At 68.4% G+C, this 56,543-nt stretch carries 48 protein-coding genes (2 of these 48 cut by a window edge); 25 read left to right on the forward strand and 23 right to left on the reverse strand.

Annotated elements, in window-relative coordinates:
* A protein-coding gene (gene argS, locus C4F17_RS16395) for an arginine--tRNA ligase (RefSeq protein ID WP_106935951.1) crosses the window boundary here: on the reverse strand, positions 1–1,476 show its 5' portion. The gene continues 210 nt to the left of window position 1, outside the view; only the first 1,476 of its 1,686 coding nucleotides appear in the window; it begins with the start codon at positions 1,474–1,476; the stop codon falls past the left edge of the window.
* 130 nt (positions 1,477–1,606) lie between these two features.
* Here argS and C4F17_RS16400 point away from each other — a divergent pair, with 130 nt between their 5' ends.
* Complete coding sequence (locus C4F17_RS16400) at positions 1,607–1,939, forward strand: hypothetical protein (RefSeq protein WP_106935952.1); 333 nt, start codon at positions 1,607–1,609, stop codon at positions 1,937–1,939.
* A 57-nt stretch (positions 1,940–1,996) separates the two neighbouring features.
* Here the strand turns inward: C4F17_RS16400 and C4F17_RS16405 are convergent, their stop codons facing one another.
* The 5 genes from C4F17_RS16405 to C4F17_RS16425 all read right to left on the reverse strand — a co-directional run bounded on the left by C4F17_RS16405 (position 1,997) and on the right by C4F17_RS16425 (position 6,591).
* Positions 1,997–2,449, reverse strand: a complete 453-nt coding sequence (locus C4F17_RS16405) for a DUF2214 family protein (protein WP_106935953.1) — start codon at positions 2,447–2,449, stop codon at positions 1,997–1,999.
* 65 nt (positions 2,450–2,514) lie between these two features.
* Positions 2,515–3,441: a LysR family transcriptional regulator gene (locus C4F17_RS16410; RefSeq protein WP_081270063.1), complete on the reverse strand. Its 927-nt coding sequence runs from the start codon at positions 3,439–3,441 to the stop codon at positions 2,515–2,517.
* A gap of 43 nt (positions 3,442–3,484) precedes the next feature.
* Positions 3,485–4,465, reverse strand: a complete 981-nt coding sequence (locus C4F17_RS16415) for a Bug family tripartite tricarboxylate transporter substrate binding protein (RefSeq protein ID WP_106935954.1) — start codon at positions 4,463–4,465, stop codon at positions 3,485–3,487.
* A 4-nt stretch (positions 4,466–4,469) separates the two neighbouring features.
* Entirely contained in the window at positions 4,470–5,660 is a 1,191-nt protein-coding gene (locus C4F17_RS16420; protein WP_106935955.1) for a CaiB/BaiF CoA transferase family protein, read from the reverse strand.
* Complete coding sequence (locus C4F17_RS16425; protein WP_106935956.1) at positions 5,653–6,591, reverse strand: hydroxymethylglutaryl-CoA lyase; 939 nt, start codon at positions 6,589–6,591, stop codon at positions 5,653–5,655. Before C4F17_RS16425 ends, C4F17_RS16420 begins: the two co-directional genes overlap by 8 nt.
* Positions 6,592–6,707: 116 nt before the next feature.
* Between C4F17_RS16425 and C4F17_RS16430 the strand changes: the two genes are divergently transcribed.
* Positions 6,708–7,448, forward strand: coding sequence for an IclR family transcriptional regulator (locus C4F17_RS16430; RefSeq protein ID WP_081270067.1), 741 nt, complete (start codon positions 6,708–6,710; stop codon positions 7,446–7,448).
* 24 nt (positions 7,449–7,472) lie between these two features.
* On the opposite strand, the gene hisC is transcribed toward C4F17_RS16430, so the two are convergent.
* Positions 7,473–8,450 carry a histidinol-phosphate transaminase gene (hisC, locus tag C4F17_RS16435; RefSeq protein ID WP_106935957.1) on the reverse strand — a complete coding sequence of 326 codons (978 nt, stop codon included), beginning with the start codon at positions 8,448–8,450 and terminating at the stop codon, positions 7,473–7,475.
* 204 nt (positions 8,451–8,654) lie between these two features.
* Here hisC and C4F17_RS16440 point away from each other — a divergent pair, with 204 nt between their 5' ends.
* Positions 8,655–10,829, forward strand: coding sequence for a malate synthase G (locus C4F17_RS16440; protein ID WP_106935958.1), 2,175 nt, complete (start codon positions 8,655–8,657; stop codon positions 10,827–10,829).
* A gap of 48 nt (positions 10,830–10,877) precedes the next feature.
* Here C4F17_RS16440 and C4F17_RS16445 read toward each other — a convergent pair whose 3' ends face one another.
* On the reverse strand, positions 10,878–12,080 hold the full coding sequence (locus tag C4F17_RS16445; RefSeq protein ID WP_106935959.1) for a PDDEXK nuclease domain-containing protein: 1,203 nt from the start codon (positions 12,078–12,080) through the stop codon (positions 10,878–10,880).
* A gap of 162 nt (positions 12,081–12,242) precedes the next feature.
* Here C4F17_RS16445 and C4F17_RS16450 point away from each other — a divergent pair, with 162 nt between their 5' ends.
* On the forward strand, positions 12,243–13,550 hold the full coding sequence (locus C4F17_RS16450) for an MFS transporter (protein ID WP_106935960.1): 1,308 nt from the start codon (positions 12,243–12,245) through the stop codon (positions 13,548–13,550).
* On the opposite strand, the gene C4F17_RS16455 is transcribed toward C4F17_RS16450, so the two are convergent.
* On the reverse strand, positions 13,529–13,744 hold the full coding sequence (locus C4F17_RS16455; RefSeq protein ID WP_106935961.1) for a hypothetical protein: 216 nt from the start codon (positions 13,742–13,744) through the stop codon (positions 13,529–13,531). The genes C4F17_RS16450 and C4F17_RS16455 overlap by 22 nt on opposite strands.
* Positions 13,745–13,912: 168 nt before the next feature.
* Positions 13,913–14,170 carry a hypothetical protein gene (locus tag C4F17_RS32825; protein ID WP_159053672.1) on the reverse strand — a complete coding sequence of 86 codons (258 nt, stop codon included), beginning with the start codon at positions 14,168–14,170 and terminating at the stop codon, positions 13,913–13,915.
* Between C4F17_RS32825 and C4F17_RS16460 the strand changes: the two genes are divergently transcribed.
* Positions 14,157–14,735, forward strand: coding sequence for a fasciclin domain-containing protein (locus C4F17_RS16460; RefSeq protein ID WP_106935962.1), 579 nt, complete (start codon positions 14,157–14,159; stop codon positions 14,733–14,735). The genes C4F17_RS32825 and C4F17_RS16460 overlap by 14 nt on opposite strands.
* A gap of 7 nt (positions 14,736–14,742) precedes the next feature.
* Here the strand turns inward: C4F17_RS16460 and C4F17_RS16465 are convergent, their stop codons facing one another.
* Entirely contained in the window at positions 14,743–15,669 is a 927-nt protein-coding gene (locus C4F17_RS16465; protein ID WP_106935963.1) for a LysR substrate-binding domain-containing protein, read from the reverse strand.
* An 82-nt stretch (positions 15,670–15,751) separates the two neighbouring features.
* Between C4F17_RS16465 and C4F17_RS16470 the strand changes: the two genes are divergently transcribed.
* The 5 genes from C4F17_RS16470 to C4F17_RS16490 all read left to right on the forward strand — a co-directional run bounded on the left by C4F17_RS16470 (position 15,752) and on the right by C4F17_RS16490 (position 19,751).
* Positions 15,752–16,084, forward strand: coding sequence for a DUF2917 domain-containing protein (locus C4F17_RS16470; protein WP_106937587.1), 333 nt, complete (start codon positions 15,752–15,754; stop codon positions 16,082–16,084).
* A 135-nt stretch (positions 16,085–16,219) separates the two neighbouring features.
* Positions 16,220–17,398 (forward strand): acetyl-CoA C-acetyltransferase, encoded by a 1,179-nt coding sequence (locus tag C4F17_RS16475; protein WP_106937588.1) that lies wholly within the window; start codon positions 16,220–16,222, stop codon positions 17,396–17,398.
* 5 nt (positions 17,399–17,403) lie between these two features.
* On the forward strand, positions 17,404–18,207 hold the full coding sequence (locus C4F17_RS16480) for an enoyl-CoA hydratase-related protein (RefSeq protein ID WP_106935964.1): 804 nt from the start codon (positions 17,404–17,406) through the stop codon (positions 18,205–18,207).
* Positions 18,208–18,264: 57 nt separating this feature from the next.
* On the forward strand, positions 18,265–19,521 hold the full coding sequence (locus tag C4F17_RS16485; protein WP_106937589.1) for a 6-phosphofructokinase: 1,257 nt from the start codon (positions 18,265–18,267) through the stop codon (positions 19,519–19,521).
* Entirely contained in the window at positions 19,521–19,751 is a 231-nt protein-coding gene (locus tag C4F17_RS16490; RefSeq protein WP_106937590.1) for a cysteine-rich CWC family protein, read from the forward strand. Before C4F17_RS16485 ends, C4F17_RS16490 begins: the two co-directional genes overlap by 1 nt.
* Here the strand turns inward: C4F17_RS16490 and C4F17_RS16495 are convergent.
* Complete coding sequence (locus C4F17_RS16495; protein ID WP_106935965.1) at positions 19,742–21,091, reverse strand: zinc-binding metallopeptidase family protein; 1,350 nt, start codon at positions 21,089–21,091, stop codon at positions 19,742–19,744. The genes C4F17_RS16490 and C4F17_RS16495 overlap by 10 nt on opposite strands.
* 145 nt (positions 21,092–21,236) lie before the next feature.
* Between C4F17_RS16495 and C4F17_RS16500 the strand changes: the two genes are divergently transcribed.
* The 4 genes from C4F17_RS16500 to C4F17_RS16515 all read left to right on the forward strand — a co-directional run bounded on the left by C4F17_RS16500 (position 21,237) and on the right by C4F17_RS16515 (position 27,104).
* Entirely contained in the window at positions 21,237–22,742 is a 1,506-nt protein-coding gene (locus tag C4F17_RS16500) for an MFS transporter (protein WP_081270078.1), read from the forward strand.
* Between the two features lie 77 nt (positions 22,743–22,819).
* The gene (locus C4F17_RS16505; protein WP_106935966.1) at positions 22,820–23,965 is read left to right on the forward strand and encodes an ABC transporter substrate-binding protein; all 1,146 of its coding nucleotides are present in this window, start codon (positions 22,820–22,822) and stop codon (positions 23,963–23,965) included.
* A 39-nt stretch (positions 23,966–24,004) separates the two neighbouring features.
* On the forward strand, positions 24,005–24,772 hold the full coding sequence (locus C4F17_RS16510) for a class II glutamine amidotransferase (RefSeq protein ID WP_081270080.1): 768 nt from the start codon (positions 24,005–24,007) through the stop codon (positions 24,770–24,772).
* A gap of 115 nt (positions 24,773–24,887) precedes the next feature.
* Positions 24,888–27,104 carry a TonB-dependent receptor gene (locus C4F17_RS16515; protein WP_106935967.1) on the forward strand — a complete coding sequence of 739 codons (2,217 nt, stop codon included), beginning with the start codon at positions 24,888–24,890 and terminating at the stop codon, positions 27,102–27,104.
* Between the two features lie 9 nt (positions 27,105–27,113).
* On the opposite strand, the gene gshB is transcribed toward C4F17_RS16515, so the two are convergent.
* Positions 27,114–28,073: a glutathione synthase gene (gene gshB / locus C4F17_RS16520; protein ID WP_081270082.1), complete on the reverse strand. Its 960-nt coding sequence runs from the start codon at positions 28,071–28,073 to the stop codon at positions 27,114–27,116.
* Between the two features lie 278 nt (positions 28,074–28,351).
* On the opposite strand from gshB, the gene C4F17_RS16525 reads away from it, so the two are divergent.
* Positions 28,352–28,783, forward strand: a complete 432-nt coding sequence (locus C4F17_RS16525; RefSeq protein WP_081270099.1) for a hypothetical protein — start codon at positions 28,352–28,354, stop codon at positions 28,781–28,783.
* A 13-nt stretch (positions 28,784–28,796) separates the two neighbouring features.
* Complete coding sequence (locus C4F17_RS16530) at positions 28,797–29,723, forward strand: polysaccharide deacetylase family protein (protein ID WP_106935968.1); 927 nt, start codon at positions 28,797–28,799, stop codon at positions 29,721–29,723.
* 16 nt (positions 29,724–29,739) lie between these two features.
* On the opposite strand, the gene C4F17_RS16535 is transcribed toward C4F17_RS16530, so the two are convergent.
* From C4F17_RS16535 to leuS, 6 genes are all read right to left on the reverse strand, one after another.
* Positions 29,740–31,608 carry a potassium transporter Kup gene (locus tag C4F17_RS16535; protein ID WP_081270084.1) on the reverse strand — a complete coding sequence of 623 codons (1,869 nt, stop codon included), beginning with the start codon at positions 31,606–31,608 and terminating at the stop codon, positions 29,740–29,742.
* 165 nt (positions 31,609–31,773) lie between these two features.
* Positions 31,774–33,102, reverse strand: a complete 1,329-nt coding sequence (gene gshA / locus C4F17_RS16540; RefSeq protein WP_106935969.1) for a glutamate--cysteine ligase — start codon at positions 33,100–33,102, stop codon at positions 31,774–31,776.
* Positions 33,103–33,225: 123 nt separating this feature from the next.
* On the reverse strand, positions 33,226–34,518 hold the full coding sequence (locus C4F17_RS16545) for a glutamate-5-semialdehyde dehydrogenase (RefSeq protein ID WP_106935970.1): 1,293 nt from the start codon (positions 34,516–34,518) through the stop codon (positions 33,226–33,228).
* Between the two features lie 92 nt (positions 34,519–34,610).
* Entirely contained in the window at positions 34,611–35,684 is a 1,074-nt protein-coding gene (gene holA / locus C4F17_RS16550) for a DNA polymerase III subunit delta (RefSeq protein WP_081270087.1), read from the reverse strand.
* A 7-nt stretch (positions 35,685–35,691) separates the two neighbouring features.
* Positions 35,692–36,213 (reverse strand): LPS-assembly lipoprotein LptE, encoded by a 522-nt coding sequence (locus C4F17_RS16555; protein WP_081270088.1) that lies wholly within the window; start codon positions 36,211–36,213, stop codon positions 35,692–35,694.
* Positions 36,214–36,228: 15 nt separating this feature from the next.
* Entirely contained in the window at positions 36,229–38,859 is a 2,631-nt protein-coding gene (gene leuS / locus C4F17_RS16560; RefSeq protein WP_081270089.1) for a leucine--tRNA ligase, read from the reverse strand.
* Positions 38,860–39,062: 203 nt separating this feature from the next.
* On the opposite strand from leuS, the gene C4F17_RS16565 reads away from it, so the two are divergent.
* The 9 genes from C4F17_RS16565 to C4F17_RS16605 all read left to right on the forward strand — a co-directional run bounded on the left by C4F17_RS16565 (position 39,063) and on the right by C4F17_RS16605 (position 53,949).
* Positions 39,063–40,028 carry a Bug family tripartite tricarboxylate transporter substrate binding protein gene (locus C4F17_RS16565; RefSeq protein ID WP_106937591.1) on the forward strand — a complete coding sequence of 322 codons (966 nt, stop codon included), beginning with the start codon at positions 39,063–39,065 and terminating at the stop codon, positions 40,026–40,028.
* Positions 40,021–41,091, forward strand: a complete 1,071-nt coding sequence (locus C4F17_RS16570) for an NAD/NADP octopine/nopaline dehydrogenase family protein (protein ID WP_106935971.1) — start codon at positions 40,021–40,023, stop codon at positions 41,089–41,091. Before C4F17_RS16565 ends, C4F17_RS16570 begins: the two co-directional genes overlap by 8 nt.
* Positions 41,092–41,179: 88 nt before the next feature.
* Positions 41,180–42,871, forward strand: coding sequence for an alpha-glucosidase (locus tag C4F17_RS16575; RefSeq protein ID WP_106935972.1), 1,692 nt, complete (start codon positions 41,180–41,182; stop codon positions 42,869–42,871).
* A 5-nt stretch (positions 42,872–42,876) separates the two neighbouring features.
* Positions 42,877–45,051: a 1,4-alpha-glucan branching protein GlgB gene (glgB, locus tag C4F17_RS16580; RefSeq protein ID WP_106935973.1), complete on the forward strand. Its 2,175-nt coding sequence runs from the start codon at positions 42,877–42,879 to the stop codon at positions 45,049–45,051.
* Positions 45,052–45,643: 592 nt separating this feature from the next.
* Entirely contained in the window at positions 45,644–47,764 is a 2,121-nt protein-coding gene (glgX, locus tag C4F17_RS16585; RefSeq protein ID WP_106935974.1) for a glycogen debranching protein GlgX, read from the forward strand.
* Between the two features lie 96 nt (positions 47,765–47,860).
* Positions 47,861–49,177, forward strand: a complete 1,317-nt coding sequence (gene glgC, locus C4F17_RS16590; RefSeq protein ID WP_081270779.1) for a glucose-1-phosphate adenylyltransferase — start codon at positions 47,861–47,863, stop codon at positions 49,175–49,177.
* Positions 49,178–49,199: 22 nt separating this feature from the next.
* Complete coding sequence (glgA, locus tag C4F17_RS16595) at positions 49,200–50,678, forward strand: glycogen synthase GlgA (protein ID WP_106935975.1); 1,479 nt, start codon at positions 49,200–49,202, stop codon at positions 50,676–50,678.
* Between the two features lie 342 nt (positions 50,679–51,020).
* Entirely contained in the window at positions 51,021–53,504 is a 2,484-nt protein-coding gene (locus tag C4F17_RS16600) for a glycogen/starch/alpha-glucan phosphorylase (protein ID WP_106935976.1), read from the forward strand.
* Positions 53,505–53,526: 22 nt separating this feature from the next.
* Positions 53,527–53,949: an Ig-like domain-containing protein gene (locus tag C4F17_RS16605; RefSeq protein WP_159053673.1), complete on the forward strand. Its 423-nt coding sequence runs from the start codon at positions 53,527–53,529 to the stop codon at positions 53,947–53,949.
* A 24-nt stretch (positions 53,950–53,973) separates the two neighbouring features.
* On the opposite strand, the gene C4F17_RS16610 is transcribed toward C4F17_RS16605, so the two are convergent.
* The 4 genes from C4F17_RS16610 to C4F17_RS16625 form a co-directional block, all read right to left on the reverse strand.
* On the reverse strand, positions 53,974–54,459 hold the full coding sequence (locus tag C4F17_RS16610) for an ExbD/TolR family protein (protein ID WP_106935978.1): 486 nt from the start codon (positions 54,457–54,459) through the stop codon (positions 53,974–53,976).
* Positions 54,460–54,467: 8 nt separating this feature from the next.
* Positions 54,468–55,163, reverse strand: a complete 696-nt coding sequence (locus C4F17_RS16615; protein ID WP_081270774.1) for a MotA/TolQ/ExbB proton channel family protein — start codon at positions 55,161–55,163, stop codon at positions 54,468–54,470.
* An 18-nt stretch (positions 55,164–55,181) separates the two neighbouring features.
* Entirely contained in the window at positions 55,182–56,027 is an 846-nt protein-coding gene (dapB, locus tag C4F17_RS16620; protein ID WP_106935979.1) for a 4-hydroxy-tetrahydrodipicolinate reductase, read from the reverse strand.
* 118 nt (positions 56,028–56,145) lie between these two features.
* Positions 56,146–56,543, reverse strand: partial view of an outer membrane protein assembly factor BamE gene (locus C4F17_RS16625; RefSeq protein WP_106935980.1) — the 3' portion only. 172 nt of this gene lie beyond the right edge of the window; the window shows 398 of its 570 coding nt (coding positions 173–570); the start codon falls outside the window, past its right edge; its stop codon occupies positions 56,146–56,148.

The following is a 56,543-nucleotide window of genomic DNA, read 5'->3' on the forward strand; positions in this document are numbered from 1 at the left end:
GAGCATGGCCGGGTACTTGGCCAGCAGCAGCATCAGCGCCTGGGCCGCCGGGCTTTCCAGCGGCGACAGGTCGACGCCCGCCAGCGTGGCGCGGTCGCCGCCCCAGCCCGCCAGCACCGAGCAGATGCGCGCATGCGCGTACTGCACGTAGTACACCGGGTTGTCGTTGTTCTTGGTGACCGCGAGGTCGACGTCGAAGGTGTACTCGGTGTCCGGCTTGCGGCTCAGCAGGAAGAAGCGCACGGCGTCGGTGCTGGTCCATTCGATCAGGTCGCGCAGCGTGACGTAGCTGCCGGCGCGCTTGCTGATCTTGACCTCCTCGCCGCCCTTGACCACGCGCACCATGGTGTGCAGCACGTAGTCGGGGTAGCCCTCGGGGATGCCCTCGCCCACGGCCTGCAGGCCGGCGCGCACCCGGGCGATGGTGCCGTGGTGGTCGGTGCCCTGGATGTTGACGACCTTGTGGAAGCCGCGTTCCCACTTGGCGATGTGGTACGCCACGTCGGGCACGAAGTAGGTGTACGTGCCGTCCTGCTTCTTCATGACGCGGTCTTTGTCGTCGCCGTAGTCGGTCGACTTCAGCCACAGCGCGCCGTCCTGCTCGTAGGTCTTGCCGGCGGCCACCAGCTTCTGCACGGCGGCCTCGACGCGGCCGCTGGTGTAGAGGCTCGACTCCAGGTAGTACTGGTCGAAGTGCACGCGGAAGGCCTGCAGGTCGAGGTCCTGTTCGCGGCGCAGGTAGGCCACGGCGAACTCGCGGATGGCGTCGATGTCCTCGATGTCGCCGGTGGCGGTGACTTCGCGGTCTTCCGACTTGACGGTCTTCTTGGCCTTGAAGTCTTCGGCGATGTCGGCGATGTAGTCGCCGTTGTAGGCCGGCGCCTTTTCGCCGCTGGGCCACTCGGCGTCGCCGGGCTTGAAGCCGCGCGCGCGCAGCTGGGTGCTGTTGGCCAGCGTCTGGATCTGCACGCCGGCGTCGTTGTAGTAGTACTCGCGCCACACGCTCTCGCCCTGCGAAGCGCGCAGGTTGCAGATGGCGTCGCCCAGCGCGGCCTGGCGGCCGTGGCCGACGTGCAGCGGGCCAGTCGGGTTGGCGGAGACGAACTCGACCAGCACCTTCTCGCCCGTGGCGGGCTGCTGGCCGAAGCTTTCGCTGGCCGACAGCACCTCGCGCACGATCTGCTGCTTGGCCGCCGTCTTCAGGCGGATGTTGAGGAAGCCGGGGCCGGCGATCTCGATGGCCTCGACCCATTGGCCGAAAGCGGGGGTTGCGAGCAAGGCGGCGCTGAGCTGTTCGGCCAGCTCGCGCGGCTTGCGCGCTAGCGGTTTGGCGAGCTGCATGGCTGCCGTGCTGGCGAAATCGCCATGGGCGGCCACCTTGGGCGACTCGAACGCGGCTTTGGAGCCAGCGCCGGGCGAGAGGGATTCGAGCGTGTTCGCGAGCGCCGCGAGCAGCTCCTGTTTGACCAATAGCATCTGCGAATTTTACCGGGGGCAAACCCGGGAGCTGTTGACGATGGTCATCCAATCGTGAACCTGGCCCGTTACGATGGTCGGCCCCGGGGCGGGGCAACTGTCACAACCAACCTTGCAAGGACATATCACCATGAAGAAGTTCCTTTCCCTGGTAGCCCTGGGCGCCTGTCTCTCCTTCGGCGCCTACGCGCAAGACAAGGCCGCCGCACCGGCGGCCGCTCCCGCCGCCATGGCCGCGCCGGCCGCCGGCGCCAGCTGCGACGCCAAGGCTGTCGACAAGAACGGCAAGGCCCTGGCCGGCGCTGCCAAGGCCAGCTTCGTCAAGAAGTGCGAAAAGGACGCCAAGGCCGCCGCCGCTCCCGCCTGCGCCACCAAGGCTGTGGACAAGAACGGCAAGGCCCTGGCCGGCGCCGCCAAGAACAGCTTCATGAAGAAGTGCGAAGCGGACGCAGCCAAGGGCTGATTCACCGCCAACGCTGAAGAAGCCCGCCTCGCGCGGGCTTTTTTTCGTCCCGGCTTCCTATTTGCCGAAGCCGCGCGCCAGGAACACCGCCACCAGCGGAATCAGCGCGATCAGGTGCGCCTGCACCATCACCAGCTTGCGCGTCTTCCTGATGTCGGCCTCGTCCGGCAGCTTGCCGGTGGCGCGCAGCGTCTTGCGCCAGCGGAAATAGGTGAGCGTCGGGAAGATCGAAAGCACGCCGACGATGATGAACAGCCCCAGCTTCACGTGCAGCAGCGGGTTGGTCCAGTACCAGGCCGTGCCCTTCATGCCCCACCAGGTGCGCGCGATGCCGGTGGCGAGCACGGCGATGGCCGCGATGCCGTAGACCATGTCGACCTTGGCCAGCCGCTCCACCACCGCTGCGTTGAGCCACTGCACCCGGCACAGCGCCGCTTCGCTGGAGATGAACACGACCATCGTCAGGATGGCCAATATGTGCAGATAGGCGAGGATGGCTTCGAGGGTCATCGATGGCTTTCTTCTCAATGCAGCAGGTTGCAATTGCGCAGAGATTGTGCCGCCGCGAAGGCCACCTACGCCCTGCCGCCCCAGAATTCCGGGTTCCCGTATTGCTCCTTGAGGAAATCAAGCCACAGCCGCACCCGCAGCGGCAGGTGCTTGGCGCCCGCGAACACCGCGTAGATGCCGTTGGGCGGCGCGGCGAATTCGTCGAGCAGCGGCACGAGCAGGCCGGCGTCGATCTCGGCCTCTACCTCCCAGGTGCTGCGCCAGGCGATGCCGTGGCCGGCCAGGCACCAGTCGTGCAGCACCTGGCCGTCGGAGCAATCGAGCGGGCCGCTGGGCCGCAGGTGGATCAGCTCCTGGGCGCCGGCCTCGGTGGTCACGCGAAAGGCCCAGCCGCGCGTCTGCGAGGCGTCGCTCGACAGCGTGAGGCAGGCAAAGCGCGAAAGCTCGCCCGGATGCTTCGGCTTGCCGTGGCGGCGCACGAAGTCGGGCGTGGCGACGCAGCGGCGGCGGTTGTCGGCCAAGCGCACGCTCACCAGCGACGAATCGGGCAGGTCGCCCACGCGCACCGCGCAGTCGAAGCTCTCGCCGGTGACGTCGACCACCCGGTCGCTGAGGTTCAGCGAAATCGTCACCTCCGGATGCAGCGCATGAAAGCGCGGCACCAGCGGCGCGACGTGGCGTCGGCCGAAGCCGGCCGGCGCCGTCACCCGCAGGTGGCCGCTCGCCTTGACGCCGCCGGCACTCACGCTGGCCTCGGCGTTGGCGAACTCGGTCAGCAGGCGCTGACAGTCTTCGAGGAAGGCGCTGCCCTCGTGCGTGAGCGTGATGCGGCGCGTGGTGCGCACCAGCAGCTTGACGCCCAGCCGCTCTTCGAGCGCGTCGAGCCGGCGGCCCATGATGGCCGGGGCCACGCCCTCGGCCTTGGCCGCGGCGGTGAGGCCGCCCCGGGTCGCGACGGAAACGAAGGATTCGAGCTGCTTGAGGCGGTCCATGGCGGGCGGAACTATATCCCCCCGCCCCGCGAAGGAAGCGGCCTTATTCGGGCCGCACGCCCGCCTCGCGCACCGCCGCGCCCCAGCGCGCATGCTCGGCCTTGATGTACTGCGCCGCCTGCTCCGGGCTGCCGCCGCCGGGCGTGCTGCCTTCGGCCAGCAGTTGCGAGATGGTCGCCGGCCTGGCCAGCGCCTTGCCGATGGCGGCGTTGAGCTTCTTCACGATGTCGGCGGGCGTTCCGGCGGGCACGACGATGGCCTTCCAGTCCACCGCCTCGAAGCCCTGGTAGCTCTCGCCCACCGTCGGCACGTCGGGCATCACCGGCAGGCGCTTGGCCGAGGTGACGGCCAGCGCGCGCAGCTTGCCGCCCTTCACCATCGAGAGCGCGCCCTGCGGCGTGGCGAACATGTAGTCGGTCTGCCCGCCGAGCAGGTCGGTGATGGCGGGCGCGGCGCCCTTGTAGGGCACGTTGAGCACCTTGAAGCCCGCGCGCTTGGCGAGCACCTCGCCGGCCATGTGGCCCAGCGTGCCGGTGCCCGCGAGCGCCTGCTTGATCTCGCCCGGCCTGGCCTTGGCGGCCGCGACCAGTTCGGCCAGCGACTTGTACGGCGCCTCCGTGCGCACCACCAGCACCACCGGCTGCGAGGCCACCACGGCCACCGGCACCAGGTCCTTCAGCGCGTCGTAGGGCATCTTGGGGAACAGCGTCGGGTTGATCGCGAGGTTGGCGGTCTGGCCCAGGCCGATGGTGTAGCCGTCGGGCTTGGCCTTGGCCACCACGTCCATGCCGATGTTGCCGTTGCCGCCCGCGCGGTTGTCGACGATGAAGGTCCACTTGGTGTCGTCCATGACCTTCTGCGCGATCAGCCGCGCCACGATGTCGGTGGCGCCGCCGGGCGTGTAGGGCACGACGAGGCGCACCGGCTTGTCGGGCCAGGCCGTCTCGGCGAGGGCGGGTGCGGCGCTCAGGCATGCCGCGGCCGCGGCGCAGGCGAGCAGTGCGCGCCGTGTGATCGATTGCATGGGGTCAGTCTCCGAGGGTGATGTTGTGTTTTGCGAGCGCGGCGATCTGTTCGTCGCTGTAGCCCACTTCTTTGAGGAGTTCGCGGCTGTGTTCGCCGATGTGCGGCGGCTGCAGCCGGATGCCGGGGCGTTCGCCGTCCAGCGTGAACGGCATCAGCGGCACCTTGGCCGTGCTGCCGTCGTTCATGCGCACCGGCGCGAGGCCGCCGGTGGCGTTGAGGTGCGGGTCGTCGAACAGCGCCTGCGGCTTGGTGATGGGCGCGAAGGGCAGCTCGTTGCGCTCGAACACGGCGGCCAGCTCGGCGGCGCTGCGGTCCGCCAGGTGCGAGCGCAAGATGGGCATCATCCAGTCGCGCGCCAGCACGCGGTCGTTGTTGGTCTTCAGGCGCGGATCGGCCAGCATGTCCTCCAGGCCGAAGGCCTTGCAGAAGATGGCCCACTGCTTGTCGCTGACGGCCGCCAGGAAGATCTGCTCGCCGTCTTTCACGGTGAACACGTCGTACACCGCCCAGGCCGAGATGCGGCTGGGCATCGGGTCGGCCGCCTTGCCGGTGGCGGCGAACTGCATCATGTGCTGCGCCACCAGGAACACGTTGTTCTCGAACAGCGCGGACTGCACCTCGCAGCCCTTGCCGGTGAGCTCGCGCTGGCGCAGCGCGGCCATCGCGCCGATGGCGCCGAACATGCCGCCCATGATGTCGTTCACGCTGGTGCCGGCGCGCAGCGGGTCGCCGGCGCGGCCGGTCATGTAGGCCAGGCCGCCCATCATCTGCACCACCTCGTCGAGCGCGGTGCGGTGGTCGTAGGGGCCGGGCAAGAAGCCCTTGTGGCTCACGTAGATGAGACGCGGGTTGAGCCTGGCCAGCGTGTCGTAGTCCAGCCCCAGCTTCTTCATGGTGCCGGGCTTGAAGTTCTCGCTGACGATGTCGGCGGTGGCGATGAGGCGCAACGCGGCCTCCACGCCCTCGGGCTTCTTCAGGTCGAGCGCGATGCTCTTCTTGTTGCGGTTGAAGGTCGGGAAGAAACCCGCGCCGGAGCCCAGCAGGCGGCGCGTGTTGTCGCCCTCGATGGGCTCGACCTTGATGACCTCGGCGCCGAGGTCGGCCAGCAGCAGCCCGCAGGTCGGGCCCATGACCATGTGGGTGAACTCGACGACGCGAACGCCGGCGTACGGCAGGGGATTGGCTTCAGACATGTTGTGCGATGTGTTCCTGGACGAAGCCCTTGGGCAATCCGGCTTCCGGCGTCATGCCGTAGACCGGCTCGCCCGGCAGGCCGGCCATGAGCGGCGCGCGCGCCGCGATGAGTTTCCGGATGTCGATGCCGGTGCGTACGCCCATGGCCTCGAACATGAAGACGAGGTCTTCGGTCACGGCATTGCCCGAGGCGCCCGGCGCATAGGGGCAGCCGCCCAGGCCGCCGAGCGAAGCGTCGAAGGTGCGCACGCCCTCGTCCCACGCCGCCAGGCAGTTGGCGATGCCCAGGCCGCGCGTGTTGTGCATGTGGGCGGCGCCCGCGTGCACGCCGATCTCCGCGCGCAGCCGCCTGAACAGCCGGCGCACCTGCGCGGGGTTGGCATAGCCGACGGTGTCGGACAGGCCCGATTCGTCCGCGCCGGCCTCGATGCATTGCGCGGCCAGGCGGATCACGTCGTCTTCCGGCACCAGGCCCTGCAGGGTGCAGCCGAAGGCGGTGGAGATGCCCGCCTCCAGCTTCACGCGCGGCGCGATGGCGTTGCGCAGCTCGGAGATGGCGCGCACTTCTTCCACCATTTCCGTCGGCGTCTTGCGCACGTTGGCCAGCGAATGCGCCACGCTCGCAGACACCGGCATGGTGAGCTTGTGCACGCCGGCCTCCAGCGCGGCCTGCGCGCCCTTGCGGTTGGGCACCAGCGCCATCACCACCAGCCCGGGCAGCGTGATGGCATGGCGCACCACCTCGGCGGCGTCGGCCATCTGCGGCAGCAGCTTCGCGGGCACGAAGGAAGCGACCTCGATCTCGCGCACGCCGGCGGCATGGAGCGCGTCGATCCAGCGCAGCTTGCTGGCGGTGGGCATGGTGGCCTTGACCGACTGCAGGCCGTCGCGCGGGCCGACCTCGCTGATGAGGACGTCTGGGGGTGTCATCGGATCTGTCTCCTGTGATGGAATCTCTTGACCGTTCTGTCTTATAGAACTATATTCCGTTAAACAGAATTAGACCGCCGATCCGCCCTGGCTGTCAAGCCGAGCCATTCCCGCCCATGCCACGCAAAGCCCAGACTCAATCCGCCTCCGACCTGAATGCCGCCCCCGGCGGCGCCGCCGCGGTCGACCGCGCGCTGAGCCTGCTCTCGGCGTTCCGCCCGGGCGACGAGGCGCTGTCTCTCGCGCAGTTCGCCGAACGCACGCAGCTCTACAAGAGCACCGTGCTGCGGCTGCTGGCTTCGCTCGAACACGCGCGGCTGATCCGCCGCCAGGACGACGGCCGCTATGCGCTGGGCATGGAGATCGCGCGGCTGCATGGGCTGTATGCGGCGTCGCTTTCGGTCGACCGCATCGTGCTGCCGGTGCTGCGCGCGCTCGCGGCGACCACCGGCGAAAGCGCGGCGTATCACGTGCGGCAGGCGCAGGGCGGCAGCTGGGTGCGGCTGTGCCAGTTCCGGATCGATTCATCGCACGTGGTGCGCGACCACGTGCGCGCCGGCGACCTGCTGCCCAACGACCGGGGCGCGGGCGCGCGCGTGCTCATCGCCTTCGGCCCGGAGCGCGACCTGCCGCTCGGCGCCGGAGAACGCAAGCTCTACGAGGACATTCGCGCGCGGGGCTACTGCGCGCTGGTGGGCGACCGCACCGCCGAGCTGGCGGGAATCTCGGCGCCGGTGTTCCATGCGGACGGCAGCCTCGCGGCGGCCGTGACGCTGACGATGCCCACGCACCGGTACGACGAGCGCTACATCGAGCCGGTGCGCGCCGCGGCGAAGGAGCTGAGCGGGCAGGTCTGACGCCGCCCGGCGTCAGTCCGTCAGTCAGCGCAGCGCGGCGAGCACCGCGCGGTTCTGCTCGGGCAGCCCCACGCTGATGCGCAGCCATTGCGGCAGGCCGTAGGGGCCGAGCAGCGACACCTCGATGCCGGCGGCCAGCAGGCGCGCATGCACCGCCTGCGCATCGCCGACCTGCACCATCAGGAAGTTGCCGGAAGAAGGAACGCAGGGCAGGCCAAGCTCCTTGAAGCCGGCCGCGAGCTGGTCGCGCCCCGCGGTGTTGAGCACGTAGGTGCGCGCCAGGAAGTCCGTGTCGCCGAGCGCGGCCACCGCGGCGGCCTGTGCGGGCGTCGTCACGTTGAAGCGCGGGCGTTGTGCGTTCATGCGCGCCGTGAGCGCCGGCTGCGACACGCCGTAGCCGATGCGCAGCCCGGCCAGGCCGAAGGCCTTGGAGAAAGTGCGCGCCACGATCAGGTTCGGCAGGCGGCGCACCCACTCGATGCTGTCGTAGCGCTGCGCGGGCGAGAGGTATTCGGTGTAGGCCTCGTCCAGCAGCACCGTCACATGCGCGGGCACCGACTGCAAGAAGGCCAGCAGCGGCGCGGCGTCGATGAAGGTGCCGGTCGGGTTGTTGGGGTTGGCCACGAACACCAGTCTGGTGTCGTCGCCGATGGCGGCGCGCATGGCGTCGAGGTCGTGGCCGAACTCGCGCGCCGGCACGACGGTTGCGTGCGCGTGGGCATGCGCCGTGGCCGCGGCATAGACGATGAAGCCGTACTGCGAATAGACGACGCCCTCGCCCGGCTTCAGGCTCACCTGGGCCGCCAGCTCGAGGATCTCGCTCGACCCGCTGCCCAGCGTGAGCCAGTCGGCCGGCACGTCGAGCCGGGCGGCCAGCGCGTTCTTCAGGGCCGTGCCGTTGCTGTCGGGGTAGTTGCCCGCGCCCTCGAGCGCGGCGGCGGCGGCGCGACGGGCCGATTCGGGCATGCCGAGGGGGTTTTCGTTGGAGGCCAGCAGAATCATGGAACAGGTCGGGATTTATTTAAGAAGTTAAATATATCCGGCGGTCACGGCATTCTTGTCAGTGCCTACCCTTTGCGCGCCGCAGCTCGCTCGTTCGATTACCTCTATTTTTGTCACGGATAAATCCCGCTTGCGGCTCTTACTGGCCAGCAAAGTATCGAATAAAGTTCATCCCAAGACTGCATCTTTCTCAAGGAGAACCCCATGACCGCCCGCACCACCGCCCACGGACTCCAGGTCGCGACCGAGCTCCACCGCTTCATCGAGGACAAGGTCCTGCCCGCCAGCGGCGTGGCCAGCGACGTCTTCTGGAAAGGCTTCGACGCCATCGTCAGCAACCTCGCGCCGAAGAACATCGCCCTGCTCGCCGAACGCGACCGCCTGCAGAGCGAGCTCGACGCCTGGCACAAGAAGAACCCCGGCCCCATCGCCGACATGCCGGCCTACCGCGCCTTCCTCGAGAAGATCGGCTACCTGCTGCCGCAGCCCAAGGGCGCGAAGGCCACCACGGCCAACGTCGACTCCGAACTCGCGCTGCAGGCAGGCCCGCAGCTGGTGGTGCCCATCCTCAATGCGCGCTACGCACTGAACGCCGCCAACGCGCGCTGGGGCTCGCTGTACGACGCGCTCTACGGCACCGATGCCATTCCCGAAACCGGCGGCGCCGAGAAGGGCTCCGGCTACAACCCGGTGCGCGGCGCCAAGGTCATCGAGTTCGCGCGCAACGTGCTCGACCAGGCCGCGCCCCTGGCCAACGGCTCGCACAAGCAGGCCACCGGCTACAGCGTGAAGGACGGCAAGCTGGTCGTCGCGCTGCAGAGCAGCAGCACCGGCCTGGCCGACGCATCGCAGTTCATCGGCTACCAGGGCGACGCCGCCTCGCCGTCGTCGGTGCTGCTCAAGCACAACGGCATCCACCTCGACATCCGCATCGACCGCTCCACGCCCATCGGCAAGAGCGACGCGGCCGGCGTGAGCGACCTGGTGCTCGAAGCCGCGCTCTCGACCATCCTCGACCTCGAAGACTCGGTGGCCGTGGTCGACGCGGCCGACAAGGTGGTCGCGTATTCGAACTGGCTGGGCATCGTCGAAGGCACGCTGACCGAAGAAGTCGCCAAGGGCGGCAAGACCTTCACGCGCGGCCTGAACCCCGACCGCGAATACACCGGCGCCGACGGCAAGCCCGTGAAGCTGCACGGCCGCTCGCTCATGTTCCTGCGCAACGTCGGCCACCTGATGACCAACCCGGCCGTGCTGTATGCGGACGGCAAGGAGATCCCGGAAGGCATCCTCGACGCCGTGGTGACCACCACCATCGCCACCATCGACCTGAAGCGCAAGGGCAACTCGCGCACCGGCAGCATCTACATCGTGAAGCCGAAGATGCACGGCCCGGCCGAAGTGGCCTTTGCCAGCGAGCTGTTCGGCCGCGTCGAGCAACTGCTCGGCCTGCCCGCCAACACCGTGAAGCTCGGCATCATGGACGAAGAGCGCCGCACCAGCGTCAACCTGAAGGCCTGCATCGCCGAGGCCGCCGCGCGCGTGGCCTTCATCAACACCGGCTTCCTCGACCGCACCGGCGACGAGATGCACACCGCCATGCAGGGCGGCCCGATGATCCGCAAGGGCGACATGAAGTCCAGCGCGTGGATCGGCGCCTACGAAAAGAACAACGTGCTGGTCGGCCTGTCGTGCGGCCTGCGCGGCAAGGCGCAGATCGGCAAGGGCATGTGGGCCATGCCCGACCTGATGGCCGCGATGCTCGAGCAGAAGATCGCGCACCCCAAGGCCGGCGCCAACACCGCCTGGGTGCCCTCGCCCACCGCCGCCACGCTGCATGCGCTGCACTACCACCAGGTCAGCGTGACCGCGGTGCAGCAGGAGCTGGAAAAGATCGACGCCGACGCAGAGCGCGACAACATCCTCGACGCGCTGCTGCAGGTGCCGATCGCGGCCGAAGCCAAGTGGACCGCCGAAGAGCGCCAGCAGGAAATCGACAACAACGTGCAGGGCATCCTCGGCTACGTGGTGCGCTGGATCGACCAGGGCGTGGGCTGCTCGAAGGTGCCCGACATCCACAACGTCGGCCTGATGGAAGACCGCGCCACGCTGCGCATTTCCAGCCAGCACATCGCCAACTGGCTGCTGCACGGCGTGGTCACCAAGGCGCAGGTCGACGAGACCTTCCAGCGCATGGCCAAGGTGGTCGACGAGCAGAACGCCGGCGACCCGCTCTACCAGCCGATGGCCGGCAACTTCGCGACCTCGGCCGCGTACAAGGCCGCGCAGGACCTGGTGTTCAAGGGCATCGAGCAGCCCAGCGGCTACACCGAGCCGCTGCTGCATGCATGGCGACTGAAGGTCAAGGGCGAGGCCTGAAACCTGCTCGGCCCCGACTGACGCGAACGGCACCTCAGGTGCCGTTTTTCATGCGCCCGGCTTTGCCTTTCTCTTGGGCTTCGCATCGTCGGGCGACCCCATGGAAAGTTGCCTGAGTTCACGGCGCAATTCGCGTTCGAGTTCCTGCTCCGTCGGCAAATGAAGCTGATAGCGGCTTGCGAAGATGTTGCGCTCCTGTTGCTCGCCGAGCGTGTACTTCACCACGGCATCGTTCTTGTCAGGACACAGGATCACACCCAGCGTGGGGTTGTCGCCTTCGGTGCGACGTTCGCGGTCATAGTAGTTCACATAGAACTGGATCTGGCCGAGGTCGCCATGGGTCAACTTGCCAACCTTGAGGTCGATCAGCACGTAGCACTTGAGCACGGCGTGATAGAAAACCAGGTCGACGTAGAAGTGATCGCCATCGATCGTGATTCGCTCCTGCCGCGACACGAACGCGAAGCCCTTGCCCAGTTCGAGCAGAAAGGTCTGCAGGTTGTCGATGAGTGCCTGTTCCAGCCTGGACTCCACCAGCTTCGGTGACTCCGGCAGTCCGAGAAACTCGATCACCATGGGATCCTTGAATGCGTCCAGCGGCTGTGTCACCTCCTGGCCGTGCGTCGCCAGCCGCATCAATCCCTTCTTGTCCTTGCTCTTCGCCAGGCGGTCGTAGAGCAGGCTGGATGTCTGCCGCTGCAGTTCACGCACTGACCAAGCGTTGCGGATTGCCTCAATTTCGTAGAAGGCACGCGCCTGCGGCCTCGACACACCCAGGAGCTGCCGATAGTGGCTCCATGACAGAGACGAATGCAAAGCTCCGGGCTGCCATCCCTTGTCGCCCTTGGATTTCCGAGACGTCGCCTCGGAACTTGCCTCCGGAGGCAGCACCATGGGCTCGGCCGATTTCCGATACACCGTCTCGGAAATCAGCATGGGGTAATTCAAATAGAACTGCCGAAACGCCTCGAGGTTGTCCACGGAATAGCCTCGGCCGAACTCGGCATTCAACCGTGCCGACAGATCGGCAAGAAGCTTGACGCCGTAGCCTGCCCTGCGCTGCCCACGCTGCTCTTCTTCGACGATCTCGCGGCCGATCAACCAGTTGGCCGCAACCTGCGTCGTATTGACCGTACGCGTCACGCCGACACGCGCAGCCTCCAGGATCTCGCGAACGCGGCTGAAAATCGAAACGGCTTTTGCTCCCGGAGGCTTGGCCGCACGGGCGTGGGTGGTAGGTGGGGTGGGCAATGCGCTGCTCTGGAGGAGTGGTGAGAAATTATGGGGGCATGGTCGACGCTATGGCGCCTTCCATCATGCGCCGCGTGGAAAGCCGCGTCGCGGCGGTGACCACGCCTGCATGGCAATCCATTAGCATTCAGGCCGCCTCATCCTTCCGGCCCTTCTCTCCTCATGAATCCGAACGCGGCACCCAAGCCCGCGGAGCGCTCACGCCTCTCCCGCATCTCACGCTTCTCACACTGGTCCGCCTCCACGACAGCGATGCTGGTCGCGCTTGCCACGGCCTTCGCCCTGAGCCAGGCCTTCCGCACCGTGGGCGCGATGATGGCCACGCCGCTCTCCCAGAACTTCGGGCTGACGCCGCAGCAGCTCGGCATGTGGGCCGGCACCTTCCATTTCACGTTCGGCGTGATGCAGCTCGGCATGGGCGTGTCGATCGACATGTTCGGCGTGCGCCGCACGGTGCTGAGCGCCTTTCCGCTGGCCATTGCGGGCGCGGTGCTGTGCGCGATGGCGCCGAGCTTCCATGCGCTGCTGCTGGGGCAGGCGCTGATCGGCGTGGGCTGCGCGCCCGCGTTCCTGGCGTGCACGGTGTTCATCGCGCGGCACTTCGATGCGGCGCGCTTCACCGCCATGTCGGGGCTGGTGATGAGCATGGCCGGCATGGGCATCCTGTTCACCGGCACGCCGCTGGCATTGCTGATCGAAGCCGCATCCTGGCGTGCCGGCTACGCGGCGCTGGCCGGGTTCGCGGTGCTCTCGTGGCTGGTCATCTTCTGGCGCGTGCGCGAACCCGCGCGCGCGGCGGTGGATGGCGGCGGGCAGCAGGCGCCGGCCGAGCGGCAGTCGCTGCGCAAGGCGGTGCGCGAACTGCTGCCGCTGTTCGCCATGCCCCACACGCTGGGGCTGCTGTGTTTTGCCTGCGTTTCCTACGCGGCGTTCATCACGCTGCGCGGCCTGTGGCTCGGCCCGGTGCTGCACGATCGGCACGGCCTGTCGCTGGTGGCAAGCGGCAACGTGGCGCTGGTGATGACCGTGGCCGGCATGATCAGCCCCGCGCTGTTCGGCCGCATGGACCCGGGCGGCGCGCGGCGCGGCCGCTGGATGATGGGCTGCGCCGTCGCCGGCGCGCTGATGTTCGGTGCGATGGCGCTGACGCATTCGGCGGTCGTCGACATCGGCCTGCCGGTCATCTACGGCCTGCTCTCGGGCTACAGCGTGCTGCAGTACGCGTACACCAAGAACGCCTACCCGGCGGAGATGACCGGCCGCGCGATGGCGCTGCTGAACATGGCGATGTTCCTCGGCGTGTCGCTGATGCAGTGGACCACCGGCGTGGCCGCGTCGTGGGCGGTGGCGCACGGCGCGGAGCCGTTCCGCGCCGTGTTCCTCACGGTGGCCGGCATGCTGGCTCTGGGAACGCTCGCGTTCCTCGTGCTGCCGCGCTCGCATGGCGGTCAGTCCTCCGTGAAGCGATAGTCGGCCTTCCGCAGGGCCACCTTCTGCGCGCGCCGTTCCGCGCGATGCGTGCGCAGGTGGCGCCCGGCCTTCTGGTTGGATTCGCCGCGCGCCATCGCGGCCACCACGGGATTGCGAGGTGCCGTCGCCGGCACCGAAAAGTAGAACCGGCCCAGACGCTTGTCGTCGTCACGGGCCTTTCGTTGAGCACTCATGTGCGCACACTCCGAAAAACAGAAAGCCCCGGCGAATGGCTGCGCGGGGCCTTTGTCGATGGGCCTCGGCGGGTGCATGGATGCACGTCCGGCCGGGGCGGTCGGTGTGCTTGTCAGGTGTTCAGGAAAAGCTTCATTGAATGGTGTGGTCGCCCGGGAGGTCGGTCGTCACCGGGCGCGGTGAGAAAAGAAACTGTTGCCGAAAAACGAAGGGCGGATTCTGGCGAGCGCCTGCACGAACCGCAAGGCCGGCATGCGCCGCTGTGGCGCAAAGCCGACGCGGCACAAATCTGCAACCGGGTGCGAATCCAAACGCGAAGCGGCCCCGTATCCGATCCAAGCGCATCGCGCCTCCGAGCTGTTGGCGGTTTCCACAGACACCTTCAAGAACCATTCTTTCCAGGAGCCTTCAATGAAAAAACTCATGATTGCAGTCGGCGTTTCGGTCCTGCTCGGCGCTTGCGCTGGCGGCATGGGCATGAGCGGCAGTGGCAGCAGCGGCATGTCGTCGAACCCGATGGTCGGCGGCGCCGCGATGTACCCGACGAAGGACATCGTCGACAACGCCGTCAACTCGAAGGATCACACGACCCTGGTCGCCGCGGTCAAGGCCGCAGGCCTGGTCGACACGCTGAAGAGCCCCGGCCCGTTCACCGTGTTCGCGCCCACCAACCAGGCCTTCGCCGCGCTGCCCGCAGGCACCGTCGACACGCTGCTCAAGCCCGAGAACAAGCCCACGCTGACCAAGGTGCTGACGTACCACGTGGTGCCCGGCCGCATGGACGGCCCCGCGCTGATGAGCGCGATCAACGCGGGCGGCGGCAAGGCCGTGCTGAAGACCGCCAGCGGCGGCACGCTGACCGCGACGATGAACGGCGGCAACATCTGGGTGACCGATGCCAAGGGCGGCACCGCGATGGTCACCATCGCCAACGTGTACCAGTCGAACGGCGTGATCCACGTGATCAACAAGGTGCTGCTGCCGGGTTGATCCTCCTTCAGGTCCGCTGCGCGGCGTCCGCCTCGTCGCGCAGCCATTGGGCGAAGTCCTGCGCGTCGCGGTTGCCCGCGGCGCGCTTCGACATCTCGACGAAGTAGGCGCGGCGCGACACGGCGCCTTCGCCCAGCGGCGCCACCAGGCGGCCGTCTCTCACGAGTTCGCGCAGCAGCGGCATCCGGCCGATCACCACGCCCTGCCCCGCCACCGCCGCCGCCACCGCGTCGGCATAGTGGGTGAAGCGCAGCGTGCTCTTCATGCGCAGGTCGGCCAGGCCCATCACGCGCAGCCAGGGTTCCCAGTCGGTCGTCGCCGTCTCGCTGGGGTCGGCGTAGTCGACCGTGAGCAGCGTGAGGCCCGACAGGTCCGACGGCACATGCAGCGCATCGGCGAGCCTGGGCGCGCACAGCGGCACCACCGATTCCTCGAACAGCGCCGGCCCCACGCCACGGCTGATCGGCGCGAAGCGCACGGCGATGTCGATGCGGCTGCTTTCCAGGTCGAGCACATCGAGCGTGGCCGACACGCGCACGTCCACCTGCGGATGGGTGCCGGTGAAGCGCGCCAGCTTGGGAATGAGCCAGAGCGACGCGAAACCCGGCGTGGTGGTGATCGCCACCTGGCGCGGCGCGGAGTTGGCACGCACGCGCGCGGTGGCGTCGCGCAGGCGCTCCAGGCTGTCGGTGACGGCGCGCTGCATGACGCCGCCGGCCTCGGTGAGCGACAGCGCGCGGTGGCGCCGCTCGAACAGCAGCACGCCCAGACTGGCCTCCAGCTGCTGGATCTGCCGGCTCACCGCCGATTGCGTCAGGTGCAGTTCGCCGGCCGCGAGCGTGAAGCTCAGGCGCCGCGCCGCAGCTTCGAAGGTGCGCAGCAGCTCGAGCGGCGGCAGCTCGCCGGCCGGGGCTTTCGCATTCTCTGGGTGCATGCAACGAGTTCCGAATGACCGCGTGTAAATGCGGGGCCGGCTCACTATATTCATTCGTATCACGAATGCAATGGAGCTTGCCATGAGCACCTCTCCCACCAAATCCGGAGCCACCCCGCGCTTTCACGTCAGCCTGCCGACGCGTTCCGTCTTTGCCGTGCCCGACGGCGCCGGCGTGGGCATCGAATGCCGCAGCGGCTCGGTCTGGGTCACGCTGGACCGCGACGCGCGCGACATCGTGCTCGCGCCCGGCGAGCGCTTCGAGAGCACCGAGCACCGGCGCGTGCTGGTGTCGGCGCTGGAGCCGTCGTGCATCACCGTGTCGGATGCGCAGCCGGCCGCGATTCCTCTCGCCAAGCGCACCGGCGCGCGGTCGCCTTGGCGACTCCTGCCCCACGGGTTGTCCCCGGCTTGACCGGGCACCATGGGCGTCGAACCATCGATGCCCATGAGCCCCGATGCATCCCGATTGCCGCCGCTGTCTGACGGGCGGCTTTTTTGCTTTGGGGCGTCCGGCTTTCCACAGGCTTCCTGAACGAAGGACATGAACATGGCAGAGGCATACATCGTCGCCGCGGCGCGCACGGCCGGCGGACGGCGCGGCGGCAAGCTCGCGGGCTGGCACCCGGCGGACCTGGCGGCGCAGGTGATAAACGCGCTGGTGGCACGCAGCGGCATCGACCCGGCGGCGGTGGAGGACGTGATCCTCGGCTGCGTGAGCCAGGTGGGCGAGCAGGCCACCAACATCGCGCGCAACGCGGTGCTGGCGTCGAAGCTGCCTGAATCGGTGCCGGGCACATCGGTCGACCGGCAATGCGGCTCGTCGCAGCAGGCGCTGCACTTCGCGGCACAGGCCGTGATGTCGGGCAGCATGGACGCGGTGATCGCGGGCGGCGTCGAGAGCATGACGCGCGTGCCGATGTTCACGCCCAACGCGCTGCCCGCGAAGGCGGGGCTGGGCACCTACATGAGCCCCGCGATGAAGGCGCGCTACCCCGGGGTTGAATTCAGCCAGTTCACCGGCGCGGAAATGATCGCCAGGAACTACGGCATCGAGAAAAGCGCGCTCGACCGCTACGCGCTGGAGAGCCACCACCGCGCGATCGCCGCGACCCGCGTGGGCGCGTTCGACGACGAGATCGTGCCCGTCGACGTGCTGCTGGCCGACGGCACCCGCGGCGGCGAGGCGCACACGGTGGACGAAGGCATCCGCTTCGACGCGACGCTCGAAGGCATCGCGGGCGTGAAGCTGATCGCCGAGGGCGGACGCTGCACCGCCGCCACAGCGAGCCAGATCTGCGACGGCGCGAGCGGCGTGCTGGTGGTGAACGAGCGCGGCCTGAAGGCGCTGGGCGTGAAGCCGCTGGCGCGCATCCACCACATGAGCGTGATGGGGCACGACCCGGTCATCATGCTGGAGGCCCCGCTGCCCGCGACGCAGCGCGCGCTGAAGAAGGCCGGCATGAAGATCGGCGACATCGACCTGTACGAAGTGAACGAAGCCTTCGCGCCCGTGCCCATTGCATGGCTGCAGGCGCTCGACGCCGACCCGGCGCGGCTCAACGTGAACGGCGGCGCCATCGCGCTGGGCCATCCGCTGGGCGCCTCGGGCACCAAGCTCATGACCACGCTGATCCACGCGCTGGCGAAGCGCGGCAAGCGCTACGGCCTGCAGACCATGTGCGAAGGCGGCGGCATGGCCAACGTGACCATCGTGGAAAGGCTTTGACGGCAATGAGCGACCAGGCTTTCATCCTCTGCGAGCTGAACGACGGCATCGCCACGCTCACGCTGAACCTGCCGGCCAAGCTGAACCCGATCGCGCGCGAGCTGCAGGTCGAGCTGCGCGACGCGCTGGAGCGCATCCGCGACGACCGCGCGGTGCGCGCCGTGATCCTCACCGGCGCTGGCAAGGCTTTCTGCGTGGGCGCGGACCTGAGCGCGATGGCGCCCGGCGAAGCCGGCAAGTCGCTCGGCACGCAAACCGCCGAGTGGATGCAGGAACTCAGCAATCCGCTGATCGAGACGCTGCGCACCCTGCCGGTGCCGGTGGTGGCCGCAGTGAACGGCCCGGCGGCCGGCGCGGGCGTGGGCCTGGCGCTCGCGGCCGACGTGACCATCGCGGCGCGCAGCGCCTACTTCTACCTGCCCTTCCTGCCCAAGCTCGGCATCGTGCCCGACCTCGGCTGCACCTGGGCCATTCCGCGCCGCGCCGGACGGGCGCGCGCCATGGGCATGGCGCTGCTCGACGAGCGCGTGGACGCGGAGCGCGCGGTGCAGTGGGGCCTGATCTGGTCCTGCGTGGACGACGCGCAGCTGATGGAAGAAGCCACCGGCGTCGCGCAGCGCCTCGCCCGGCTGCCGGCCCATGCGGTGGTCGAGGCGCGCGAGGCCTTCGACGCCTCGGAGCGCCACTCGCTGGGGGAACAGCTGCACTACGAGAGCGAACGCCAGCGCGAGCTGATCGACCGGCCCAGCTTCCGCGAAGGCGTGAGCGCCTTCCTGCAGAAGCGCCCGCCGGTCTTCGAGAGCCGCTGACATTCCGACACCGGCGCCCGCTGGCGCCGGCCCGGGGGCTGCGTGACAATGCCGCGCATGCCCATCCCCAATGCCTTCTACGCCCAATCAGGCGGCGTCACCTCGGTCATCAACGCCTCGGCCTGCGGGGTGATCGAGACGGCGCGCCGGCACCCGGAGCGCATCGGCAAGCTCTACGCCGGGCGCAACGGCATCATCGGCGCGCTGACCGAGGAACTGATCGACACTGGCGCCGAACCGGCCGAGGCCATCGCGGCGCTGCGCACCACGCCTTCCGGCGCCTTCGGCTCGTGCCGCTACAAGCTCAAGTCGCTGGAGAAGAACCGGCGCGAGTACGAGCGGCTGATCGAGGTGTTCAAGGCGCACGGCATCGGCTACTTCTTCTACAACGGCGGCGGCGATTCGGCCGACACCTGCTTCAAGGTGAGCCAGCTGTCGCAGTCGATGGGCTATGCGCTGCAGGCCATCCACGTGCCCAAGACCATCGACAACGACCTGCCGCTGACCGACTGCTGCCCGGGCTTCGGCTCGGTCGCGAAATACGTGGCGGTGTCGACCATCGAGGCCTCGTTCGACGTGCGCTCGATGGCGGCGACATCGACCAAGGTGTTCGTGCTCGAGGTGATGGGGCGGCACGCGGGATGGATCGCCGCGGCCGGCGGGCTGGCCGCGGACCAGGGCATTCCGGTGGTGGTGCTGTTCCCGGAGATCGAGTTCGACAAGGTGCGCTTCCTGGCGCGTGTCGACGAACTGGTGAAGCAGCACGGCTATTGCTCGGTGGTGGTGTCCGAGGGCTGCCACCACCCCGACGGCACCTTCCTCGCCGAACAGGGCACGCGCGATGCCTTCGGCCATGCGCAGCTGGGCGGCGCGGCGCCGGTGGTGGCGCAGATGGTCAAGGACGCGCTGGGCCACAAGTTCCACTGGGCCGTGGCCGACTACCTGCAGCGCGCGGCGCGCCACATCGCCTCGGCCACCGACGTGAAGCAGGCCTACGAGCTGGGCCAGCGTGCGGTGGAGCTTGCGCTGGAAGGCCGCAACGCCGTGATGCCGACCATCGAGCGCACGTCCGACGTGCCGTACACCTACCGCATCGGCAGCGCACCGCTGGAGTCAGTGGCGAATGTCGAGAAGCCGATGCCGCGCGATTTCATTTCGGACGACGGCTACGGCATCACCGAGAAGTGCCGCCGCTACCTGCTGCCGCTGATCGAGGGCGAGGACTACCCCGCCTACAGCGGCGGCCTGCCGGTGTACACCACGCTGCGCAACCTGGCCGTGCCGAAGAAGCTGCCTGCCTTCGAGATCGCATGATGGCAACCGGCACGGCGGTCATCGACGCCACGCGCTGCCCGCTGTGCGGCGGGCCGAACCGCTGCGCGATGGAGATCGAACGCGAGACCGGCCGGGCGCAGCCGCCCTGCTGGTGCATGCAGGTCGACTTCAGCAATGCGCCGCTGACCAACCTGCCGGAAGAAATGCGCGGGCTGGCGTGCATCTGCATGCGCTGCGCGACGGGCGCCGCGCCGCAGCGTCAGGACTGAGCGGCGTCCTGGGACTGCGACTGGGCCTGCGTCTGTGATTGCGCCTGCGATTGCGTCTGGGGCTGCACAGCCTCCGGCGCGGCCGCCTCGCCCGACATCACCATCGACGGCGTATCGCCCTGCCGCTGCTGCGTGATCACCTGGTGGATGAACTGCAGCTTGCCCACGGCCGTGCGCGGAAGCACGAAGGGGTAGTAGTCGGGCTGGCCCATGCTGCGCGACAGCTCGTTGAGCACGTTGGTGAGCAGCACCCAGCCGTTGATGAAGTCGAGGAACTGGCCGGCATCGGGGTGGTGCGGCTGCCACAGGTCGTCGAGGGTGAACAGGTCGTTCGTGAGCTCGACGTTGGCCGCGTCGACGCCGAAGCTCATCGCGGTGTCCGCCGTGTCGGCCATGTGCAGGTAGTGCGCCCAGGTCTCGGCCCAGTCTTCCCACGGATGCGTGCTGGCGTAGCTGCTGACGTAGCGGTCGGTCCAGTCGGGCGGCGGGCCCTGTTCGTAGTGGGTCTGCAGCGCGGCCGCGTAGTCGGCGCGCTCGTCGCCGAAGAGCGCGCGGAAGTCGTCGATCCACGGCGTGGGCTGCACCAGCAGGTCCCAGTAGTAGTGGCCGATCTCGTGGCGGAAATGGCCGAGCAGCGTGCGGTAGGGCTCGCGCATCTCGGCGCGGATGCGCTCGCGCACGGCGTCCTCGGCCTCTTCGGCGTTGAGGGTGATCACGCCGTTGTCGTGGCCGGTCATGACGTGCGGGCCGCCCGGCACGTTGCTCAGGAAGTCGAAGGTCATGCCGTGCACCGGATCGGCGTGGCGGCTCACCACGGGCAGGCCCAGCGCGAGCAGCTGCGAAATGAGCCGGCGCTTGGCGGTTTCCAGCTTGCGCCAGAGCTCGCCGTTGCTCTCCACCGACAGGTCGGGAATGGTGCGGGTGACGCTGCACGCCAGGCAGTAGCCCGGTGCCAGGCCGTGCGGGTCGGCGGGCGGCTGCTCGCCTTCGCGCGCGCCCGGCACCATCCAGCTGCAGGCGGCGGGCGTCATGAGGTTGGCGCAGCGGTGGTAGGTGGGGCCGTGCGGGTCGCCGAACACGGTGAAGGTGTCGGGCTGCGCGCCTTCGCCTTGCGCCGGCGCGAGCGGCACGACGCCGAGGCGGTCGACCACGTAGCCCAGCGGCGTGTGGCAGGCCAGGCATTCGCTGTTGCGCAGGAACACGGGGCGCCCGCACTGGCAGCGGTAGGCCCGGCTGACGGTGGGCGCGGCGAGTTCGGTGGCGAGCGTGGACGCGCCTTCGGGTTCGGCGGCGGCCGGGGCGCCGCCTTGCGGATCTTGGGCTTCGGTCAGGGAATCCATGTGGTTGTCTTGATCTTCTGGAAGACGTCTTCTGGAAGACGCGGAGGGGACAGCCGGGCCATTGTGAGACCCGCGGGCACGGCCCTCATCGCGCAAACACCGATATGCTTGTAGGACGACGGACCCCGAGACATTCCGCCGCCCCATGACCTCCCCACAGACACCCGAAGAAGCCGCGAGCACGCCGGCCCCGCCCTCCATCGGCACGCTGCGCCAGCGCTATGGCGAACGCTATCGCTGGTACCTCCTGCTGTCGGTCATGGTGGGGACGATGGCATCGATCATGTCCTCGACCATCGTCAACGTGGCCATTCCGGGCATGAGCCATCACTTTTCGCTCGGGCAGGAGCGCGCGCAGTGGGTGAGCTCGGGCTTCATGGTGGCGATGACGGTCTCGATGCTCACCACGCCGTGGCTGCTGTCGCGCTACGGCTACCGGCGCACCTATGTCGGCACGATGGTGCTGCTCCTGCTGGGCGGCATCGTGGGCGGCGTGGCCAACGACTTCTCGCTGGTGCTGTTCGCGCGCGTGGCCGAAGGGCTGGCCGCGGGGGTGGTGCAGCCGATTCCGGCCATCATCATCCTGCGCGCCTTCGAGCCGCACGAGCAGGGGCGCGCGAGCGGCATCTTCGGCATGGGCGTGGTGCTGGCGCCGGCCATCGGGCCGAGCATCGGCGGTGTGCTGGTCGACCTGTTCGGCTGGCGCTCGATCTTCTTCATGGTGGTGCCGTTCTGCCTGGCCTCGCTCTGGCTGGCCTACAAGTTCGTGCCGACCACGGCGCCAGGCGGCGTGGCGGCGGTGCGCGGCGGCGGGCTCGACGGGCGCGGGCTGGCACTGGGCACCATCGGCACGCTGTGCCTGCTGAACGGGCTGGTGGCGCTGCGCGGAGATTCGCCCCTGCAGGCAGGGCTGCTGCTGGCCGGCGCGCTGGCGGCGTTCGGCGCCTTCGTGTGGTGGCAGCGGCGGCTGGCGGCTTCGGGCGGCACGCCGCTGATGAACCTGGCGCTGTTCCAGTACCGGCAGTTCGCGATGGGCAGCGTGGTGGCGTTCATCTACGGCACGGCGCTGTTCGGCTCGACCTACCTGCTGCCGGTGTACATGCAGGTCGGGCTGCACCTGTCGGCCTCGCACGTGGGCACCATCCTGCTGCCGGCGGGCATCGTGCTGGCGCTGACCATCGCCGGCGTGGGCCGGCTGGCCGACCGGCATCCGACCTGGGTGCTGGTGACCATCGGGCTGGCGCTGCTGGCCGCGTCGTTCGCGCTGATGATGGTGCTGCGGCTGGACAGCGCGCTGTGGCTGCTGGTGGCGTTCGCGATCATCGGGCGCATCGGGCTGGGTTTCATCCTGCCCTCGCTCAACCTGGGCTCGATGCGGCCGCTGGCCAAGCCGCTGATTCCGCAGGGCGCCAGCGCCATCAACTTCGTGCGCATGCTGGGCGGCGCGGCCGGCGTGAGCCTGTGCGCCATCGTGCTCGAGTGGCGGCTGGCGGCGCACGGCGATTCGCTCGCCAACCCGATGAGCAGCCCGGCGCGGCTGGCCGCCTTCGACGAGGTGTTCGCGATGCTCGCGGGGCTGTGCGCACTGGCGATCTGCGCGGCCTGGCAGCTGCGGCAGGGGCCGGCGGAGACTGTGCGCAAGCCTGGGTAAACCCCGGCGGCGGAAGACGGGGCTTTCGCTTTCAATTGTTATCAGTTGTATCGAACTCGCCAGCGAGCCCCATTCCCATGCATCGCAGAAACTTCATTGCCGCTTCGGCGGCGGCCGTCGCCGTGCCCGCGCTCGGGCTCATGTCTTCCGCCCAGGCCGCCGAAAGCGGCCCGGCGGACACCGAAATCGTGCTCGGCCTCACCGGCATCCTGAGCGGGCCGCTCGGGGCGCCGATCAAGGTCGTGGTGGCCGGCGCGGGGCTGGCTTTCGACGCGGTGAATGCGCAGGGCGGCCTGTCGGGCCGCAAGATCCGGCTGGTGTCGCTCGACGACGAACTGGTGCCCGAGAAGGCGGTGGCCAACTACGAGAAACTGCTCGCCGAGCATCGCGCCTTCGCCTTCTTCGGCTGCGTGGGCTCGGGCACCACCGCGGCGGCGGCCAAGGTGCTGAACCAGAGCGGCGCGCCGATGGTCGCCGGCTATGCGGTGTCGGATTCGGCGCGCGAGAAGGTCGCGGGCTCCGGCTACTTCGTGCGCGCCACCTTCGCGCGCGAGGCGCAGGCGCTGGTGCAGCACCTGACGACCATCGGCGTCTCGCGGATCGCGGTGGCCTACCTCGACAACCCCGGCGGCGCCGAAGTGGCCAGGCTGGTCGAGGCCGCGCTCGCCACGCTGCAACTCAAGCCTGTGGCCGCCGTGCCGGTGAAGGGCGACGGCTCGGCCAACGAGGCCTCGGGCAAGGCGCTGGCGGAAAGCAAGGCGCAGGCGGTCATCATGTATCTGGGCGGCGGCATCGGCGGCGAGGTGATGAAGAGCGCCTGGGCCGCGGGCGGGCGCCAGATGTTCTACGGCATGTCGATCGTGCCGGGCGACGTCACGGCGCGGCTGGTGGGCGACAAGACCAGCGGGCTGGCCATCTCGCAGATCGTGCCCTACCCGTGGAGCGAGGTGGACGCCGGCGCAAGAGAGTATCGGCAGCTGGCCGAGCGCGCCAAGGTCGACGTGGGCTATCTGAGCTACGAAGGCTACGTGAACGCGCTGGTGATGATCGAGGCGCTGCGCCGCACCGGGCGCGACCTGACGCGCGCCAGGCTGCATGCCACGCTCAAGGCGATGAAGCTGCGGGTGAACAACATGGATATCGATTTCACCGGCGCCAGCAACACCGGCTCGCGCTTCATCGAGATGGTGCGGGTGACGAAGGAAGGCAAGTTCCTGCGCTAGCGGACGCCCGGCCGCGCGAATCGCGGTCTAATTGCGGGCATGTGTCAATTGCTAGGGATGAACTGCAACACGCCGACCGACGTGACCTTCAGCTTCACGGGGTTCGCGCAGCGCGGCGGCCGCACCGATCACCACGCCGACGGCTGGGGCATCGCGTTCTTCGAGGACCGCGGGCTGCGCCACTTCGTGGACCACCAGCCGGCGTGCGAATCGCCGGTGGCCGAACTGATCCGGCGCTATCCCATCCAGAGCCGCAACGTCATCGCGCACATCCGCAAGGCGACGCAGGGCGAGGTCAACCTGCAGAACTGCCACCCGTTCGTGCGCGAGCTGTGGGGACGGTACTGGGTGTTCGCCCATAACGGCGACCTGAAGGAATTCCGCCCGCGCCTGCACGGCAACTTCCACCCGGTGGGCAATACCGACAGCGAGCATGCCTTCTGCTGGATCATGCAGGAGCTGGCCAAGTCGCACGCGGGCGTGCCGAGCATCGAGGAGCTGACGCTCACGCTGCGCGAACTTGCGCCGCAACTGGCGAGCCACGGCACCTTCAACTTCATGCTGTCCAACGGGCAGGCGCTGTGGGCTCACGCCTCGACCAACCTGTGGTACGTGGAGCGGCAGCATCCGTTCGTCACCGCGCAGCTCTCCGACGAAGACCTGGCGATCGACTTCGCGCAGCACACCACGCCCAGCGACCGCGTGGCGGTGGTGGTGACGGCGCCGCTCACGACCAACGAAACCTGGACGCAGTTCGCGCCCGGCGAGCTTCATGTGTTCGTGGATGGACGGCTTTCGGGGTACTGAGCCGAGGCTGCAACCTTTCTACTGACACATTTTCGCAACAGTGCAATAAAGTATCAGCGGACAGACGAAAGTGCGAGAACAATAACTGTTCTCATTTGCATCCTTCGAACCGTCCATGCCCGCATCTCATTTCCATCTTCGGCCTGTCGTGGCCGCAACGCTGCTCGCGCTCCATGCCGTGGCGGCACTGGCCCAGAACAACGCGGCCGAACCGGCCGCCGCAACGGCGTCGAGCGGCACGCTGGCCACGGTGAACGTGGAAGCCAGCGCCGACGCATCGGCCGAGGGCCTGGCCAAGCCCTATGCCGGCGGCCAGGTGGCACGCGGCGGGCGCGTCGGCATCCTGGGCACCCAGGACATGATGAGCACGCCCTTCTCCAGCACCAACTACACCAACGAACTGATCCAGGACCAGCAGGCCAAGAGCGTGGCCGACGTGCTGCTGAACGACCCGTCGGTGCGCCAGGCGCGCGGCTTCGGCAACTTCCAGGAGCTGTACGTGGTGCGCGGCTTCCCCGTGTACTCGGACGACGTGTCGTACAACGGCCTCTACGGCATGCTGCCGCGCCAGTACATCGCCTCCGAATTCTTCGAGCGCGTGGAAGTCTTCCGCGGCGCCAACACCTTCCTGAACGGCGCGGCCCCCGGCGGCAGCGGCATCGGCGGCGCGATCAACCTGCTGCCCAAGCGCGCGCCCAACGAAGCGCTCACGCGTGTCGGCTTCGGCGTGCAGAGCGGCGGCCAGGGCTTCGTCAATCTCGACCTGGCCCGCCGCTTCGGTCCCGACGACAGCCTGGGCGTGCGCGTGAACGCGGTGCGCCGCGAAGGCGGCACCGGCGTGAACAAGGAAAGCCAGCAGCTCAGCGCCTTCGGCGTCGGCCTCGACTGGCACAACCGCAACGTGCGCCTGTCGGCCGACTTCGGCTACCAGGACTACGACCTGAAAGACGGCCGCCCGAGCCTGACGCCCTCGTCCACGCTGCCGATCCCGCGCGCCCCCGACGCCCGCACCAACTTCGCCCAGCCCTGGACCTATTCGAAGGAAAAGGACAAGTTCGCCACCTTCCGCGGCGAAGTCGACATCACCGACAACATCACCGCCTGGGCCGCCGGCGGCGTGCGCCGCAGCAGCGAAGACAACGTGCTGTCGAACCCGACGCTCACCGACGCCTTCGGCAACACCAGCAACACGCGCTTCAGCAACACCCGCGAAGACCGCATCGGCACCGGTGAAATCGGCGTGCGCGGCAACTTCGCCACCGGCCCGGTGAAGCACACGCTGGTGGCCTCGGCCGCCAAGTACAGCAACGACCGCGACAACGCCTACGCCATCTCGGCGCAGAGCGTGCGCAACAACATCTACACGCCGTACGCGTCGTCCTACCCGGTCGCCAACGGTGCTTTCGTGGGCAACACGCTCGACGACCCGCGCCTGACCGACCGCATCGAAACATCGAGCGTGGCCGTCGCCGACACCATGGCGTTCATGGACGACCGCCTGCTCGTCACCCTCGGCGCGCGCCGCCAGACCATCAAGCAGACCAGCTACGCCTACAACACGCTCAAGCAGACCAGCGACTACGACAAGAGCAAGACCACGCCGGTGGCCGGCGTCGTGTTCAAGATCACGCCGACGGTCTCGGCCTACGCCAACTACATCGAAGGCCTGGTCAAGGGCAACGTGGCGGGCACCACGGTGAACAACCGCCCCGTCACCAATGCCGGCGAAATCTTCGCGCCGTACCAGGCCAAGCAGAAGGAAATCGGCGTCAAGTACGACGGCGGCACGCTCGGCGCCAGCGCCGCGTTCTTCACCACCGACCAGCCGACTTACTACTACGCCGGCCAGACCTACGGCCTGTACGGCAAGCAGCGCAACCAGGGCCTGGAGTTCTCGGTGTTCGGCCAACCGGCCAAGGGCCTGCGCCTGCTCGGCGGCCTGACGCTGCTGGACGCCAAGCAGAAGAACACGCAAGGCGGCGCCACCGACGGCCTGACGGCCATCGGCGTGGCCAAGCAGCAAGCCAACCTGGGCGCCGAATGGGACGTGCCGGGCCTGCGCAACCTGTCGCTGAACGCCCGCGTGCTCTACACCTCGAAGCAATACGCCAACGCCGCCAACACCCAGTCGGTGCCGTCGTGGACGCGCTTCGACATCGGCGCGCGCTACCTGGTCGACCTGGGCAACGGCCGTGCGCTCACGCTGCGTGCGCGCATCGACAACCTGTTCAACAAGTCGTACTGGGCCTCGGTGGGCGGCACGCAGGGCAGCAACTACCTGGTGCTGGGCGCGCCGCGCACCTTCTCGCTGAGCGGCACCATCGACTTCTGACGCTGGAGGTCAGCGGCCCTGCGGCTGCAGGGTCGCTTCCAGCGCATCGATGAACATGGCCGGCACGTCGAAGCCGGTCTGCTCGGTGATTTCCTGGAAGCAGGTCGGGCTGGTCACGTTGATTTCGGTGACCGAGTCGCCGATCACGTCGAGCCCGATCAGCAGCAGCCCGCGCGGCGCGAGCACACGACCGATGGTTTCCGCGATCTCGCGGTTGCGCGCGGTCAGCGGCTGCGCCACGCCCTTGCCGCCGGCAGCGAGGTTGCCGCGCACCTCGGTGCCTTGCGGAATGCGCGCCAGCACGAAGGGCGCCGGCTCGCCCGCGATGATCAGGATGCGCTTGTCGCCCTGGACGACCTCGGGCACGAAGCGCTGCACCATGATGGTCTCGGCGCCGTCCTTGTTGAGCGTCTCGACGATGGAGCCGAGGTTCAGCGCGTCCTGCTTCACGCGGAAGATGCCCATGCCGCCCATGCCGTCGAGCGGCTTCAGGATGATGTCGCCGTGCTCCGCATGGAAGTCGCGCACCGCCTGCGCGCTGCGCGTGACCAGCGTGGGCGTGACGAACTGCGGAAACTCCATGATCGCGAGCTTTTCCGGATGGTCGCGCAGCGCGCGCGGCGAGTTGACCACCCGGCCGCCTTCGCGTTCGGCCTGCTCCAGCAGGTGCGTCGCGTAGATGTACTCGGCGTCGAAGGGCGGGTCCTTGCGCATCAGCACCGCGTCGAAGTCCTTCAGCGCCTTCGACTCGGTGATGTCGACGCGGTACCAGTCCTTCGCGTCGCCCGTCAGCGTGATCTGCTGCACCGTGGCGGTGACGAAACCGCCCGACTTCCACTGGATGTCCTGCGGCAGGCAGGCGGCGATGCGGTGGCCGCGGCGCTGGGCCTCGCGCATCATCGAGAAGGTGGTGTCCTTGTAGATCTTGAAATGATCGAGCGGGTCGGCGACGAAGAGGATGTTTTTCATCAGGCGTTCTTTCTTGCGGTGCCACGAACGGCGGGCGCCGCCGGGTATCGGGGCGCGATGTTGCCGGAAGCGGCGATGTCCTTGCCGGACGGGGCCTTTTCTCCATGCGCGCGGCCGGGCTGGAGCAATCGCATCGCGCGATTGTGCCGGGAGCCGTCAGCGCCAGATTGTCAACAATCTGAGCGACACAATGTCAACCATCGGGCACGGGACTTGCACGAACCCGCTTGCGACATCCCGCCGTGCACCGCCATGGCCCAGCAAGATTGGAGAACCCCGTGGAAGCATCCGTTTCGCAGCAGAGCCATCCCGCGCTCGACCCCGCCGCCGTGGTGGACGAGTTCCTTCGCCTGGTGATGATTCCCGACCCGCAGTCGGCCTCCCGCTTCACCGCACCGGACATCCGCATCCGCTTCACCGGCAACCGGCCGATGCAGGCACCCGGCGACACCTCGGCCTTCAATGCGAAGCGCTATGCCTGGGTCAAGAAGAAGATCGAGCGCACCGAGACGGTGGCCGGCGGCACGCCCGAGGAAACGGTGGTCTACAGCCTCGGCACGCTCTACGGCGCATGGCCCGACGGCACGGCCTTCGAAGGCAATCGGTACGTCGACCGCTACGTGGTGCGCCACGGCCTGATCGTGCAGATGGACGTGTGGAACGACAGCGCCGAATGGCTGCTGGTGCGCGCCGGCCTCGCCGTGCTGTGACGAGGCCGCCGGCATGACGACGCGCTGGCCCGACCGGCTCCCCACGCACGACCGCTTCGACTACCTGCCCATCACGCGGCGGCCTGGCTACGTGTGGCCGAACGGCGCGCGGCTGGCGGTGTACATCGGCTTCAACGTCGAGCACTTCGCCTTCGGCGACGGGCTGGGCGCATGCATCGGCCCCGCCTCGCCGCAGCCCGACGTGCTCAACCACGGCTGGCGCGAATACGGCAACCGCGTCGGCGCCTGGCGCTGCCTCGAGCTGTTCGACGCGCTCGCGCTGCCCACGGGCGCGCTCGTCAACACCGCGCTGTACGACCACTGCCCCGAACTGGTCCAGGCGCTGGTGGCGCGCGGCGACGAACTGATCGGCCACGGCCACAGCAACGCCGAACGCCAGGGCGTGCTCGACGAGGCGCACGAGCGCGCGCTGCTGCAGCGCTGCCGCGAACGCATGCTGCGCGAGAGCGGGCAGGCGCCGGCCGGGTGGCTCTCGCCATGGATCTCGGAAAGCGCCGTGACGCCCGACCTGCTGGCCGAGACCGGCTACCGCTACACGCTCAACTGGTGCCACGACGACCAGCCGCTGCGCATGCGCACGCGCGGTGGAGAAGGCTCGCTGTGGTCGGTGCCGTATCCCCAGGAGCTCAACGACATCCCGATGATCGTCGGCCGCCTGATGGACGCGAAGGACTTCAGCGCGATGGTGATCGACAACTTCGAGGAAATGCTCGAACAGTCGCGCACGCAGCCGCTGGTGATGGGCCTGGCGCTGCATCCCTACATCGTGGGCCAGCCCTACCGGCTGCGGCACCTGCGCACCGCGCTCGCGCATCTGGCGCGTGCGCGCGACCGGGGCGACATCTGGTTCACCACGCCGGGCGCGATCGCCTCGCACGTGGAACAGATTGCGAAGGAACGGCCGGGGGAGTTCGCCTGAGGCGCTCCGCGAGGCCTCAGATCTCGATCTTCGAGCCCAGCTCCACCACCGCGTTGTTCGGCAGCCCCAGGAACGCCGCCGCCCCGCTCGCGTTGTGGTGCATCTGCGCGAACAGCTTCTCGCGCCACGGCGCCATGCCGCTGCCGAGCGTGGGAATCACCACGTCGCGCGACAGGAAGTAGCTGGTCGTCATCGCCTCCAGCTGGCAGCCGCGCATGCGCGCGTTCTCGAGCGCGCGCGGCAGGTCGATGTCGTTCTTGAAACCGTAGTGCACGATGATCTGCCAGCAGTGGTGGCCCAGCGGCTCGATCTCGATGCGCTTGTCCATGGGGATCCAGGGCACCTCGTGGTTGCGCACCGTGACGAACATGTTCTGCTCGTGCAGCACCTTGTTGTGCTTGAGGTTGTGCAGCAGCGCATTGGGCACCACGCCCGGCTCGGCCGTGAGGAACACCGCCGTGCCGTCCACGCGCACCGGCGGGCTCACGAACACCGAGTCGAGGAAGGACTTCAGGTCGATGGCGTCGGCATGCTGCGCCTCGCCCATGAGGCGGCGGCCTTCCTTCCAGGTGATCATCAGCGTGAACACGAAGCCGCCGATCATCAGCGGGAACCAGCCGCCCTCGAACAGCTTGAGCAGGTTCGAGGCGAAGAACATGAAGTCGACGAAGAAGAACACCGCCGTCGAGCCGATGCACAGCAGCAGCGGCAGCTTCCACGCATAGCGGATCACGAAGAAGGTCAGCACCGTGGTGATCAGCATGTCGGTGGTCACGGCAATGCCGTAGGCCGCGGCCAGGCTGCTCGACGAGCGGAACATGACCACCGCCAGCACGATGGCCACGAACAGGCCCCAGTTGACCAGCGGAATGTAGATCTGCCCGGCCGTGCGCACGCTGGTGTGCTCGATGTTCAGGCGCGGCAGGTAGCCCAGCTGGATGACCTGGCGCGTGACGCTGAAGGCACCGGTGATGAGCGCCTGCGACGCGATCACCGTGGCCAGCGTGGCCAGCAGCACCAGCGGAATGAGCGCCCATTCGGGTGCCATCATGAAGAACGGGTTCTTCACCGCCTCGGGGTTCTCCAGCAGCAGCGCGCCCTGGCCGAAGTAGTTGAGCGTGAGCGCCGGCATCACCACCGAGAACCACGCGATGCGGATCGGGCTCTTGCCGAAGTGGCCCAGGTCGGCATAGAGCGCCTCGGCACCGGTCACGCACAGCACGGTGGCGCCCAGCAGGATGAAGCTGGTGCCGGGGTTGTCCCAGATGAACTTGAGCGCGTAGAACGGGTTCAGCGCCTTGAGGATTTCAGGGTGGTGCACGATCTGCGACACGCCCAGCACCGCGATCGACAGGAACCACACCAGCGTGACCGGCCCGAAGAACTTGCCGATGCCCGCCGTGCCGCGCTTCTGCACCACGAACAGGCAGAACAGCACGACCAGCGTCAGCGGAATGACGTAGTGCGTGAAGTGCGGCGACACCACTTCCAGGCCTTCCACGGCCGACAGCACGGAGATGGCCGGCGTGATGACCCCGTCGCCGTAGAACAGCGATGTGCCGAAGATGCCCACCACCAGCAGCAGGTGGCGCAGCCTGGGCTTGTCCGCCACCGCGCGCGAGGCCAGCGCGAGCATCGCGACCAGCCCGCCCTCGCCTTCGTTGTCGGCGCGCAGCACCAGCACCACGTACTTGATGGAGACGATGACGGTGAGCGTCCAGAAGAACATCGACAGGATGCCGTAGACGTTCTCGACCGTGAACGGCACGTGGCCGTGGCCGAAGACTTCCTTGACGGCATACAGGACGCTGGTGCCGATGTCGCCGTAGACGACGCCGATGGCGCCGACGATCAGGCCGGCGGAGATGGTTTTGGGGGCTGACACGAAGTCGATGGGAAAAGGGCTGGCTGTATCAATCGACGTGTCAGACACGCGGGGGAGCGATGGCGGCGGATTCCGCGCCATGCATCCCCTCCGCCCTTTGGGTTCCGTTGATGTGGGGCCGCTATTTTGCCGCCGCCCGCCGCCGCCGCAAGCCGGCCCCCGCAATCATTCGTAGATTTCGGCGTCCGGGTTGGTGGCTTCCATCTCGTAGCTGGCGGCCACCATGGCCAGCCGGCCGACCACGCCGTACATGTAGAAGCGGTTCGGCGCGCTGGCGCCGGGCTTGGCGCCGGGCTGCGGCAGGTGTGCGCTCTCGGAGAAGGCCAGCGGCACGAAGCTCGCGCCCGGCAGCTTGAGGTTCTCGTCGGGCGCCTGCTCGGCATGCACGCGGTAGAAGCCGCCGACCACGTAGCGGTCCATCATGTAGACGACCGGTTCGGCCACGCCGTTGTGCACGCGCTCGTTGGTGAGCACGCCTTCCTGGACGATCAGCTCGGTGGGTTCGCGCAGCTCGCGCAACTCGCGTGCTTCGCGGCTGTTGGCGGCCTTGGCGGCCGACGCGCCGCGCGGCTTGCCGATCAGCGCCTCGACGTCTTTCACGTCTCGCACCGTCACCACGCCCGGGCTGCCGCTGTCGCTGTGGCCGCCCTTGACCACCACGAACGGCTTCTCGTTGATGCCGTATTCCTTGTATTTGCGGCGCACCTTGGTCAGCACCGCGTCCACATGGCTGGTCAGCACGTCGATGCCGCGGCCCTCGGCCACGTCGACGCCCTCGGCGCGCGCGTAGATCGGGTTGATGAGCCACGGGTCGATGCCCAGCAGCTTGCCGAAGCGCTTGGAAAGCTCTTCGTAGCTGTGCAGGTGATTGCTCTTGCGGCGAACCGACCAGCCCGCGTGCAGCGGCGGCAGCAGGTATTGCTCGTGCAGATCCTCGAGGATGCCGGGCGTTCCCGCGGAAAGCTCGTTGTTGAGCAGAATTGTGCAGGGATCGAAGTTCTTCAGCCCCAGGCGGCGCTTGGTGCGCACCACCGGCTCCAGCGTGACGACGTCGCCGCCGGGCAGTTCGATCTTCTTGGGCGACTTGATGGCCGGGTCGATCGACCCGACGCGCACGTTGAGCCCCGCCATGTGGAAGATGCGCACCAGTTGCGCGACGTTGGCAAGATAAAACGTGTTCTTCGAGTGATTTTCCGGAATGACGAGCAGGTTGCGCGCCTCCGGACAGATCTTCTCGATGGCTGCCTGCGCCGCCTGCACGGCCAGCGGCAGCATTTCCTTGGTGAGGTTGTTCCAGCCGCCGGGGAACAGGTTGGTGTCGACCGGGGCGAGCTTGAAGCCGGCGTTGCGGATGTCCACGGCGCTGTAGAACGGCGGCGTGTGTTCCATCCATTCGAGCCTGAACCAGCGCTCGATGGCGGGCATCGAGTCGAGCACCCGCTGCTCCAGTTCGTTGATCGGGCCGGTCAGGGCGGTGACGAGATGCGGAACCATGCGGCGGCCTTGTTGGTTTTGTGCTTAAAGGTAGAGCGGAATTGTAGGATTTGGGGATGGCCGCCCCAATGACAAGACGGGAGAAAGCGGACTTGCCTCAGCCGATCCGCTCTCCACGGCTTCTCAACTCCGGACTTCGCCCTGCCCGAGCACGACGTACTTGAGCGAGGTCAGTCCTTCGATGCCGACCGGTCCGCGGGCGTGGAACTTGTCGGTGCTGATGCCGATTTCGGCACCCAGCCCGAACTCGAACCCGTCCGCGAAGCGGGTGCTCGCATTGACCATGACGCTGGCCGAGTCGACCTCGCGCAGGAAGCGCTGCGCATGCACATGGTCGCGCGTGACGATGGCGTCGGTGTGATGGCTCGAATAGCGGTTGATGTGGGCGATGGCCTCGTCCACGCCGGCCACCACCTTGATGCTGATCACGGCGGCCAGGTATTCCTCGGACCAGTCCGACTCCACTGCATCGACCACCCTGGCCTGCGGGTCGATGGCGCCGTCGGCGCGCAGGATGCGGGCGGCTTCGGGGTCGCAACGCATTTCCACGCCCTTGGCCGCGAAGATGGCGGCGATCTCGGGCAGGAAGTCTTCGGCGACCGTGGCCGACACCAGCAGGCCTTCGGCGGCGTTGCAGGGGCTGTACTTCTGGGTCTTGGCGTTGTCGACGATGCGCAGCGCCATGTCGAACTCGGCCGTGTCGTCCACGTACACGTGGCAGTTGCCGTCCAGGTGCTTGATGACCGGCACCTTGGCGTCCCGGCTGATGCGCTCGATCAGGCCCTTGCCGCCGCGCGGGATGATCACGTCCACGAACTCCGGCATGGCGATCAGCTGGCCGACGGCTTCGCGGTCGGTGGTCTGCACCAGCTGCACCGCCTCGACCGGCAGGCCGGCTTCGGCCAGCGCCTCGGACACCAGCAGCGCCAGCGCCTTGTTCGATTCGATGGCTTCCGAGCCGCCGCGCAGGATGGCCGCGTTGCCGCTCTTGATGGCCAGGCTCGCGGCCTCGATGGTCACGTTGGGCCGGCTCTCGTAGATCATGCCGAAGACGCCGATCGGCACGCGCATCTGGCCCACGCGGATGCCGCTGGGCTGCTGCTTCATGCCGATGATTTCGCCGATCACGTCGGCCATGCCGGCCAGCTGCTCGCAGCCCTGGGCGACGGTCTCGATGACCTTGGGCGTGAGCTTGAGGCGGTCGACCATCGGCGCCGAGAGGCCGGCGGCCATGGCGCGCTCCAGGTCTTTCTGGTTGGCCGTGGCCAGCACCGGGCCGGCTTCGCGCAGGCGCCGGGCCAGCGCCTTCAGTGCTATGTTTTTGGTAGCTGCATCCGCACGGGCCATGAGGAATGCAGCGGCTTTGGCTTGCAGACCCAGGGTCTGCATGTGCTCGCTGACGTTGAACGCGTTCATGCCCCTATTTTCCCACGCCGATCCGCGGCCGGGCTGCGGCGGGCTTTTTGATGGCTGGAGCCATCGCGGATCAGGCGCGGATCAAGTGCCGGTCAAGCGCGCCTGGGGCCGGCCGCCGCGCTGCTGCAGGCGCGGCACAGCATCAACGCCAGCCGCTGCAGCGCCTGCCAGCCGCTGGCGGGCCAGTCGGGCTGCTTCAGGCCCTTCACGATGCCGTCGACCACGTGCGCGGCGCGCAGCAGGCGGGTCAGCATGCGGTCGTCCAGCCGGGGCAGCACGCGCTCGAAGGCACGCTCGCGCGGACCCCAGATGCGGTTCTCGCGCAGCGCCATCGGCAGCGGACGGCCCGAGGCCATGGCGTCCTTCACGCGCTTGAGCGCGCGAATGTCCTCGGCGATCGTGTAGTGCACCAGCACTTCGGCCTCGCCCTCGGCCTGCAGGCCGTCGAGCATGCGCGCCACGCGCTGCGGGTTGCCGGCCAGCACGGCTTCGGACAGCTTGAACACGTCGTAGCGCGCCACGTTGTTGACCGCGCCCTCCACCTGCTCCCAGCTGAGCTCGCCCGCCGGGTGCAGCAGCGCGAGCTTCTGGATTTCCTGGTGCGCCGCGAGCAGGTTGCCCTCGACGCGGTCGGCAAAGAACTGCAGCGTGCGCTGGCCTTCGTCGCCGGGCATCACGCGCTGGCCCTGCTGGCCCAGTCGCTGCGCGATCCACTGCGGCAGCGCATTGCGCTCGATCGGGTCGACCTGGATGCTCGCGCCGTTGTTCTCCAGCGCCGAGAACCAGGCGCCGGTACGCGTGGCCTTGTCCAGCCGCGGAAGCATCACCAGCGTGAGCGTGCTGTCGTTGCCGGGCGCCGACTCGGCCAGCTGCTGCAACGCCGCGCTGCCGTCCTTGCCGGGCTTGCCCGACGGAATGCGGATCTCCACGATCTGCTTGTCTGCGAACAGCGAGAGCGAGCCGCCGGCCGCGAGCACCGCGCTCCAGTCGAAGTGCGCGCCGGCCACGGTGTACGAGCTGCGCTCGGTGTAGCCCTGCGCGCGCGCGGCGGCGCGGATGGCGTCGGCCGCTTCCTGCGCGAGCAGCGGCTCGTCGCCGTGGATCGTGTAGAGCGGCTTCAGGCCCTTCTGCAGATGGGCCCCGAGCGAGGCGCTGGCGAGTTGCATCGACGGATTACAGCGACTTGACCGCAGCGATGCGGCGCATCAGCTGCTGCGCGATGTCCGACTGCATGTCGCGGAACAGCAGGTCGGCTTCGCCTTCCTTGGCCAGCGCGTTGGTCTCGTTGAAGCTCAGGTCGCGCGTCTGCGAGACATCGGCGGCCGGAATCAGGTCCTTGCCGCCGGGAGTGCGCAGCCGGAAGCGGATGCGCAACTGCAACTGCAGCTCGCGCACCAGGCCCGCCGAGTTGGTCGAGATCACGATGCGGTTGCGGTCCTCGCCCAGGATCTCCAGGATCACGTCGGCCTTGGACGCGTCTTCCGGCGGCAGCACGGTCACCGAACCGGTGGCCCGCAGCTCGCGCCGGATCTGGTTGATCATGGCCGTGTTGCCCGACACCGACAGCGTCTTGAACGCAAACACCGGCGCCTTGCGCAGCTCGAAGCCGCAGCCGGCCAGGCCGAGCGAGGCGCCGGCCGCCGCCAGTCCGAGGAGAAGGCCGCGGCGCGGCAGCGAGACATTGCGATTGTTCATGCTTGAGTCGTTCGTTCAGAGAACCACGTTGACCAGGCGGCCGGGAACCACGATCACGCGCTTGGGTGGCGCGCCTTCGGCGAAGTTGACGAAGTCGTCGCAGGCCAGCGCGAGCTTCTCGATCTCGTCCTTCGAGGCGCCGGCCGGCACGCTGAGCTTGCCGCGCAGCTTGCCGTTGACCTGCAGCATGAGCTCGATCTCGTCCTGCACCAGCGCGCCGACGTCGACCGTGGGCCAGGGCGCGTCGAGCAGGCCGCCCAGGTCCTTGTCGTAGCCGAGTTCGTTCCACAGCTGCTGCGCGATGTGCGGCGTGGCCGGGTACAGGCAGCGCAGCAGGATGCCGAAGCCCTCGCGCACCGCGGCGGCGTCGCCCGCGCTGCCGTCGGGCTTGAAGCCTTCCAGCGCGTTGAGCAGCTTCATCGCGCCCGACACCACCGTGTTGTATTGCATGCGCTGGTAGTCGTAGTCGATCTGTCGCAGCACGGTGTGCACTTCGCGGCGCAGCGCCTGGGCGCCCTTGCCGAAGGTCTGGCCGGCCAGCGCGGCGGGAGCGACGTCGGCCTGCGCCGCGCCGAAGTTCCACACCCGGCGCAGGAAGCGGTAGCTGCCTTCGACGGCCGCGTCGTTCCACTCCAGCGTGGCTTCGGGCGGCGCGGTGAACATGGTGTACAGGCGGGCGGTGTCGGCGCCGTACTTCTCGATCAGGTCCTGCGGGTCGACGCCGTTGCGTTCGCTCTTGCCCATCTTGCCGACGCCGCCGTACTCGACCTTCGTGCCGTCTGCAGTGGTGCCGCCAATGATGCGGCCCTGCGCGTCGAGCACGGTCGTGACCTCGGCGGGCGGGAAGTAGTCCTTGCCGCCCTTCTCGTTGCGCTTGTAGAAGATGTGGTTGAGCACCATGCCCTGCGTCAGCAGCTTGCTGAAGGGCTCGTCGGCCTTCAGCAGGCCGAGGTCGCGCATCACCTTGGTCCAGAAACGCGCGTACAGCAGGTGAAGAATGGCGTGCTCGATGCCGCCGATGTACTGGTCCATCGGCATCCAGTAGTCGGCGCCGCCGGCCACCATGGCTTCGTCGTTCTTCGGGTCGCAGTAGCGCATGAAGTACCACGACGAGTCGACGAAGGTGTCCATGGTGTCGGTCTCGCGCCGCGCGGGCTTGCCGCAGACGGGGCAGACCACGCCGGCATGGAAGCCCTCGTGCTTGTGCAGCGGGTTGCCCGAGCCGTCCGGCACGCAGTCGGTCGGAAGCACCACGGGCAGGTCTTTTTCGGGGACCGGCACCGCGCCGTGCTCTTCGCAATGGATGATCGGGATCGGCGTGCCCCAGTAGCGCTGGCGGCTCACGCCCCAGTCGCGCAGGCGCCAGGTGGTCTGCAGCTCGCCCAGGCCCTTCTGGCCCAGCGCATGCGCCACGGCGGCCACGGCCTCCTTGTAGCTCATGCCGCTGAAGTTGTCGGAGTTGATGGTCACGCCGCGCTGTTTGTCGCCGTACCAGTCCTGCCACTTGTGATAGTCGAAGTGCGGCTCGTCGTCGACCAGCACCACCTGGATGATCTCGATGCCGTACTTGTTGGCGAAGGCGAAGTCGCGCTCGTCGTGCGCGGGCACGCCCATCACGGCGCCGTCGCCGTAGCCGATCAGCACGTAGTTGCCGACCCACACCGGCACCTGCTCGTCGGTGATCGGGTGCGTCACCGTGAGGCCGGTGGGCACGCCCTTTTTCTCCTGCGTGGCGAGCTCGGCCTCGGTGGTGCCGCCGCTCTTGCACTCCTCGATGAAGGCCGCGACCTTGGGGTCGAGCGTGGCGGCGTGCGCGGCCAGCGGATGCTCGGGCGCCACGGCGCAGAAGGTCACGCCCATGATGGTGTCGGCGCGCGTGGTGAACACGTACATGCGGCCGTCCTGGATCAGCTTGCCGTCGGCACCCTTGATGTCATGGGTGAAGGCGAAGCGCAGGCCTTCGCTCTTGCCGATCCAGTTCTCCTGCATCAGCTTGACGCGCTCGGGCCAGCCCGGCAGCTTGTGCTGGGTGTGCTCGAGCAGTTCCTCGGCGTAGTCGCTGATCTTCAGGTAGTAGCCCGGGATCTCGCGGCGCTCGACCGTGGCGCCGGTGCGCCAGCCCTTGCCGTCGATCACCTGCTCGTTGGCCAGCACGGTCTGGTCGACCGGGTCCCAGTTCACGACCTGGGTCTTGCGGTAGGCAATGCCCTTTTCGAGCATCTTCAGGAACAGCCACTGGTTCCACTTGTAGTAGCTCGGGTCGCAGGTGGCGATCTCGCGGCTCCAGTCGATGGCCAGGCCCATGGCCTGGAGCTGGCCCTTCATGTAGGCGATGTTCTCGTAGGTCCACTTGGCCGGCGGCACGCCATTCTTCAGCGCCGCGTTCTCGGCCGGCAGGCCGAAGGCGTCCCAGCCCATGGGCATCAGCACGTTGTAGCCGCTCATGCGCAGGTAGCGCGTGAGCATGTCGTTGATCGTGTAGTTGCGCACGTGGCCCATGTGCAGCTTGCCGCTGGGATACGGCAGCATCGAGCAGGCGTAGTACTTCTTGCGGCTCGCGTCCTCGGTGACGCGGTAGGCATCGGCGGCGCTCCATTGCGCCTGGGCAGCGGACTCGACGTCGCTGGGTTTGTAGCTGGGATTCATGGCGGTTCGGCAAGAGCCCGGCGCAAGGCGGCCGGGAACGCGGGATTATCGCGCCGGACTAGACTCGCCCCCAGGCTTCGCGCACTTCGTGTCGCTTCTCCTTCCCCCTGCCGGGGGCAATGCCGGCGGCCCGCCGAAGCCGGCTCCACGGCATTTCGCGGAATAACGAAGCCCGAACAGTGCGCCACGGGATGGAATTCGCCATGAAATTGTTTTTGAAACATCTTGTCCTGTGCTTCGCCGCAGTCGCCGCCACGCCGCTGTGGGCACAGCACAACGACAAGCCCCTGCGCATCGTCGTGCCCTTCGCCACCGGCGGCGCCCAGGACGTGATTGCCCGCTACCTGGGCGCCAAGCTGACCGACAGGCTGGGCCAGCCGGTCATCATCGACAACAAGGCCGGCGCTGGCGGCATCGTGGCCGCCGACGCGGTGGCCAAGGCGACCGACGGCGCCACGGTGCTGCTGGCCACGGGCGGCGCGGTCACGATCGCTCCCCACCTGCAGGCCAGGCTGCCCTACGACCCGGCGCACGAGCTGGTGCCGGTGGCCCTGGTGGCCGACACGCCCATGACGCTGTCGGTGCGCACCGAAAGCCCCTACAGGACCGTGGCCGACGTGCTGCGCGACGCCAAGGCCAGGCCGGGCCAGGTGACCTACGCCTCGACCGGCAACGGCACCGTCTCGCACCTGACCGGGGCGCTGCTGGCCCAGGCCGGCGGCGTGGACCTGCTGCACGTGCCCTACCGGGGCGCGGCGCCCGCCATGACCGACCTGCTGGGCGGGCAGGTGGCGACCATCGTGACCAGCGTGGCCTCGATCGAGCCCATGGTGGCCAGCGGCAAGGCGCGCGTGCTGGGCACCTTCTCTCGCGTCTCCCTCCCCGGCATGGGCTCGGCGCCCACCATCGGCGAGGCCACCGGCCTGCCGGGCATGGAAGTGCCGGTCTGGGTCGGCGTGATGGCGCCGGTACGCATGCCGGCGGCCAGCATCGAGAAGCTGTCGGCGGCGCTGATGGAGGTGTGCAACCTGCCGGAGACGAAGCAGCGCTTCGCCCAGCTGGGCGCGGTCAACACCTGCGGCGGCCCGGCCGCGCTGGGCAAGGTCGTGACGGAAGACAGCCAGCGCTGGGCGAAGGTCATCAAGCAGGGCGGGATCAAGGTTGAATAAATCGGCACACCGCGTCGGCATCGCCGGCGCAGGGGCGATCGCGCTGGCCAGCGCGGCCTGGCTGCGGCGGGCGGGGCACGGCGTGACCGTGTGGTCGCCGGGCGGCCGGGGCGCGGAGGCCCTGCGGACCCAGGCGCTGGAAGCCGGCGGCATCCAGTCGTTCTCGGTGACGGTCGAGGTCGCCGGCGACGCGGCCAGCCTTTGCGCGGCGTCGGACGTGCTGCTGCTCGCCCTGCCCGTCAACGGCCACAGGCGGGTGATGGACGCGCTGCTGCCCTTCCTGCGCGACGGCCAGACCGTGATCGTCAGCTCGATGGCCTCGCTGTCGTCGCTCTATCTCCATGAAGCAGCCAGGCAAGCCGGCCGGCAGATCACCGTGGCCAGCTTCGGCACGACCGTGCTGACCGCGCGCCGGGCGTCGGCCACGCAGGTCAAGGTCATGACACGGCGCAAGGCGGTCGGCGTGTCCGCCCTGCTCGGCGCGAAGGCGCACGAGGCCGTCGCCCTGTGCACCGCACTCTTCGGCGACGGCTTCTTCGCGCAGGAAAGCGCCCTCGCCAGCGCGCTGGCCAACGTCAACCCGCAGTCGCACGGCCCGCTCGCGGTGTTCAACTGGACCCGCATCGAGCGCGCCGAGAACTGGCCGCAGTACCACTGCATGACGCCCGGCGTGTCGCGTGCGATCGAGGCGCTCGACCAGGAGCGCCGCGCCGTGGCGCGGGCCTTCGGCATCGAGCTCGGCCCCATCGAGGCGCACTTCGCGCGTTCCTTCGGCACCACGTCGGAAAAGCTGGCGGACATCGCCGCCGAACTGCACGCCAAGCGCGGCGGCCCGCCCGGCCCGGTGCAGGCCGACACCCGCTACGTGACCGAGGACATGCCCTACGGCCTGGCCTTCATCGAGGCGCTGGGCGCCATCGCCGGCGTGCCCACGCCCGCGACCCGCACCATCGTGGACGCGGCCTCGCTGGTCAACGGCATCGACTTCCGCCGCGAGAACGACCTGCTCGAACCGCTGGGCCTGGCGAACGAAACCGTCGCCGGGCTGCTCGCGCGGCTGTAGCAAGGGCGGCGGCCCGGGGCGCGCACGGGGCTTGCCACTGGCCCGAATCTCGCATGCCACAATGATTTTTCCGACCACAGGGACCGGCATGGGCACCAGCGACAAGAGCAGCGACAAAGGCGGCAGCGAATGGTGGCGCGGCGCGGTGATCTACCAGATCTACCCGCGCAGCTTCAGCGACAGCAACGGCGACGGCATCGGCGACCTGCCCGGCATCACGGCCCGGCTCGACCACGTGGCGGCGCTCGGCGTCGATGCGGTCTGGGTCTCGCCCTTCTTCCGCTCGCCGATGAAGGACTTCGGCTACGACGTGTCCGACTACCGCGCGGTCGATCCGCTGTTCGGCACGCTGGCCGACTTCGACGCCATGCTCGCGCGCATGCATGCGCTGGGCCTGAAGCTCATCATCGACCAGGTGCTCTCGCACACCTCCGATCAGCACGCCTGGTTCGCCGAAAGCCGCAGCTCGCGCGACAACCCCAAGGCCGACTGGTACGTGTGGGCCGACCCCCGGCCCGACGGCACGCCGCCCACCAACTGGCTGTCGGTGTTCGGCGGCTCGGCCTGGCAGTGGGATTCGCGGCGGCGGCAGTACTACCTGCACAGCTTTCTGGCCGAGCAGCCCGACCTGAACTTCCATTGCGCCGAGGTGCAGGAGGCCTTGCTCGGCGAAGTGCGCTTCTGGTGCGAGCGCGGCGTCGACGGCTTCCGCTTCGACGCCTGCAACCACCAGTTCCACGACGCGCTGCTGCGCGACAACCCGCCGGCCTCGCTCGCGTCGATCGACGAAGTCAGCACGGTGCGCGCCGACAACCCGTATGCGATGCAGCAGCACCTGTACGACAAGAGCCAGCACGAGAACCTGGCGTTCCTCGAAAACCTGCGCCGGCTGCTCGACGGCTACGGCGCGGTGGCGCTGGGCGAGGTCGGCGACGAGAACGCGCCGCCTGTCATGGCGCAATACACCGAGAGCGGCAGGCGCCTGCACCTGGCCTACAGCTTCAGCCTGCTCACGGCCGACCACAGCCCCGAGCACCTGCGCCACCAGGTGGAGGCGCTCGACGGCGCGCTGGCGCCCACCGGCGGCTGGGGCTGCTGGGCCGTGTCGAACCACGACGTGCCGCGCGTCGCCACCCGCTGGAGCGGCGGCGCACCCACCGACACGCGCCGCGACCGCCTCTGGCTGACGCTGCTGCTCACGCTGCGCGGCAGCGCCAGCATCTACCAGGGCGAGGAACTCGGCCTGCCCGAGGCCGAGGTGCCCTTCGAGCTGCTGCAGGACCCCTACGGCCGGGCGTTCTGGCCCGAGTTCAAGGGCCGCGACGGCTGCCGCACGCCGATGCCCTGGACCGCCGACGCGCCGCACGGCGGCTTCACCACCGGCACGCCCTGGCTGCCGGTGTACGGGCCGCACCTGCCGCTGGCCGTCGAGCGGCAGGCCGACGAACCGGGCTCGATGCTGGCCTTCAGCCGCGCCCTGCTGCGCTGGCGCCGCACGCAGCCGCTGCTGCGCACCGGCGGCATCGCCTTCATCGACGCGCCCGAGCCCCTGCTGCATTTCGAGCGCAACGACGGGAACCAATCGCTCCACGCGATCTTCAACCTGGGAAGCGCGCCGGTGTCGATGCCCTTGCCCGATCGGTTGCAGCCAATGCAGCCCCTCGTCGGACAACCGCTCGCGCCGACTTCCGCCGTGCAGACCGTGAACGAAAAGCGCATGCTGGTGCTGGCGCCCTATGGCGTCTTCATCGGCATGCCCGCCGAAGAAGGAATGAGCTGACCGCCATGCCCCCGAAGCCGTTGTCCGAATCAGAAATCCACGCGCTCATGCGCGCCGAACATGGCGATCCTTTTGCCGTGCTGGGGCCGCACGAGACCGCCGAGGGCCTGGAGGTGCGCGCGCTTCTGCCCGGCGCGCAGCGCGTGGCGGTGGTGCATTCGCGCACCGGCTGGCCGCTGTCGATCCTTTCGCGCCACGGCGAGTCGGACCTCTTCAGCGGGCTGGTGCCGGCGGCCGAGGCCCGCATGGGCTATTCGTTCCAGATCGACTGGGACGCCCACACCTCGCGGCTCGAGGACCCCTACCGCTTTCCGTTCGTGCTCGGCGACACCGACGTCTGGCTGCTGGCCGAGGGCACGCACCTGCGGCCGTGGGAGCGGCTGGGCGCGCACCTGCGCGAGATGAACGGCGTCAAGGGCGTGGCCTTCGCGGTCTGGGCGCCGAATGCGCGGCGCGTGTCGGTGGTCGGCAACTTCAACAACTGGGACGGCCGGCGCCACATGATGCGGCTGCGCCGCGAGTGCGGCGTGTGGGAGATCTTCGCGCCGCACGTGACGGTGGGCGATGCCTACGAATTCGAGATTCTTTCGGCCCACGGCGAAGTGCTGCGCAAGGCCGACCCGTTCGCGTTCTCGGCGCAGCTGCGGCCGGACACCGCCTGCGTGGTGCAGCCGCTGCCGGCCGCCGTGAAGATGCCCGAGGGCCGCGCCGAGGCCAACGGCCGCCACGCGCCCGTCAGCATTTATGAAGTGCACCTTGGCTCGTGGCGCCGCAAGAACAACGGCCACGAGTGGCTCGACTACCGCGAGCTGGCCGACACGCTGGTGCCCTATGCGCGCGACATGGGCTTCACGCACATCGAGCTGCTGCCGATCAGCGAGCACCCGTTCGACGGCTCCTGGGGCTACCAGCCGATCGGCCTGTATGCGCCGACCTCGCGCTTCGGCACGCCGGGCGACTTCCGGCATTTCGTCGAGGCCGCGCATGCGGCGGGGCTGGGCGTGATCCTCGACTGGGTGCCCGCGCATTTCCCGACCGACGCGCACGGCCTGGGCCGCTTCGACGGCACCGCGCTCTATGAGTACGCCGACCCGCGCGAGGGCTTCCACAACGACTGGCAGACGCTGATCTTCAACTACGCGCGCACCGAGGTGCGCAACTACCTCGTCGGCAACGCGCTCTACTGGCTGGAGCGCTACGGCGTGGACGGCCTGCGCGTGGACGCGGTGGCCTCGATGCTCTACCGCGACTACAGCCGCAAGGCGGGCGAGTGGATACCCAACACCTTCGGCGGACGCGAGAACCTCGAGGCCATCGACTTCCTGCGGCGCATGAACCGCGTGGTGGGCGTCGAGCGGCCCGGCGCGGTGACGCTGGCCGAAGAGTCGACCAGCTTCCCCGGCGTGACCCGCCCGCCCGAAGACGGCGGCCTGGGCTTCCACTACAAGTGGAACATGGGCTGGATGAACGACACCCTGGCCTATGCGGGCACCGACCCGGTCTACCGCAAGCACCACCACCAGAAGATCACCTTCGGGCTGATGTATGCGCACAGCGAGAACTTCGTGCTGCCGCTGTCGCACGACGAGGTGGTGCACGGCAAGGGCTCGCTGATCGGGCGCATGCCGGGAGACGAGTGGCAGAAGTTTGCCGGGCTGCGCAACCTGTATGGCTACCTCTGGGCGTATCCGGGCAAGAAGCTGTTGTTCATGGGGGGCGAGTTCGCGCAGTACGCCGAATGGAACGCGGACCGCAGCCTGGACTGGCATTTGCTGGAGCATGCGGCGCACCAAGGCGTGCGGCGGCTGGTGCGCGACCTGAACAACGTGTACCGGCATTTTCCGGCGCTGCACGAGCTCGACCATGACGGTGGCGGATTCGAGTGGATCGTGCATGACGATGCGGATCAGTCGGTGTTTGCCTTTGTCCGGCGGGCTCGTGACGGGGCGTTTGTTGTCGCTGTCTGCAACTTCACGCCTGTGCCTCGGCGTGGGTACCGGTTGGGGGTTCCGTTTGCTGGCTCTTATCGGGAGATCATCAATACGGATGGGGCGGTTTATGGCGGGAGTGGCGTGGGGAACGGGGTTGTCGAGAGCGAGCCTGTTGCTTGGCATGGGAAAGCGGACTCCTTGTCTGTCAGCTTGCCGCCTTTGGGTACTGTGATGTGGGTGTTGGTTTGATGTTCTTGGGTGTTTGTTTTCCGGGGCCGGGTCTCGGCCCGGCGGCCGACCTACTTTTCTTTGCTTCGCCAAAGAAACGTAGGCAAAAGAAAGGCGACCCTGCTGTCTGCGACCCCTGCGCTTCGCTACGGGGCAACCTGCGGTGCTCGCGTTTCGCGGGGTCTCGCAGAACTCGCTTCGCTCAAACAGCTGCGAGCCCTTATCCGCGAAACGCTCCGCTCCTCGGCGCAGCCAGAGGGGAGGGGAACCCACTCGGGCCTTTGCTTCGCTCGGCCCCATGTGGCACAGCCGCTGCGCGGCTGCGCCACCGCGCCGAGCGCAGCGATGGCGCGTTTGGTATACAAATCCCTTCTGGCTGCGCCGAGGAGCGCAGACGTAGGCGGGATCAGGGCCGCAGCTGTTTGAGCGAAGCGAGTTCTGCGGACCCCCGCCGGAGTCGAGCACCGCAGGTTGCCCGTAGCGAAGCGAAGGGACGCAGACAGCAGGGTCGCCTTTTCTTTGCTTACTTTCTTTTGGCGAAGCAAAAGAAAGTGAGTCGCCCGCCGGGGCGAGACCCGGCCCCGAAAAACAAGCCCCCTGCAAGGCAAAAACAATGCTGAGCCCAGGCAAGCCCTTCCCCCTGGGCGCAACGCCCATGCAACAAGGCGTCAACTTCGCACTGGCCGCACCCACAGCAGAAGCGGTAGACCTCTGCATCTTCGACACCACAGGCAATAACGAACAACAGCGCCTGAGGCTCCCGCAACAGACAGACGGCATCTGGCACGGCCATCTCCCCAGCGGCAAGCCAGGCCTCGTCTACGGCTACCGAGTCCACGGCTCCTGGTCCCCAAAAGAGGGAAAGCGCTTCAACCCCGCCAAGCTTCTGCTCGACCCTTACGCCCGCGAAATAGTAGGCACCTACGACGGCAGCGACATCTTCCTCGGCCACAACCCCGCGAACCCGGACCTGAGGGACACGCGAGACAACGCCGCAGCAGCCCTCAAAGCCCGGGTCGCGGCAGCAGCAACACCACAAAGCAGCGAACGCCTGGCCGGCCACGCCCGCATCCCCGCATCCGACCGCGTCCTCTACGAACTGCACGTCAAGGGCCAGACAAAGCTGCACCCCGCCGTGCCCGCACCCCTTCGAGGCAGCTATGCGGGACTGGCCGAGCCCGCCGTGCTCGACCACCTCCAGCGCCTGGGCGTCACCACCCTGAGCCTCATGCCCGTGCAGCACCGCGCCGACGAACAGCGCCTGCTGCACATGGGCCTGAGCAACTACTGGGGCTACAGCACCATCGGCTGGTTCGCGCCCGAAGCCCGCTACTGGAGCGGCCGTCCCGGCACCACGCCCGCTGGCGAGTTCCGGGCGATGGCCGACGCGATCCACGCGCGCGGCATGGAGCTGGTGATCGACGTCGTCTACAACCACAGCGCCGAGACCGACGAGTTCGGCCCCACCCTCTCGCTGCGCGGCATCGACAACGCCCTGTACTACCGCCTGCGCCCCGACGACCGCGCGCTCTACGAGAACTGGGCCGGCACCGGCAACTGCCTGGACCTGACCGAGCCGCGCGTGCTGCAGCTGGTCATGGACAGCCTGCGTTTCTGGGCCTGCGAGATGGGCGTCGACGGCTTCCGCTTCGACCTGGCCCCGGTGCTGGGCCGCAGTGCAGGCAACAACGACTTCGACCCGCGCGCGCCTTTCTTCGCGGCCATCGCGCAAGACCCGGTCCTGTCTCGCACGCTGCTCATCGCCGAGCCCTGGGACCTGGGCCCCGGCGGCTATCGCCTGGGCGAATTCCCGCCCGGCTGGCTCGAGTGGAACGACCGCTACCGCGACACCCAGCGCGGCTTCTGGCTGCGGCAGGACCACGAGGGTGACGGAAAGGCCGGCCTCGGCGACTTCGCGCACCGCTTCACCGCCTCGAGCACGCAATTCGCGCACGACGGCCGCGCGCCGACCGCCAGCGTCAACTTCATCACCGCGCACGACGGCTTCACGCTGCGCGACCTCGTCAGCTACAACGAGCGCGACAACCTCGCCAACGGGGAAGGCAACCGCGACGGCCACGGCCACAACCTGAGCGACAACTGCGGCGTCGAGGGTCCGAGCGACGACCCCGGCGTGCTGGCCCTGCGCGAGCGACTGCGGCGCGCGCTGCTGGCCACGTTGATGCTTTCCCAAGGCACGCCGATGCTGCTGGCCGGCGACGAGCTGGGGCACACACAGCAAGGCAACAACAACGCCTACTGCCAGGACAACGAGACCACCTGGCTCGCCTGGATCGGCGCCGCGTCCGATCCCGCGAGCGACGCGGCCCGCATGAGCGCCTTCGTGGCGCGGCTGGCGGCGCTGCGGCGCGAAGCCCCGGCGCTGCGCAGCGCGCGCTGGTGGCCGGCCGAGCCGCCCGAAGGCACGCCCCCCGGCATCCGCTGGCTGCGCCCCGACGGCGAACCGATGACGCCCGCAGACTGGCAGACAGGCACGGCCCTTGCAATCCTCTTTGCCGCGAGTGATGCATCGGATGAAGCAAGCGAAAGAAGGCAAAGCGCATGGCTGGTGATGGTGAACGCGGGGCCCGGCACCGTGCAGTTCAGGCTGCCCGGGGGCGGCTGGCGGCTGTGCCTGTCGAGCGATCCCGCACACGACCCGGGCAACCTGGCGCGGCCGCTCGACGGCACGGCGCAGGTGCCTTTCTCGAGCCTCGGAATTGCAAGAACGTAGGAGCCAGCCGCGCAGCGCGGTGCTAGTCTCGATGCAGAAACTCTGACGGCGGACGAATCACGACAAGCAAACAAACGAACGAACGGAGACTTCAGGATGGACAACCTCGCACCCCAAGCGCCACAGCAACCGCAGCACGAGCTGCAGGCCCACCAGCTGGTCCGCCGCACCATCGCCCTGGTGCTGGCCGGCGGCCGCGGCTCCCGCCTCAAGCAGCTGACCGACCGCCGCGCCAAGCCGGCGGTGTACTTCGGCGGCAAGTTCCGCATCATCGATTTCGCGCTGTCCAACTGCCTGAACTCGGGCATCCGGCGCATGGCGGTGGTCACGCAGTACAAGTCGCATTCGCTCATGCGCCACCTGCAGCGCGGATGGAGCTTCCTGCGGGCCGAGCTCAACGAGATGGTCGACGTGCTGCCCGCGCAGCAGCGCGTGGGCGACGAGCACTGGTACCGCGGCACGGCCGACGCGGTGTTCCAGAACCTCGACATCATCCAGACCCGCTCCACGCCGCACGACTACGTCGTGGTGCTGGCCGGCGACCACATCTACAAGATGGACTACTCGATCATGGTCAAGGACCACGCCGAGCGCGGCCTGGGCTGCACCGTCGGCTGCATCGAGGTGCCGCGCATGGAGGCCACCGCCTTCGGCGTGATGCACGTGGACGGCGACCGCAAGGTCACGGCCTTCCTGGAAAAGCCCGCCGACCCGCCGGCCATGCCCGGCAAGCCGGACGTGGCACTGGCCAGCATGGGCATCTACGTGTTCGATTCCACCTACCTCTACCGCTTGCTGGAGGAAGACAGCAAGGACCCGAACTCCGACCACGACTTCGGCAAGGACATCATCCCGCGCGCCGTGGCGGAGGGCCGCGCGCTGGCGCATCCGTTCGGCATGTCGTGCGTGACCCGCGCCATGCGCGGCGGCGACAGCCCGACCTACTGGCGCGACGTGGGCACGATCGACGCCTTCTGGGCCGCCAACCTCGACCTGGCCTCGATCACGCCGGAGCTCGACATCTACGACACCAACTGGCCGATCTGGACCTACCAGCGCCAGCTGCCGCCGGCCAAGTTCGTGTTCGGGCGCGACGGCAAGCCCGGCCTCACGACCAACACCATCGTCTCGGGCGGCTGCATCGTGTCGGGGTCGTCGGTGAGCGACTCGGTGCTGTTCTCGGGCGTACGCGTCCACTCGTTCTGCACCATCTCGCAGGCGGTGCTGCTGCCCGACGTCGAAGTGGGACGCGGCTGCCGCCTGAGCAAGGTGGTCATCGACCGCGCCTGCGTGATCCCCGACGACATGGTGATCGGCGAGGACGCCGAGGCCGACGCCGCGCGCTTCGAGCGCACCGAAAGCGGCGTGGTGCTGGTCACGCGCGAAATGCTCAAGCGGCTTGCGCCCGCCTGAGACCCACCTTCCAGCCTCCACGATGCGAATCCTGCAAGTCAGCGCCGAACTCTTTCCCCTGCTCAAGACCGGCGGCCTGGCCGACATCGCCGGCGCCCTGCCGCTGGCGCTCATGGCCGAGGGGCAGGACGCGCGCGTGCTGCTGCCGGGCTTTCCGGCCATCGTCCGCGGCGTGCGCGAACTCGCGCCCGTGGCCGAGTTCGACGCGCCCTGGGGCGAGCGATTCGCGCTGCGGCTCGGGCGCGTGGCGGTCGACGGCACGCCGGGCATCCCGGCCTACGTGATCGATGCGCCCGCGCTCTATGACCGGCCCGGCAACCCGTACGAGGACAACGCGCGCCAGCCCTACGGCGACAACCACCGGCGCTTCGCGCTGCTGGGCTGGGCGGCGGCGCGGCTCGCACAGGGGCTCGATCCATCCTGGCAGCCCGAGGTGGTGCACGCGCACGACTGGCACGCCGCGCTGGCGCCGGCCTACCTGCACTTCGCGCGCGAGGCCGGCCAGATGGGCGCATCGCGCGTGGGCAGCGTGTTCACGGTGCACAACCTGGCCTACCAGGGCCTCTTCGCGCCATGGAACTTCGCGGACCTCGGGCTGCCCGGGCCCGCGTTCCAGATGAACGGCATCGAATACCACGGCCAGGTCTCCTTCATGAAGGGCGGCCTTTGCTACGCCGACCGGCTCACCACGGTGAGCCCGACCTACGCGCTGGAGATCCAGACGCCCGAGCAGGGCTGCGGGCTCGACGGCCTGCTGCGCCAGCGCAGCGGCTTGCTGAGCGGCATCCTCAACGCGGTCGACGACCAGGTCTGGAACCCGGCGACCGATGCGGCGCTGGTGCAGGGCTACCACACGCCCGAAGGCCGCCACATGGCCGGCAAGGCGCGCTGCAAGTCGGTGCTGCAGCACCAGCTGGGGCTGGCCGAGCGGCCGGACGCGCCGCTGTTCATCCTGGTGAGCCGCCTGACCGAGCAGAAGGGCCTGGGGCTGGTGCTCGACGGCCTGGACGCGCTGCTCGCGCAAGGCGGCCAGCTCGCGCTGCTGGGCAGCGGCGAGGGCTGGCTCGAAGACGCATTCAGGCAGCGCGCGGCGGCCGCGCCGCAATCGGTCAGCGTGACCATCGGCTACGACGAGACGCTCGCGCACCAGCTCTTCGGCGCGGGCGACGTGACGCTGGTGCCCTCGCTCTTCGAGCCCTGCGGCCTCACGCAGATGTACGGCCTGAAATACGGCAGCCTGCCGCTGGTGCGCCGCGTGGGCGGGCTGGCCGACACGGTGGTCGACAGCACGCTGGAAGACCTGGCCAGCGGCGAGGCCACCGGTTTCGTGTTCGACCGCTTCGACGTGGCCGACTACGAACGCGCCGTGCGCCGCGCCTTCGCGCTCTACCAGCGCGCGCCGGACTGGCGGCGCGTGCGCGGCAACGCGATGCGGCGGCCGGCCGACTGGGGCACTGCGGCTGCTCAGTACATCGATGTCTATCGGCAGGCGCTGGGATGAACGCCTTCTTTTCTTTTTGCCGTTTCGCGTGCTGTTCGGGGGGCGCTCACGCCGACGGGGTACCTTGCTCCGCGAATGTCCCCCGGGCTTCGCCCTCCTCCTTTATTTCGCTGCGCAAGGCACCCCGCCGGCGTGAGCGTTCAGAGCAGTTGTTGATCGAACGACACAACAGCAGCGCCCGTCGTGCACAGGGCGCCGGGTGCTCCCCGCAGCGAAATAAAGGAGGAGGCCGCAGGCCGGGGGACATTCGCGGAGGGGAGTACCCGGTGCCCTGTGCACACACCCCCAACGCCTCCTGACGGCAGATCAGACACCCCACCACCCACCCAAAGAGCGCCAACCATGACGATCAAAGACTTCGCCTACGACCATCCCGACCGCGACGTCGCGGCCTTCAAGCGCGCGGTGGCCAACAAGCTGATCTATGCCGTCGGCAAGGACCCTGTCGCGGCCAGCCAGGACGACTGGCTCAACGCCACCTCGCAGGCCGTGCGCGATCAGCTCGTCGAGCGCTGGATGATGACCACGCGCGCCAACTACGCGCAGGACCTCAAGCGCGTCTACTACCTGTCGATGGAATTCCTCATCGGGCGCACCTTCACCAACGCGCTGCTGGCCGTGGACCTGTACGACACCGTGCGCGAGGCGCTGGCCGATTTCGGCGTCGACATGGACGCGCTGGCCGAGCGCGAGCCCGACGCGGCCCTGGGCAACGGCGGCCTGGGCCGGCTCGCCGCCTGCTTCCTCGATTCGATGGCCACGCTCGGCGTGCCGGGCATGGGCTACGGCATCCGCTACGAATACGGCATGTTCCGCCAGCGCATCGTCGACGGCCAGCAGGTCGAGACGCCCGACTACTGGCTCACGCGCGGCAACCCCTGGGAATTCCAGCGGCCCGAGGTCAACTACCGGGTGCGCTTCGGCGGCCACGTGCAGAAGCGCGAGGGCGCCAACGTGCCGCCCGGCGCGGTCGACTGGGTCGACACCCACGACGTGCTGGCCGTGGCCTACGACACCATCATTCCGGGCTACGGCACGCAGGCCACCAACACGCTGCGGCTGTGGTCGGCGCGCGCCACCGAGGAAATCGACCTCTCGGCCTTCAACCGCGGCAACTACATGGGCGCGGTCGAGAGCAAGAACCAGTCGGAGAACGTCTCGCGCGTGCTCTACCCCGATGACTCCACGCCCTCGGGGCGCGAGCTGCGGCTGCACCAGGAGTACTTCTTCTGCAGCGCCAGCATGCAGGACCTGCTGCGCCGCTACCTGCGCAACCACACGACCTTCGACCAGCTCTCGGAAAAAGTCAGCATCCACCTGAACGACACCCACCCGGTGCTCGCCGTGCCCGAGCTCATGCGGCTGCTGCTGGACGAGCACGGCATGCCGTGGGACGAAGCCTGGGCGCACACGCAGAAGGTGTTCAGCTACACCAACCACACGCTGATGCACGAGGCGCTGGAGACCTGGCCGGTCGAGATGCTGGGCCGCATCCTGCCGCGGCACCTGCAGATCATCTACGACATCAACGCGAAGTTCCTGGCCACCGTCGCGCAGAAGCTGGGCAACGACGTCGAGCTGATGCGCAGGCTCTCGCTGGTGGACGAGACCGGCGAGCGGCGCGTGCGCATGGCCTACGTGGCGGTGCTGGCGAGCCACTCGGTCAACGGGGTGTCGGGGCTGCACTCGGAGCTGATGAAGCAGTCGATCTTCTCGGACTTCGCGAAGCTCTTTCCCGAGCGCTTCAACAACAAGACCAATGGCGTCACGCCGCGCCGCTGGCTGGCGCAGGCCAACCCGCCGCTGGCGGCGCTGCTCGACCAGCGCATCGGCAAGGGCTGGCGGCGCGACCTGTCGCAACTGGAGGCGCTGAAGCCGATGGCCGCGCAGCCCGCCTTCGTGCGCGCCTTCCGCCATGCCAAGCGCGAGAACAAGCTGCGGCTGGCCAACTGGGTCGAGCAGCACCTGAAGGTGGACATCGATACCGACGCGATGTTCGACGTGCAGGTCAAGCGCATCCACGAATACAAGCGGCAGCTGCTCAACGTGCTGCACGTGGTGGCGCGCTACCACCGCATCCTCGACGCGCAGGCCACGGGTGCGCCGGTCGACATGGTGCCGCGCGTGGTGGTTTTCGCGGGCAAGGCCGCTTCGGCCTATGTGATGGCCAAGCTGGTGATCCGGCTCATCAACGACGTGGCCGGCACCATCAACGCCGACCCGCGCGTGGGCAAGCTGCTGAAGGTGGTGTTCCTGCCGAACTACAGCGTGAGTCTGGCCGAGATCATCATGCCGGCGGCCGACCTGTCGGAGCAGATCTCCACGGCGGGCACCGAGGCCTCGGGCACCGGCAACATGAAGTTCGCGCTCAACGGCGCGCTGACCATCGGCACGCTGGACGGCGCCAACGTGGAAATGCGCGAGAACGTGGGGCCGGAGAACATCTTCATCTTCGGCAACACCACGCCCGAGGTCGCCGACATCCGCGCGCGCGGCTACCAGCCGCGCGACATCTACGAAGGCAACCCCGAGCTCAGGCGCGTGCTCGACGCGATCCGCGACGGCGCTTTCTCGCCGGGCGAGCCGGGCCGCTACCAGGGCATCTACGACGCGCTGGTGAACTGGGGCGACCACTACCTGCTGCTAGCGGACTATGCGAGCTACGTGGCGAAGCAGGCCGAGGTGGATGCGCTGTATCGCGATTCGGATGCGTGGACGCGGATGGCGATCCTGAACGTGGCGGGTATGGGCGCGTTTTCATCGGACCGCACGATTGCGCAGTACGCGCATGAGATCTGGCACACCAAGCCGGTCGTGCTGGGCTGAACCACCTTCGAGGCAACACGCCATGGCATACGCCCGGATGAAAGTCCACGCGGCCGCAGTGCTCGCGGCACTGGCCCTGTGCACGGTCGCGCACGCCCAGAAGGGCACCCCGCGGGAGCACACCTGGCAACGCAGCACCACGGCGGGCCAGGAGGTGCGCATATTCACCTACGTGCAGCAACGCTCCGATTGCAGCCAGGGGCCCGATCCGGTCGTCACCATCCGCACGAAGCCCGCGCACGGCACCGTGAGCGTGCGACCGGGCTCCGTCACCGTCGGCCCGCCGCGGTTCGGCGCGGTCGATTGCAGCGGCCGTACGTTGTCGGGGCAGGGCATCTGGTTCGTGCCGGAACCGGGATTCAGCGGAACCGACCAGTTCGACTACGAGGTGCAGTTCACCAACGGCGTGGCGCACGACACTGCCATGGTCGAGGTCAAGCCCTGACGCTTCTACGCGCGCGCGGGGCGTTCAGCGCTTGGCGGGCGCGGTGGGATCGGTGGCCGGCTGCGGCGCGTCGGTGACGAAGCCGATGCGGCTCAGGCCCGCCTTGTTGGCAATGCCCATCAGCGCCACCACCTTGCCGTAGGGCACGGTCTGGTCGGCGCGCAGCTGCACCTCGGTGTCCTTGCTGTCGGCCGCGGCCTTCCCGAAGCGGTCGGCCAGTTCCTCGTCGGTCACGGCCTGGTCGTTGAAGAAGACCTTGCCGGAGGCGTCGACCGACACGCTCACGAACTTGGGCGTGTCGTTGGGCTGGCCAGCGTCGGTCTGCGGCAGGTCGAGCTTGATCGAGCTGGCCATCAGCGGCGCGGTGATGATGAAGATCACCAGCAGCACCAGCATCACGTCGACCAGCGGCGTCACGTTGATGTCGGACAGCGGCCGCTGCGCGCCGCCGCCCATCGCGCGCCCGCCGCCTGCGGCGCCGCTGCCCAGTGAAGTACGACCGAAGGCCATGGCGCGGCTCAGACCGGCATCGGCCGCGCGGGCGGCGGCGCGGCGGGCTTCGGCGGCTCGCCGAAGCTGCCCAGCAGGTCGTGCGCGAAGCCTTCGAGCTCGGCTTCGATGCGGCCGATGACGCGGCCGAACACGTTGTAGGCCAGCACCGCCGGAATGGCCACGGCCAAGCCGAACGCCGTCATGACCAGCGCCTCGCCGACAGGCCCCGCGACCTTGTCGATGGTGAAGCCGCCGGTCTGGCCCGCGATGCCCGACAGCGCCCGGTAGATGCCCCAGACCGTGCCCAGCAGCCCCACGAAAGGCGCGGTGGCGCCCACGGTGGCGAGCAGGATCTGGCCGGCCTGCAGGCGGCGCAGCGCGCCGTGCAGCGCATTGCGCAGGACGCGGGTCAGGCGCTGGTTGCGGTCGACCGCAGCGCCCAGCGTGCCCTCAGGGGCCCCGGCGGCCGCGCCGCGGATGGCCGACACCGCCGGCAGCACCAGCGCCGCGCGGTCGAAGGCCCGGAGTTTCTGCTCGGCGTCGGCCAGCGTGGCCGATTGCCAGAAGGCGGCGATGCTGCGCAGCACATCGCGCGTGCCGCCGCGCAGCAGCCAGGCCTTCCAGAGAATGATGACCCAGCTCGCGATCGACATCGCCAGCAGCAGCGCGGCCACCGAACGGCTGACGCCGTCGCCATGGGTCAGCAGTTCGAGCACGCTCATCGGCGGTCCTTTGGTTTTCTAGCGCAGGCCCAGCACGTCGTACATGTCGAACAGGCCGGTGCGCTGCTCGGCCAGGAAGCGCACCGCGCGCAGGCTGCCCTGGGCATAGGTGACGCGGCTCGACGACTTGTGGGTGATCTCGATGCGTTCGCCGGTACCCGCGAACAGCACGGTGTGGTCGCCCACGATGTCGCCGCCGCGGATGGCCGAGAAGCCGATGGTGGAAGGATCGCGCTCGCCGGTGATGCCTTCGCGGGCGTACACGGCGCAGTCCTTGAGGTCGCGGCCCAGCGCGTCGGCGATGACTTCGCCCATCTTGAGCGCGGTGCCCGAGGGTGCGTCGACCTTGTGGCGGTGGTGCGCCTCGATGATCTCGATGTCGTAGCCGGTCGACATGGCCTTGGCGGCCATCTCGAGCAGCTTGAGGGTGACGTTGACGCCCACGCTCATGTTGGGCGCCATCATGATGGCGATGTCCTTGGCGATCTCGGCGATCTCGGCCTTCTGCGCGTCGCTGAAGCCGGTGGTGCCGATGACCGCCTGAACGCCCAGTTCGCGGCACACCGCGAGGTGCGCGAGCGTGCCTTCGGGGCGGGTGAAGTCGATGAGCACCTGCGCGTCCTTCAGGCCGGTGCGCAGGTCGGACACGATGGACACGCCGCTGTCGAAGCCCAGGAAGCCGCCGGCATCGGCGCCGAGCGCCGGGCTGCCCGCGATGTCGAGCGCGCCGGCCAAGCGCAGGTCGGGCGCGTTGCGCACGGCCTCGATCAGCATGTGGCCCATGCGGCCCGATGCCCCGGCGATGGCGACGCGGCGCGGCGCGGAAGCGGGATTGCTGGAGGAATTGGAGGTGGATTCGGTCACGCGGATTCAGTCTTCGAAATGGCCAATGGCATGCATGGACTCGGGACGGACGCCGCCTGACTCGGCGGGCGCCGCCCGCTGTTTTCTTCTATCGCTTCGGCCCGTAGCCGCAGCACGCTCAGCGCGTGGCTTCGAGCGGAGGGTACGCGGCCGGCAGCGGCGGCAGGCTGGCCGACGGCGACGAGGCGGCGCTGTTGTCGGCCTTCTTCTCGTCCTTGGAGGGAGCGAATTTCTTGAGTTCGTCCTCGGATGCCTCGAGCGTGGGCACCTTGCCGGAGCGCTTGCGGGTGTCCAGCGTGGCGACGAATTCTTCCTCGCTGGGCATCTCGTCGCCTTCGAAGCGGTCCATCAGTTCGCCGTTGAAGAACACGGTCAGGTGGCGTTCCTGCGGTTCCACGCCCTGGCGGCGGATGGTGAAGACGTAGTCCCAGCGGTTGTTGTGGAAAACGTCGCTCAGCAGCGAGGTGCCGAGGATTTCGCGCACCTGCTGGCGCGACATGCCGGGCTTGAGCGCCG

Origin of the sequence: Variovorax sp. PMC12 (assembly GCF_003019815.1) — a bacterium.
Classification (GTDB): Bacteria; Pseudomonadota; Gammaproteobacteria; order Burkholderiales; family Burkholderiaceae_C; genus Variovorax.

Excerpts from the sequence above, each read along its gene's own strand:
- C4F17_RS16400 (WP_106935952.1), top strand. The coding sequence starts at position 1,607 with ATGAAGAAGTTCCTTTCCCTGGTAGCCCTGGGCGCCTGTCTCTCCTTC.
- C4F17_RS16405 (WP_106935953.1), bottom strand. The coding sequence starts at position 2,449 with ATGACCCTCGAAGCCATCCTCGCCTATCTGCACATATTGGCCATCCTG.
- C4F17_RS16410 (WP_081270063.1), bottom strand. The coding sequence starts at position 3,441 with ATGGACCGCCTCAAGCAGCTCGAATCCTTCGTTTCCGTCGCGACCCGG.
- C4F17_RS16415 (WP_106935954.1), bottom strand. The coding sequence starts at position 4,465 with ATGCAATCGATCACACGGCGCGCACTGCTCGCCTGCGCCGCGGCCGCG.
- C4F17_RS16420 (WP_106935955.1), bottom strand. The coding sequence starts at position 5,660 with ATGTCTGAAGCCAATCCCCTGCCGTACGCCGGCGTTCGCGTCGTCGAG.
- C4F17_RS16425 (WP_106935956.1), bottom strand. The coding sequence starts at position 6,591 with ATGACACCCCCAGACGTCCTCATCAGCGAGGTCGGCCCGCGCGACGGC.
- C4F17_RS16430 (WP_081270067.1), top strand. The coding sequence starts at position 6,708 with ATGCCACGCAAAGCCCAGACTCAATCCGCCTCCGACCTGAATGCCGCC.
- hisC (WP_106935957.1), bottom strand. The coding sequence starts at position 8,450 with ATGATTCTGCTGGCCTCCAACGAAAACCCCCTCGGCATGCCCGAATCG.
- C4F17_RS16440 (WP_106935958.1), top strand. The coding sequence starts at position 8,655 with ATGACCGCCCGCACCACCGCCCACGGACTCCAGGTCGCGACCGAGCTC.
- C4F17_RS16450 (WP_106935960.1), top strand. The coding sequence starts at position 12,243 with ATGAATCCGAACGCGGCACCCAAGCCCGCGGAGCGCTCACGCCTCTCC.
- C4F17_RS16455 (WP_106935961.1), bottom strand. The coding sequence starts at position 13,744 with ATGAGTGCTCAACGAAAGGCCCGTGACGACGACAAGCGTCTGGGCCGG.
- C4F17_RS16460 (WP_106935962.1), top strand. The coding sequence starts at position 14,157 with ATGAAAAAACTCATGATTGCAGTCGGCGTTTCGGTCCTGCTCGGCGCT.
- C4F17_RS32825 (WP_159053672.1), bottom strand. The coding sequence starts at position 14,170 with ATGAGTTTTTTCATTGAAGGCTCCTGGAAAGAATGGTTCTTGAAGGTG.
- C4F17_RS16465 (WP_106935963.1), bottom strand. The coding sequence starts at position 15,669 with ATGCACCCAGAGAATGCGAAAGCCCCGGCCGGCGAGCTGCCGCCGCTC.
- C4F17_RS16470 (WP_106937587.1), top strand. The coding sequence starts at position 15,752 with ATGAGCACCTCTCCCACCAAATCCGGAGCCACCCCGCGCTTTCACGTC.
- C4F17_RS16475 (WP_106937588.1), top strand. The coding sequence starts at position 16,220 with ATGGCAGAGGCATACATCGTCGCCGCGGCGCGCACGGCCGGCGGACGG.
- C4F17_RS16480 (WP_106935964.1), top strand. The coding sequence starts at position 17,404 with ATGAGCGACCAGGCTTTCATCCTCTGCGAGCTGAACGACGGCATCGCC.
- C4F17_RS16485 (WP_106937589.1), top strand. The coding sequence starts at position 18,265 with ATGCCCATCCCCAATGCCTTCTACGCCCAATCAGGCGGCGTCACCTCG.
- C4F17_RS16490 (WP_106937590.1), top strand. The coding sequence starts at position 19,521 with ATGGCAACCGGCACGGCGGTCATCGACGCCACGCGCTGCCCGCTGTGC.
- C4F17_RS16495 (WP_106935965.1), bottom strand. The coding sequence starts at position 21,091 with ATGGATTCCCTGACCGAAGCCCAAGATCCGCAAGGCGGCGCCCCGGCC.
- C4F17_RS16500 (WP_081270078.1), top strand. The coding sequence starts at position 21,237 with ATGACCTCCCCACAGACACCCGAAGAAGCCGCGAGCACGCCGGCCCCG.
- C4F17_RS16505 (WP_106935966.1), top strand. The coding sequence starts at position 22,820 with ATGCATCGCAGAAACTTCATTGCCGCTTCGGCGGCGGCCGTCGCCGTG.
- C4F17_RS16510 (WP_081270080.1), top strand. The coding sequence starts at position 24,005 with ATGTGTCAATTGCTAGGGATGAACTGCAACACGCCGACCGACGTGACC.
- C4F17_RS16515 (WP_106935967.1), top strand. The coding sequence starts at position 24,888 with ATGCCCGCATCTCATTTCCATCTTCGGCCTGTCGTGGCCGCAACGCTG.
- gshB (WP_081270082.1), bottom strand. The coding sequence starts at position 28,073 with ATGAAAAACATCCTCTTCGTCGCCGACCCGCTCGATCATTTCAAGATC.
- C4F17_RS16530 (WP_106935968.1), top strand. The coding sequence starts at position 28,797 with ATGACGACGCGCTGGCCCGACCGGCTCCCCACGCACGACCGCTTCGAC.
- gshA (WP_106935969.1), bottom strand. The coding sequence starts at position 33,102 with ATGGTTCCGCATCTCGTCACCGCCCTGACCGGCCCGATCAACGAACTG.
- C4F17_RS16545 (WP_106935970.1), bottom strand. The coding sequence starts at position 34,518 with ATGAACGCGTTCAACGTCAGCGAGCACATGCAGACCCTGGGTCTGCAA.
- holA (WP_081270087.1), bottom strand. The coding sequence starts at position 35,684 with ATGCAACTCGCCAGCGCCTCGCTCGGGGCCCATCTGCAGAAGGGCCTG.
- C4F17_RS16555 (WP_081270088.1), bottom strand. The coding sequence starts at position 36,213 with ATGAACAATCGCAATGTCTCGCTGCCGCGCCGCGGCCTTCTCCTCGGA.
- leuS (WP_081270089.1), bottom strand. The coding sequence starts at position 38,859 with ATGAATCCCAGCTACAAACCCAGCGACGTCGAGTCCGCTGCCCAGGCG.
- C4F17_RS16565 (WP_106937591.1), top strand. The coding sequence starts at position 39,063 with ATGAAATTGTTTTTGAAACATCTTGTCCTGTGCTTCGCCGCAGTCGCC.
- C4F17_RS16575 (WP_106935972.1), top strand. The coding sequence starts at position 41,180 with ATGGGCACCAGCGACAAGAGCAGCGACAAAGGCGGCAGCGAATGGTGG.
- glgB (WP_106935973.1), top strand. The coding sequence starts at position 42,877 with ATGCCCCCGAAGCCGTTGTCCGAATCAGAAATCCACGCGCTCATGCGC.
- glgX (WP_106935974.1), top strand. The coding sequence starts at position 45,644 with ATGCTGAGCCCAGGCAAGCCCTTCCCCCTGGGCGCAACGCCCATGCAA.
- glgC (WP_081270779.1), top strand. The coding sequence starts at position 47,861 with ATGGACAACCTCGCACCCCAAGCGCCACAGCAACCGCAGCACGAGCTG.
- glgA (WP_106935975.1), top strand. The coding sequence starts at position 49,200 with ATGCGAATCCTGCAAGTCAGCGCCGAACTCTTTCCCCTGCTCAAGACC.
- C4F17_RS16600 (WP_106935976.1), top strand. The coding sequence starts at position 51,021 with ATGACGATCAAAGACTTCGCCTACGACCATCCCGACCGCGACGTCGCG.
- C4F17_RS16605 (WP_159053673.1), top strand. The coding sequence starts at position 53,527 with ATGGCATACGCCCGGATGAAAGTCCACGCGGCCGCAGTGCTCGCGGCA.
- C4F17_RS16610 (WP_106935978.1), bottom strand. The coding sequence starts at position 54,459 with ATGGCCTTCGGTCGTACTTCACTGGGCAGCGGCGCCGCAGGCGGCGGG.
- C4F17_RS16615 (WP_081270774.1), bottom strand. The coding sequence starts at position 55,163 with ATGAGCGTGCTCGAACTGCTGACCCATGGCGACGGCGTCAGCCGTTCG.